Raw genomic sequence first — 56373 nt, forward strand, 5'->3', positions numbered from 1 at the left:
CGGGCAGCGCAGGCGGGCAGCGCGGACAGGCAGCGCGCGGACGGGCAGCGCGGACGGGCAGCGCAGGCGGGCAGCGCGGACAGGCAGCGCGCGGCGCGGGCGGCGCGGGCGGGCAGGCAGCGCGCGGACAGGCAGCGCGCGGCGCGGGCGGCGCAGGCGGCGGGCGGCGCAGGCGGCGGGGTCAGAGGCGGCGGTTGGCGAGGCTGGGGAGTTCGGCGCGGATCCTGTCGAGCCGGGGCATGTCGAGGTCGGCGGTGGCGATGGTGATGTCGTCGGGGGCCTGGGCCAGGACGGTGCCCCACGGGTCGATGACCATGCTGCGGCCGAAGCAGGTGCGGGAGGGCTCGTGGTCGCCGATCTGGCCGGCGGCAATGACGTAGCACTGGTTCTCGATCGCCCGGGCCCGGAGGAGGACCTCCCAGTGGTCGCGGCCCGTGTGCATCATGAACGCGGCCGGGACAACCAGGACCCGGGCGCCGGCGATCGCCAGGCGGCGATACAGCTCGGGGAAACGCAGGTCGTAGCAGATCGACAGGCCTACGGGGACGCCGGCGATCTCGGCCACCACGGTCTCGGCGCCGGGGGCGACCGAGCGCGACTCCTGATACGAGACGCGGCCGGCTATCTCCACGTCGTACAGGTGAATCTTGCGGTAGGTCGCGGTCAGCTCGCCCTGGGGCGAGAACACCAGCGAGGTGTTGTAGGTGTGCTCGTCGTCGGGGCCGCTCTCGTGGAACGAGCCGGCGTGCACCCAGATCCCGAGCTCGCGCGCGGCGCGGCCGAAGAACTGCGCGAACTCGCCATCCGCCGATTCCGGCTTCGGGGCCGTCTTGCCGGGTCCGAGATAGTCGACATACTCCGGGAGCACGGCCAACTCGGCACCGGCCCCCGCCGCCCGCTCGAGCAGGTCCCGCGCGACCCGCAGGTTCTGGTCGCGATCCTCACGTGAGTTCAGCTGACACACCGCAACGCGCATGCCTCGGAGCCTACGTTCGCTCCCGCACCAAGCGCACGCCATGAAGGCGACCCACCCATGCGCACATCGCGACCGCCCGGCCCCGGGCAGATACGCGGCCGTCGGCCACAAGCGCGCGGCTCCCGGTCGGCGGGCACACGCGGGAGGGCGGGCCGGCCAAGCGCACAAAAGAACCCCGCCCGGCGGCCGCAGCGGGAGGACGGGCCGGCCGAGCGCACAAAAGAACCTCGCCCGGCGGCCGCATGCGCCGCCTATCCGGCGAGCGTCAGTCGCGGAACTCGAGCCGACGAGCTCGGTACAGATAGCGCGAAGCGCCGCGCGGGTCTCAACCCGTGGCGGCGCCAAGAGGGATCGAGTACGGGAAACGCAACGCGCCGCGGCGGGAACTGACCCGGCGCGGCGCGGAAGCGGTGGAGATCAGGCGGACTTTTCCTCGCGGTCCGCGCGGCGGCGGCGGCCGACGAACTCGCGCGGGACGATCGTGGGGTTCACGTTTTCGAGGACTACCTCGCGGTTGATGACGACTCGCGCGGCGTCGGGGTTGCTGGGGACCTCGTACATCACGGAGAGCAGAACCTCTTCCATGATGGCGCGCAGGCCTCGGGCGCCCGTGCCGCGGAGCATGGCCTGGTCGGCGATGGCCTCCAGGGCGCCGTAGTCGAATTCCAGCTCGACGCCGTCCAGCTCGAACAGGCGCTGGTACTGCTTCACGTACGCGTTGCGCGGTTCGGTCAGGATCTTGATCAGGGCCTCGCGGTCGAGGTTTCGCACCGTGGTGATGACCGGGAGGCGGCCGATGAACTCGGGGATCAGGCCGAACTTCAGCATGTCTTCCGGCATGACCTTGCTGAAGATGTCGTCGGTGTTGCGTTCCGAGATCGAGCGGAGGTGCGCGCCGAAGCCGACGCCGCCGTGGCCGACGCGGGACTCGATGATGCGGTCGAGGCCGGCGAAGGCGCCGCCGACGATGAACAGCACGTTCGTCGTGTCGATCTGGATGAATTCCTGGTGGGGGTGCTTACGGCCGCCCTGGGGCGGAACGTTGGCGACCGTGCCCTCGAGGATCTTGAGCAGCGCCTGCTGGACACCCTCGCCCGAGACGTCGCGGGTGATCGACGGGTTTTCGCTCTTACGGGCGATCTTGTCGACCTCGTCGATGTAGATGATGCCCTGCTCGGCGCGCTTGACGTCGTAGTCGGCGGCCTGGATCAGCTTGAGCAGGATGTTTTCCACATCCTCGCCGACGTAGCCGGCCTCGGTGAGCGCGGTGGCGTCGGCGATCGCGAACGGCACGTTCAGCATGCGGGCCAGAGTCTGCGCCAGGTGAGTCTTACCGCAGCCGGTGGGGCCGATGAGCATGATGTTGGACTTGGCCACCTCGACGTCGCTACCGCCGCCGGGGGCACCGCTCGACTCGGCCTGGATGCGCTTGTAGTGGTTGTAGACGGCGACCGACAGGGCTTTCTTGGCCTGTTCCTGCCCGACCACGTAGTTGTCGAGGAAGGCGCAGATCTCCATCGGCTTGGGAAGCTCTTCCCACTTCACCTCGCCGGTCTCGGCCAGTTCCTCTTCGATGATCTCGTTGCACAGGTCGATGCACTCGTCGCAGATGTACACCCCGGGGCCCGCGATGAGCTTTTTGACCTGCTTCTGGGACTTCCCACAGAAGGAGCACTTCAGTAGGTCGCCGCCGTCGCCGATCCGTGCCACCTACGTTCTCCTTGAGCTCATCGGCCGACTCGCGCCGAAACCAGGTCGAGGGCGTAACGCCCCGTTGCCATCCCATCGTCTGCCGAACCGCGTAACTGAGGCTGCATGCTCGACGTTACCCGCAAAGGGGCGGTTCTCCGACCCCCCAAAACGGGCGTGTCAGGGGTCGGCCAGTCTAGCGTGCACCGGCCGGCCCCTGTCAGCTCAGTCCCACCGCCCCGCCGCCGCCCTTGAGCGGCCACGAGGCAGTCCATCCAACCACCTCGCCGCCGCATTTGAGCGGACCCGGGGCGATTTTTCGTCAGCTGCCGGCGCCGACAGACTGAAGGCTCTTCTTACGGGTGGCCAGGACGACGTCGACCAGGCCGTACTCCTTGGCCTCGTCAGCCGTCATGATCTTGTCACGGTCGATGTCCTTGCGGACCTTGTCGACCGGCTGACCGGAGTGGCGAGAGATCATCTCCTCGAGCTGGGTACGCATCCGGAGGATCTCGCGGGCCTGGATCTCGATGTCCGATCCCTGGCCGTAGCCGCCCTCGGTGGCCGGCTGGTGGATCAGCACCCGCGAGTGCGGCAGCGCCATGCGCTTGCCCGCGGTGCCACCGGCCAGCAGGACCGCGGCGGCCGAGGCGGCCTGGCCGAGGCAGACCGTGGAGATGTCCGGACGGACGTACTGCATGGTGTCGTAGATCGCCGTCATGGCGGTGAACGAGCCACCCGGGGAGTTGATGTACATCAGGATGTCGCGGTCGGGGTCGGAGCTCTCCAGCGTCAGCAGCTGGGCCATCACGTCGTTGGCCGACGCGTCGTCCACCTGGACGCCGAGGAAGATGATCCGGTCCTCGAACATCTTGTTGTACGGGTTTGTCTCCTTCATCATCCCGTTCGAGGAGCGCTCGACGAAGGACGGGAGAACGTAGCGGTTGTGCACCGGAGCGAACCCGGGAGGCATGGTCAGGTCGGTCATTGTTCTGCTCCTCAGTTCAGCGTTCCGGCGCCATCGGTGACCTCGGCGGCCCCGGTGATCACCTTGTCGATGAAGCCGTAGTCCTTGGCCTCCTGCGCCGTGAACCAGCGGTCACGGTCGAAGTCGGCAGCGATCTGCTCCTGGGACTGACCGGTGTGAAACGCGATCCGCTCCTGGAACATGCGCTTGGTGTAGAGCATCTGCTCGGCCTGGATGGCGATGTCGGCGGCCGTGCCGCCCATGCCGCCGGACGGCTGGTGCATCATGATCCGCGCGTGCGGCAGGGCGAAGCGCTTGCCGGCCGCGCCCGCGCAGAGCAGGAACTGCCCCATCGAGGCGGCCATGCCCATCGCGACGGTCTGCACGTCGTTGTCGATGAACTGCATGGTGTCGTAGATCGCCATGCCCGAGTAGACCGAGCCACCCGGGGAGTTGATCCAGAGGTGGATGTCGCGCTCGGGGTCCTCGGCGGAAAGCAGCAGCAGCTGCGCGCAGATGCGGTTGGCCACCGCGTCGGTCACCTCGCTGCCGAGGAAGATGATGCGCTCCCGCAGCAGACGGTTGAAGACCGAGTCGTCGAGGTTGCCACTGAGTGTGTCGCCGCCGCGCAGCAGGGGGCTGGCGGGGATGTGGAGATCGGTCATGGCAGCCCTTCACAGCTGACTGTGTCGGCCGACGTTCCGGCCGGCAGGTTGTCCGTCGTACGACCAACCTAACCGGTCGAATGAGCATCAGCTTCCCGCTCGGGCAGGTGTTCGCTGACAGCGCACGGGCCCGGCCGGACAGAGCCGGCCGGGCCCGTAAACCGATCAGCTCAGTGGTTGTGACCCTCGTGCTCGGCCTCGGACGCGGCGCGGAGGTCCTCGAGGGTGAGGACGTTGCCGTCCGAGTCCTTCATCTCGACCTGCTCCATCACCGAGGCGAGCGCCTTGCCCCGGCGGACGTCGCCGAAGACCGCGGCCGCCGCGCCCGACTGGACGAGCTGGTCGTAGTACTGCTGGGGCTGCATCTGGGCGCGCTGCGCCCGGTGCACGATCTCGTGGCCGAACTCGTCGTCGGAGACCTGGACGTCCTCGGCGTCGGCGATCGTGTCGAGCAACAGCTGGATCCGGACGCCCTCCTGGGCCGCCTCGGTCAGCTCCTCGTCGATCTGCTCCTCGGTCTTCTCCTCCGAGGTGAGGTAGTCCTGCAGGGTGGCGCCGATCCGCTCGAGCTGGTCGGTCATCGCCTGCTTGCGGCCCTCGACCTCGTCCTTGACGACGCCCTCGGGAGCCGGGATGTCGGCGGCCTCGACGAGCTGCTTGAGAGCCTCGTCGCGGGCCGCGTAGATCTGCTCGACCTTCTTCACCCGGGAGAGGCGCTCGCGCAGGTCGCCGCGCAGCTCCTCAAGGGTGTCGAACTCGCTGGCGAGCTGGGCGAACTCGTCGTCGATCTCGGGCAGCTGCTTGTCCTTGACGCTGCGGACGGTCACCTTGACCTCGGCGTCCCGGCCGGCGAAGTCGCCGCCGACGAGCTGGGTGGTGAAGGTCGCGTCGGAGCCGGCCACCAAGCCGACGAGCACCTCGTCGAGGCCGGGAAGCAACTGCTTGCTGCCGACCTCGTGGGAGATGTTCGTCGCCGAGCCGCCCGGCACCTCGACATCGTCGACGGTCGCGTTCAGGTCGAGCTGGACGTAGTCGCCCTCGGCGGCCGGCCGGTCGACGGTCTTCAGCGTGGCGAACCGCTCGCGCAGGCCGTTGATCTGCTCGTCGATCTCGTTGTCGCCGATCTCGACGGCCGGCACGGTCACCGAGATGGTGGCGAGGTCGGGCACCGTGATCTCGGGGCGCACGTCGACCTCGGCCGTGAATTTCAGCGGCGCGTTGTCGGCGAACTCGGTGATCTCGACCTCGGGGCGGCCGAGGGTCTTGACGTCATGCTCGCGGACCGCGGCGAGGATCTGCGCCGGAATGGCTTCCTGCACGGCCTCGTTGAGGACCGCGCCGCGGCCGACCCGCTGGTCGATCACGGCGGCGGGCACCTTGCCACGGCGGAAGCCCGGCACCTGCACCTGCGCGCCGATCTCCCGGTACGCCTTCTGCAGGCTCGGCTTGAGCTCGTCGAACGGCACCTCGATGGCGAGCTTCACCCTGGTCGGGCTCAGAGTCTCGACGGTGCTCTTCACAGGCGTACTCCTTGTTGCTGCGGATAGTTTGTCTCAGTCGGGGTGGCGGGATTTGAACCCACGGCCCCTCGCTCCCAAAGCGAGTGCGCTACCAAACTGCGCCACACCCCGTGGCGGTGGTCAGTGTATGCGGTCCGCTTTCATGCACGTGCGACGGAGTCACCTAGTGGGGACTCCGGTTCGCACAGGCGGGAGATGATTCAGTAAGCTGGCGGGCGTGCTCCCGGCTGGCCGGGCTCACGCGGGCGTAGCTCAATGGTAGAGCCTCAGTCTTCCAAACTGATTACGCGAGTTCGATTCTCGTCGCCCGCTCCATCTATATCCCCTGGTCAAGGTCTCTTCGCAGGGCCGCCGGGGTGCGGCCGGTCTCGGCGCGCACGGCCCGGGTCATGTGCGCCTGGTCGGCGAATCCCACCCGGACAGCCACGCCGGCCAGATCGGACGAGTGCGGCAGCTCGTCGAGCGCGGTCCGCACCCGCAGCCGCCGGCGGTAGGAGTTCAGCGTGCAGCCGGTCACGCGGTGGAACGTCCGCGACAGGTACCACGGCGACCAGCCGACCGCGGCCGCCAGGGCTCCAAGATCACGCGACGGGTCGAGGTGCAGCAGGGCACGCACGTCGTCGATCGCCGGATGCGCCGCGGCGGAGGAAGCCGGGAGCAGCGCCGCGATCAGGTCGGCGACCAGATCGGCCCGATCGGCGGGGGCGGCGGCGAGCAGCCGGCGATGGGCCAGGTCCGCGATCGGCGAGACCCGCACAAAAGGACCGAATCGATCGGCCAACTCGTCCGAGATGTGGATCGAGGTGCAGACGTCCCCACCGCCCGGGTGCGAGATCTGCTGCGCCTCGCCGCGCCGCTGCCGGTAACCGGTCGTCACGTCGGCCAGGGCCGCGCGTCCATCGGCCCGCCGCAGGAAGACGCCGCGCCGGATCAGCACGAGTGCGGCGCCGTCGACCTGCTCCTCCGGGCTCCACGCGTGCCCACCCGGGCAGCGCACCGCCGCCACCCGCGCGAGCGGCGACTCCAGCAGCACCCGGTGCTCCAGCACAAGGACCAACCTAACGACAAAACCCTTCAAGACGCCGTACGCGGTGAGCACCGACCCTGGCGACATGGGCATGACTGAGGAGCTCGCCGCGGCCGGGCCGTGGCCGGGGCACGAGCAGGAGATGGATCTCTACGGCCGACTCGTCGGCACCTGGGACGTCACGAACCGTTACTTCGTGGAAGAAAAAGATGAGTGGGTCCACGGCACCGTCGTGTGGACGTTCGGCTGGGCACTCGGCGGGCACACCGTGCAGGACGTCATGTGGTTCACCGGTCCGGGCGCGGACGGCTATCCGCGCCGGGACACCGGCAGCACGGTGCGGCACTACAACCCGGCCGGCAAGACCTGGGCGATCGTCTGGTTCTCCCCGCTGGGCCGGGTCACCAAGCTGACCGGACGCGCGGCCGACGACGGCGGCATCGTGCAGGAGGGCACGCAGACCGACGGCCGACCGATCCGGTGGCTGTTCACGGAGGTCACCGCGGAGAGTTTCCGCTGGCTGGGATACATCTCCGACGACGAGGGCGAGACCTGGCGGCTCGAGCAGGAGATGTTGGCGAAGCGCCGCTGACCGTTTATGGGGCACAGCGCCGGGCCGCCACCCGGCGCTGTGCCGTCTCAACTCCGACGGAGAGGAAGAACTCCGCCGCCAAAGCGAGGTCGAACACCCCGAGTGACGGGGTGTGCCGGCGGAACTGGGGAGCGCTTCCAGCTTGAAGGTTTCCAGTAATTCCGGCCGCCAACGTAACGCCCACCTTCGATGCGCGTCTATTAGGGGTTTCTTAAATCTGACCGGGGATCAGCGAGCGGTCACGGAGCGCTATGCGCCGCGGGCTTGACATGTGACCTTCTGGTCACATAACTTAGCGTCATGGATGACGACGACCGGGTGTTCAAGGCGCTGGCCGACCCGAGCCGTCGATTCCTGCTCGACCTGCTCTTCGAGCGCGACGGCCGCACCCTCGGCGATCTCGAGTCCGAGTTGGAGATGACGCGCTTCGGTGTCGCCAAGCACCTCAAGGTGCTCGAGGAGGCGGGTCTCGTCGTCACGCGCCGGTCCGGCCGGGAGAAGTTGCACTTTCTCAACCCCGTGCCGATCCGGCTGATCCACGACCGATGGATCGACAAGTACACGGAGCACCACGTCACGACCCTCGTCGATCTCAAGCACGCACTGGAGGAAGAGACATGACGGACACGGCCACCGCGCTGACCACCCAGGTCTACCGCGTCTGGATCAAGGCGACACCGGAGCGGATCTGGGCCGCGATCACCGACCCCGAGTGGAACTCGAGGTACGCATACCAGGCGCCCAGCTACTACGAGCTGCAGAAGGGCGGAGCGTTCCACGCGACCGCCACCAAGGACATGAAGGACTACGCCGCGTCACAGGGATTCGAGGTGCCCGACACGATCATCGACGGCGAGGTGCTCGAGTCCGAGCCGCCGCGGCGCCTGGTGCAGACCTGGCGGATGCTGATGGACCCGTCCACGGCGGGTGAGCCGTTCACCACGCTGACCTTCGAGATCGAGGACGCCAAGATGCAGGCCGGCGTCTGCAAGCTGACCATCACGCACGAGCTGACCGGGGCCCCCGCCACGGCCGCGATGGTGGCGGGCACCGACGACATGGGCGCGGGTGGCGGCTGGGCCTGGATTCTCAGCGACCTCAAGACGTTCCTCGAGACGGGCAAGAACTTCGCGGAATGAGCATCATCCGTTCCGGCCCTACGGCACGGAGGGCCGGAACGGTAGTGTCCGCCGGGTGACCTGGCTCTGGGCATCACTGATAGTGATCGGCATCGCCATGATCGCCGTGGCGGTGTGGCCGAGCATCCGCGGCGGGAAGAAGGAGACCCCCGGGGACACCGAGGCCGACTAGGGGCGGGCTGGCACACTTCCAGAGGTGAGCGACGAAGAGCTGGCGGCATACAGTCTCGTCGAGCTTGCCGTCGACCGGTTGCGGCGAGACATCCTGAGCGGACGGAACGACCCCGGCGAGCGACTCGTCGAGGAGCAACTGACCCGCCGCCTGGGCATCAGCCGGGCCCCGCTGCGCGAGGCCATGCGGTTGCTCGCCCAGCAGGGGCTGATCGAGCACATCCCCCGTCGCGGCGCGCGGGTGGCCACTCTCTCCGACGATGACGTACGCGAGCTGTACGAGGTGCGTGACGTCCTGGAGCGGCACGCCGTCGGCGGCATTCCGGCCGGGCCCGATCTGACCGGCCTGCGGGCCGCGCTCGACGTGATGCGCAAGGCGACCGAGGCCGGCGACCGCCCCGAGCTGGCGAACGCCCACCGCCGCTTCCACACCGAGGTCGTGCGGCTCTCGGGCAACCGGCAGCTCACCGACCTGTACGAGTCGGTCCTCGTCCGCATCCAGCTGTACATGGCGGTCAACATGCGCCGGGAGGCCGAGGTCGCCCGGGCCGAGGACGGCGTCCACCGGCACGAGCGCCTGTTCGCGGCGGTGGTGGCCGGCGATGTCCAGGGCATTCTGACGGCGCTGAGCGATCACGGCGCCCGCGCCTATCTGACGTAGCGAAACGGCGACGTTACAAACTGAAGCCAGTCCCGAAACAGGATTGTCGACAATCGACGATGTGGATGCACACGGGATCGTCGAGGAAGTCATCGCCGGGCTGGGCGGCGGCGAGGGTGTCTGGATCAGCACCTTCACGGCCGCCGAGCTGCACCGACGCGCGGACGAGATCGATCCGGCGCTTCCGCTGGCGGGCCTGCCGTTCGCGGTCAAGGACAACATCGACGTGGCCGGGCTGCCGACCACGGCCGCCTGCCCCGACTTCGCGTACCGCCCCGAGCGCCACGCCCCGGTCGTGCAACGGCTGGTCGACGCCGGCGCGATCGTGGTCGGCAAGACGAACCTCGACCAGTTCGCCACCGGGCTGACCGGCACCCGCTCGCCGTACGGGTCGCCGGAGAGCGTCTTCGGCGGGGGGCTCATCTCGGGCGGCTCCAGCTCCGGGTCGGCGGTGGCGGTGGCGAGCGGAGTCGTGCCGTTCGCGCTGGGCACCGACACCGCCGGCTCCGGCCGGGTGCCGGCGGCGCTCAACGGGATCGCCGGGGTCAAGCCGACCCGCGGGCTGCTCAGCACGCTCGGGGTGGTGCCGGCCTGCCGCTCGCTCGACTGTGTCTCGATCTTCGCGGGCGACGTGGCCACCGCCGAACGGGTCCTGCGCGTGGCGCGTGGATTCCACGCCGACGACCCCTGGTCGCGACGCGGGCACCGGCCATTGATCGCCGAGCCCCGCGTGGGCGTACCGGAAGAACTGGATTTTTTTGGGGACGCGGGGCAGGAGAAGGCGTTCGCGCGGTTCGCCGGCGATGCACGTGTCGACATCGGGCCGCTGCTGGAGGCCGGTGACCTGCTCTATCGCGGGCCGTGGGTGGCCGAGCGGCTCGCCGACCTCGGCGACTTCCTGGAGAAGAACCCCGAGTCGGTGCTGCCGGTGACCCGGCGTGTGCTCGAGACCGGGCACGGCTACAGCGCGGTCCAGACGTTCCGGGCGCAGCACCGCCTGCGGGAGCTCAAGGCCGCGGCCGACCGGATGTGGGAACGCGTCGACGTGCTGGCCCTGCCCACGATCGGCACCACGTTCACGCAGGCCGAGATCGCCGAGGACCCGATCGGGCACAACCTCACCCTCGGCCGGTACACGCAGTTCGCGAACCTGCTGGACATGGCCGCGGTGACGGTGCCGAACGGGTTCACCGAGGACGGCCGGCCCGCGTCGATCACGCTGTTCGGCCCGGCGTTCAGCGACGAGACGCTCCTGCTGCTGGCCCGCTCGCTGCCGGTCGACGATCGCATCACGATCGCCGTGGCCGGGCTGCACCTCTCCGGCGAGCCGCGCAACGGCGAGCTGATCGACCGCGGCGGCACGCTGCTCGGGCCCGCGCGAACCGCGCCCCGCTACCGCCTCTACCACCTGCCGTCCGGCGCGCCCGGACTGGTGCGGGTCGCCGACGGCGGCGCCTCCCTCGACGTCGAGCTGTGGCAGCTGCCGGCCGGCGAGGTGGGCGGCTTCCTGGCCGGCATCCGGGCGCCGCTCGGGCTGGGCCGGGTCGAGCTCGACGACGGCACCGAGGTCACCGGGTTCCTCTGCGAGGGATACGCGGCGGCCGGCGCCCCGGACATCACCGCCAGCGGCGGCTGGCGGAACTACCGGATGAGAGGAGCGAACTGATGACCGTAACGATCGGGCCGGTGCCGGCCGACCCGTACCCATGGCCGTACGACGGGTCGGTGCCCGTCACGAGGACGGCGCTGATCTGCATCGACTGGCAGACCGACTTCTGCGGCAAGGGCGGCTACGTCGACTCGATGGGCTACGACATCGAGCTGACCCGGGCCGGGCTGCCGGCCACCGCCCGGCTGCTGGCCCACGCCCGGGACATCGGGATGCTGGTCATCCACACCCGGGAGGGGCACGACCCGGACCTGTCCGACCTGCCGGCCAACAAGCGGTGGCGGTCGGCGCGGATCGGCGCGGAGATCGGCTCGGACGGGCCGCAGGGGCGGATCCTGGTGCGCGGCGAACCGGGCTGGGAGATCGTGCCCGAGGTCGAGCCGGTGGCCGGTGAAGTGGTGATCGACAAGCCGGGCAAGGGCGCCTTCTACGCCACGAATCTCGACCTGGTCCTGCGTACACACGGAATCTCGCATTTGATCTTGACGGGAATCACGACCGACGTCTGCGTCCACACGACGATGCGGGAGGCGAACGACCGCGGGTACGAGTGCCTGATCCTCAGCGACTGCACGGGAGCCACCGATCCGTCCAACCACACCGCCGCGCTGCACATGGTGACCATGCAGGGCGGGGTCTTCGGCTGCGTCTCCACCTCGGCGGACGTCATCAACGGGACGGAGTTCTGAGATGCCCATTGTCGACGCCCAGCCCGGGCCCTTCGCGTTCGATCCCGACTCCACCGCGCTGGTCGTCATCGACATGCAGCGCGACTTCCTGATGCCGGGCGGTTTCGGGGAGAGCCTCGGCAACGACGTGTCCCAACTGCGCCGGACGATCGAGCCGCTCGCGGCGCTGATGACGGCGTGGCGCGGCGCCGGGCTGCCGATCATCCACACCCGCGAGGGTCATCTGCCCGATCTGTCGGACTGCCCGCCGGCGAAGCTGAACCGCGGCGCGCCCAGCATGCGGATCGGCGACCCCGGCGCCTTCGGCCGGATCCTGATCCGCGGCGAGTACGGCCACGACATCGTCGACGAGCTCCAGCCGCTGCCCGGCGAGACGGTGGTCGACAAACCGGGCAAGGGAGCGTTCTATGCGACCGATCTGTCCGAAATATTGGACAAGCTGGGGACGAAAAGTCTGATCGTCACCGGCGTCACGACCGAGGTGTGCGTCCACACCACGGTCCGCGAGGCGAACGACCGCGGCTACGAGTGCCTCGTCCTGGCCGACTGCGTCGGCTCCTACTTCCCCGAGTTCCAGCACGTCGGCCTGAAGATGATCGCCGCACAGGGCGGCATCTTCGGCTGGGTCGCTTCATCCCCTTCAGTGATCGCTGCCATTCAGGAGTAGAGATGACCACTACCGCCGCCCCCGCGGCCAAACTGCCCTACTGGGTCCGCGGTGACACCAACGCCTTCTTCGGCTTCGGCGTCAACGTCCTGGTCAACGTCCTCACGCTCACCGGTCTCTGCATCGGCGTCATCAAGATGCCGGCTGGCGACGTCTTCGGCGTCATCCTGCCGGCGCTCGGCATCGCGCTGGTCGCCGGCAACATCTACTACACGTACCTGGCCCGGCGGCTCGCCGCGAAGGAGAACCGCACCGACGTCACCGCCATGCCGTACGGCCCGAGCGTCCCGCACATGTTCATCGTGATCTTCGTGATCATGCTGCCGATCTATCTGTCCACGAAGAACCCGGTGGCGGCGTGGACGGCCGGCATCGCGTGGGCGTTCATCATCGGCGTCATCGTGCTGATCGGGGCGTTCGTCGGGCCGTACATCCGGAAATATGCCCCGCGGGCGGCGCTGCTCGGCACCCTGGCCGGCATCTCGATCACCTTCATCTCGATGAACCCGGCCGGCAACATGTGGAAGGCCGCGTGGATCGCCCTGCCGGTCTTCGGCCTGCTCCTGATCGGCCTGCTCACCGACATGAAGCTGCCGTTCAACATCCCGATCGGGCTGGCCGCGCTGCTGGTCGGCACCGCGATCGGCTGGATCGGCGGGTACATGAGCGTGCCCGACGTGACCGCGGCGGCCAAGGACATCGCGTTCGCCTTCCCGCACGTGAAGATCAATCTGCTGATCGACGGCCTCAAGGACATGGCGCCGCTGCTGGCCACGGCCATCCCGCTCGGCGTCTACAACTTCACCGAGGCGATGACCAACGTGGAGAGCGCGGCGACGGCCGGCGACAAGTACAACCTGCGCAGCGTGCTGCTGGCCGACGGCGCCGGCGCGGTCATCGGCTCCTGCCTCGGCTCGCCGTTCCCGCCCGCCGTCTACGTCGGCCACCCCGGCTGGAAGGCGGCCGGCGGCCGGACCGGTTACTCGATGGCGACCGGCATCGTCATCGCGCTGCTCTGCTTCTTCGGCCTGTTCGGCCTGCTCGGCGCGATCTTCCCGACGCCGGCGATCGTGCCGATCCTGCTCTACATCGGCCTGCTGATCGGCGCGCAGGCGTTCCAGGCCTCGCCCCGGGCGCATGCCGCGGCCGTGGTCGCCGCGCTGATCCCGAACATCGCCCAGTGGGCCACCGGCCTGATCGACAACTCGCTGTCGGCGGCCGGCACCTCGGCCGCGCAGGTCGGCACCGACGCGCTGACCGGGGCCGGCGTCGTCTACGACGGTCTCAAGACGCTCGGCGAGGGGGCGATCCTGGCCGGCCTGGTGCTGGGCGCGATCGTCGCGTTCATCATCGACAAGCGGTTCTGGAACGCGGCGATCTTCGCGGGCGCCGGGGCCGTGCTGACCTTCGTGGGCCTCATCCACGCCGAGAAGGTGCAGTGGAACGCCGACGGCCAGGTCACGCTCGGCTATCTCTTCCTGGCCGCGGTCTGCGTGCTGTTCGCGCTGACCAGGCCGGCGCCGCGCACGCCCGACGAGGACGAGCTCAAGCTGCTGAGCGAGGAGGTCTCCGGCAACACGTTCACCGAGGCGCCCGCGGGTGGCGTGCCCGTTCCGGCCTCGTCCTGATGGTTCCGGTGGCCCGGCGATCCTTGGTCGCCGGGCCGCCCTTCTCGAGAGGAGCGAGCGTGGAGATCGACCGGCCCGATGTGATCGCCGAGGTCACGGCCGCCTTCGAGGCCTACGAGCGGGCCCTGGTGGCGAACGACGTCGAGGCGATCCTCGGTTTCTTCGCCGGGCGCGCGGTGCGCTTCGGCATCGCCGATCAGCAGGCCGGCCTCGAGGAGCAGGCCCGGTGGCGACGCGCGCAGGGCGGTCTGCCGCCGGGCCGTCGTCTCAAGGACACCACCATTCACGCGTACGGCGTCAGCACGGTCATCGTGACCACACTCTTCGGGTACCCGGGCAGCGACGTGCTCGGCCGCCAGTCGCAGACCTGGGTGCGCCTGCCCGAGGGCTGGCGAATCGTGCACGCCCACGTCTCCGAGCCGGCGGCATAGATCGCGTCTCGCGGGGCATCCGGTAGGCATGACCGATCCACGCGACAGGTACCCCGGGCCGGAACTCGACGGCGGCGACCAGCGGCCGCCCGGATCGACCCGGGCGATGCCCGACCGGCCCGACCACGGCGAGGAGAGCTACCGCGGCACCGGCCGGCTGACCGGGCGGAAGGCGATCATCACGGGCGGAGACTCCGGCATCGGGCGGGCGGTGGCCATCGCGTACGCGCGGGAGGGCGCCGACGTCCTCCTGTCGTACCTGCCGTCGGAGGAGACGGACGCGCGGGACACCGTCTCGTACGTCGAGAAGGCGGGCCGCCGGGCGGTGACCGTCCCGGGCGATGTCCGGGACGAGGCGCACTGCGAGGCGATCGTGGACCTGGCCGTGCGGGAGCTCGGCGGGGTCGACATCCTGGTGAACAACGCCGCCTACCAGATGATGGTGCCGGGCGGGATCACCGAGATCACCACCGAGCAGTTCGACCGGGTCATGAAGACCAACCTGTACGCGCTGTTCTGGCTCAGCCGGGCCGCGGTGCCGCACATGCGGCCCGGCTCGTCGATCATCAACACCGCGTCGATCCAGGCGTACCTGTCGTCGAGCGCCCTGCTCGATTACGCCACCACCAAGGGTGGCATCGTCGCGTTCACCAAGGCGCTCGCCGAGGACCTCGCCGACAAGGGCATCCGGGTCAACGCGGTCGCGCCCGGGCCGATCTGGACGCCGCTGATCCCGTCGACGATGACCGACGAGAAGGTCGCGTCGTTCGGCTCGGACACGCCGCTGGGGCGGGCCGGGCAGCCCGCCGAGGTGGCGCCGGCGTACGTCTACTTCGCGAGCGACGACGCCTCCTACACCACCGGCGAGGTGCTCGGGGTGACCGGCGGCAAGCCCGTCAGCTGATCTGGCCGCTCACCCAGTTCCAGGCGGTCATGACCCACTCGGTCTGTTGCAGGTCGGCGATGCCGACGCCGGCCAGGAACAGGGCGGTCATCAGGTGGGAACCGCGGGCCGTGCGGCGCACCCGGCCGAGGCCGCGCTCGAGCACCAGGTAGCCCACGACGCGGGCCAGGCAGAAGACGCCGACCGCGACGAGCAGGGTGACGATGAAGACGATCACCGAGGTGGCGAGCGAGCCGCCGCCGGAGAGCGCCCAGATGCCCCAGCAGACGAAGGCGAACAGCGCGGCCGCGGTCGTCCACTCGCTGCCGCGGCGCAGCTCGTTCCAGTTCCAGCTCATGCCGCGGGCCGGAGCCTGCGCGCCGGGCCAGCCCACGCCGGTGGGCTCGTGCTCGGCGAACTGGCGCTGGTGAGCCTGCGGGTTGACCCGCGCGCGGCCCTGCATGAACGGAGCCTGCGCCGGGTCGTCGCCGCTCGGGCCGGCCGCGGGGCTGCCGGGCTGCGTCTCCCAGCCCGATGGCGCCGCCGGGCCGGGCTGCGTGGCGAACCCCGGGCCCGGCGCGGTGGGCTGGTCGGCCCACGGGTCCTGCGGTGGCATGTCGAGCGTCCGCTCATACCGGTGCGGTTGCTCAGGCATCGTTCCCCCTCGGTTTTCGTCTTGCCGCCCCCACCACGACTGTAGCGAGCTGACAAATCGTTCGCTCTTACGCGACGAGTCCGTTACACAGAACGGCATGGACGAATCCGTGCGTCTACGCCAGGCCACCGCCGCGGACTTCGACGCGACCGTCGACCTGCTGGGCTATGTGTTCCACCACGACTACGACGACGAGGCCCGGACCCTCGAGCGGACGATCTGGGAACCGGAGCGCTCGATCGTCGCCGACGACGCGGGGGCGATCGTCGGTCATACCCTCGCGCTCACCCGTGATCTGACCGTTCCCGGCGCGGTCGTGCCGGCGGCGCACGTCACCGGCGTCGGCGTGGCGCCGTCGCACCGGCGGCGGGGGCTGCTGCGGGCCATGATGCACCGGCAGCTCACCGAGACGGCCGAGGCCGGCCGCGAGCCGATCGCGGTGCTCTGGGCCAGCGAGACCACGATCTACCCGCGCTTCGGCTACGGCCCCAGCGCCGGCTCGATGTCGCTCTCCGCGATGACCCGCGAGCTGCGCATCCGGCCCGACGCGCCGGGCGCCGACCTGCGGCTTCGCCTGGTCGACCCGAAAAAGGCGCAGGACGAGCTGGCCGCGATCTACGACACCGTGCGCGCCGGCCGGGTGGGCTGGTCGAGCCGTCCCCGCGGCTGGTGGGACTTCCTGCTCGCCGACCTGAAGGACAACCGTGGCGGCGCGACCATGCGGCACGGCGTGATCTGCGACGGCCCCGACGGCCGCCCCGCCGGGTACGCGACATGGCGGGTGAAGGGCAAATGGGACGAGTACGGCCCCGACGCCCAGGTTCGCGTCACCGAGGTCGCCGCCGACGACCCGGCGGTCTACGCGGCTCTCTGGCGCTTCCTGTTCGGCATCGACCTGGCCCGCAGCCTCGAGTACGACACGGCCGCCGTCGACGAGCCGCTCTACCTCCTGGTCGACGAGCCGCGGCGGCTGGGCCGCAAGTACGAGGAAGCCCTCTGGGTCCGCGTCCTCGACCTGCCGTCGGCGCTGGAGGCACGGCGCTACCTGACCCCGGTCGACGTGGTGCTCGAGGTGAGCGATCCGCTGCTCCCGGCCAACGAGGGCCGCTGGCGCCTCACCGGCGGCCGTGACAAGGCCGCCTGCGTCCGCACCGACGAGCCCGCCGACCTGGCCCTGAGCATCACCGACCTCGGCGCCCTCTACCTGGGCGGCACGTCCCTGGGCTCGCTGATCGCCGCGGGCCGCGTCAAGCCACTCACCGGCAACATTCCGGAGGCGGCCTTCGGCTGGCATCGCCTGCCGAATCCGATCGAGGTGTTCTGAGTGACCCGGGCGGCGGTACCGTCGGCGACATGGCCGAGCCCGAACGCCGACGCCGCCGCCTGCGTCCCTCTTCGTCGTCCACCCCGGCGGCCCCCGTGCCGCCCGCCGACGACGCGCCCCCCGTCCCGTCCCCGGGGCCGCACCTGACGGGCGATTCCGCGCGCGCGGCCTCGGCCTCCGCCGTCGCCACTACCGAGGGGACGGCACCTCCGCCCGGTGCTCCCACCGAGGCGATCGCCGACGAGACGCCGGCCGTGCCCGCCGAGCGCCCGCCGCGGGCCGTCCCGCCCCGGCGCAACGGCAATGGCGGCGGCAACGGATCGCCCACCGACGACCGGGAGGCCGAGCGAGGCCTGCGCGGCCTGGTCGGCTCCGGATCTTCCCAGGTCAGCGTGGGTGCGGCCCTGCGTGCCCGGGACGCGGCCCGGCCGACCGACAAGGATCTGGCCGACGCGGACCGCAATCTGACGATCGTCCGGCGCAACTGGGTGCCGCGTGAGGAACTGCCACGCAACCGCTGACGTGAGCCCGGTCAGGAAGCCGGCAATTCCGGCAGCTTGCGGTCGCTCTCGTACTCCGAGAGCTGGGCGATCCGGCGGGCGTGGCGCGGGTTTCCGGAGAACGGCGTGGCCAGGAAGGCGTCGACGAAGGACGTGGCCTCGTCGAGGGTGTGCTCGCGGGCCCCGATGCTGATGACGTTGGCATCGTTGTGCTGGCGGGCCAGCTGGGCGATCTCGACACGCCAGGCCAGGGCGGCGCGTACGCCGTCGATCTTGTTGGCGGCGATCTGCTCGCCGTTGCCCGAACCGCCGATGACGACGCCGAGCGAGCCCTCGTCGGCGACCACCTTGGCCCCGGTGTGCAGGCAGAAGGCCGGGTAGTCGTCCTCCGGGTCGTAGACGTGCGGTCCCACGTCCACGACGTCGTGGCCCTGCTTGGTCAGGTGGTTGACGAGGTGCATCTTCAGTTCGTAACCGGCGTGGTCCGAACCCAGGTAGACACGCATGGTCGCAGTCTCTCAGAAGGTCAGAGCCGCGCGCAGCGAGGACGCGACTTGGTCGGTCGCGGCGCGCGCGGCGTCGATCAGAGCCAGCTTGCGCGCGAAGCCGTGGTTGACGCCCATGTAGCGGGTGTGCACCACGGGAACGCCGGCCGCGAGCAGGGCGTCCGCGTAGTCGGCGCCCTCGTCGCGGAGCGCGTCGTACTCGGCCGTGATGATCAGCGTCGGCGGCATTCCGGACAGGTCGGGCGTCGCGAAGATGGCGGCGTCGGGACTCAGCCGCTGGAGCGGGTCGGGGATGAAGGTTTCCCAGGCCAGCTTCATCGCGGCCCGGTCCAGGCCGTATTCACCCACTTCGTCGTACGACGGCGAGGCGGTCATCGGATCCAGCGCCGGATAAATCAGGACTTGGTGGTCCAGCGGGGTGCCGGCGTCGCGCTGCCGCCTCGCGGCGATCGTGGCCAGCTGGGCGCCCGCGCTGTCGCCGCCGATGGCCAGGCGGGACACGTCCACACCGAGATCGGCCTTGCGGACGTACGACAGAACGGTCTCGGCGTCGTCCAGCGCGGCCGGGAAGACGTGCTCGGGCGCCAGCCGGTACCCGACCGACAGGACGGCGCAACCCGAGCGGTCGGCGATCCGGCGGCACGTCCGGTCGAAGGTCTCGATGCTGCCGTACGCCCAGCCGCCGCCGTGCAGGTAGACGAAGAGCGGGGCGTCGGGGCGGGTCGCGTAGAGCCGGCACGGCACGCCGTGCGCGTCGACGTCGACGACCACCGGCAGCGGGATGGCGGGGCCGCACTCGGCGTCGGTCGCGTCCTCCATCGCCTGACGAGCGAACTTCACCTGCTCGTACGGGTCGGCGGCGAGCACGTCGGCCGGAGGGCGGCGGCGGATCTTCGCCGCGGCCGTGACCTGGGGGTTCAGCATCAGTCGAGCTGCGAGAGGACGAGGCCGCCGCGGGCCTTGGGGGTGAACCAGGTGCTCTTGCGGGGCAGCTTCTGCCGTTCCAGGTTGACCTTGACGAAGTCGTCGACCGTGACCGGAGCGATCAGCACGGCCAGCTCGGCGTGGGCGGCGTCGACCTCGCCGCGCAGCCAGGCCGCGGGGTAATCGCCACCGATGTAGGCGATGCGCTTGTCGCCGGGGTCGAGACCCAGGACGTCACCGAGGAGTACCCGCTCCACCAGCGCGTGGTCGAGGTTCTCCACGGTCGGCAGGTTGGGGTCGGCGGGCAGGCCCACGGCGAACGTGCGGCCGGCCAGGTAGAGCTCGACCGTTCCCTTCGGCGGGATGCCGGCCGGGCGGGGCAGCTCGGTGACCGTGGCGCCGCGCTCGCGCAGCCGCCGCAGCAGCTCGTCGAGCGGCAGCGGCACCTCGCTGACCAGGCGGTTGTAGGGCTGGATGGCGACCGACCCGGGCGTGGTGACCACGGCGAGGAAGCGCGGGAGCCGGCCGGTCTGCGCGGCGAGGCTGCGGTGGTTGCCGTCGGCGACCACGAGCTCGCCGCCGCCGGCCAGCGCGGTCAGCTCGTCCTGCAGCGCGCCGGGGCCGACCGGCCAGATGGCGTGGGTGCGGCCGGACTGGTCGACGTCGGTGGCGGCGGGCTCGCCGGCCGCGTCGGTGGCGGCGGCCAGGGCCGCGTGCAGCTCGTCGCCCTTGGCGGTCTGCAGCAGGAGCACGGGAGAGAGCAGCGTCCCGAGGGCGCCGGCCAGGGCCACCCGCTCGCGCACCTTCTCGATGAAGACTTCCTCGTTGCGAATGACCAGGCCGGCCTCGTCGGCGCTCGCGGAGATCTGATCGGTGTCGATCATGCTCCACAGGCCGTACGCGGCGGGCTCGCCGGGCGCGGTGATCCGGTAGAGCACGACGACGTGCTCGGCCGGGACGTAGCTGCCCTCGGCGCGCTCCAGCGCGAGCCGGGCCACCGCGTCGGGGAGGGAGTCGGCGAAGGACTTGCCCACGGTCTCGGGCGCCAGGTGCGGCATCTCGACGGCGAGAGCGCTGTGCGAGTTGGCGGCGATGATGGCGGTGATTTCGGCGTCGTCGGCGAACTCGTCGTAGTTCTGCGCGCCGGTGGAGCCCTTGGTGAGCCAGGCCCGGCTGATCGGATGCACGACCGTCATGGGGCGCAACCTACCTGGTCGCCCGCTGGTGCCGGGTCACCGGCATGTTCCCGCGTGACCTGGCTAACTGTGCTTTTCGCCACGCCCCGAGCGGACGGCCGACCGGCGTCGCCGAGACGATCACGGGAGGTGCCACCATCGCGGCCATCTCGGGCGCGAGGCCCACCCAGTCGGCGCGCTGCACGGCGATCGTCGAGGACGCGATCGCCTCCGTATCGGCCATCTGTCCGTCTCCGCTCGTTCATGTCGGTCTCCGTTACCCCATCCAACGACCGGCACTCCCGGAGGGTGGTGCGATTCCGACTTTCTCGCCCTAATTTGGCCGCAGGTCCTCCGGGTGAGGTGCGCCACCCGGCCGCCGCTTAGGCTGGCAGGGAAAAGCTCGTGCGCTCTTAAGGAGAGTGGCTGTGGCCGGAGTTCGAAACTTGACCCAGGTGGAGGCCGCCGATCGCGCCCGCCTGCTCGAGGTGACCGGATACGACATCACGTTGGATCTGACCGACGGGCATGGCAATCCGGGCGACGGCACCTTCCGCTCCACCACGGTCGTCACCTTCCGCTGCGCCGAGCCCGGCGCCGAGACCTTCATCGAGACCGCGGCGGCCTCGGTGCGCTCGGCCACGCTGAACGGGTCTCCGCTCGATCTGGGCGGGTTCTCCGCCGAGAAGGGCCTCACGCTGACCGGCCTCGCCGCCGAGAACGAGCTGATCGTGGACGCCGACTTCGCGTACTCGGCGAGCGGCCAGGGCCTGCAGCGCAGCCTCGACCCGGTGGACAAGGAGATCTATCTCTACAGCCAGTTCGAGACGGCCGACGCGCAGCGGGTGTTCGCGTGCTTCGACCAGCCCGACCTCAAGAGCGTGTTCACCTGGCGGGCCACGGTGCCGAAACACTGGAAGGCCATCTCGAACATGCCGGTCGAGCGGGAGGAGCCGGCCGGCGTGGGCGCCAAGACCGTGCACTTCCAGACCTCGCCCAAGATGAGCACCTACATCGGCGCGATCTGCACGGGGCCGTACCACGAGGTGCGGTTCTCCCACGACGGCATCGACATGGGGTACTTCTGCCGCGCGTCCATGGCCTCGTACCTGGACGCGGACGATCTCCACCTGGTCACCACCCAGGGCTTCGACTTCTTCCACGAGCAGTTCGGCGTGCGGTACCCGCTGCCCAAGTACGACCAGCTGTGGGTGCCCGACTTCAACGCCGGCGCCATGGAGAACTTCGGCTGCGTGACCCACGCCGAGGCGCACTACATCTTCCGGTCGCAGGTCACCGACTTCGAGTACGAGCAGCGGGCGAACACGATCCTGCACGAGCTCGCGCACATGTGGTTCGGCGACCTGGTCACCATGCGCTGGTGGAACGACCTGTGGCTGAACGAGTCGTTCGCCGAGTGGGCGAGCCACTGGTGCAACTCGCAGGCCACCCGCTTCACCGACGCGTGGACGACCTTCCTGTCGGTCCGCAAGAGCTGGGGCTACCGCCAGGACCAGCTCTCCTCGACCCATCCGGTGTACACGGAGATGCCCGACCTCGAGGCGGTCGAGGTCAACTTCGACGGCATCACGTACGCCAAGGGCGCCGGCGTGATCAAGCAGCTCGTCGCGTACGTGGGGCTGGACTCCTTCCTCACCGGCCTGCGGTCGTACTTCGCGAAGCACGCCTGGGGCAACGCCACCTTCGACGACCTGCTCACCGAGCTCGAGGCGGCGTCCGGCCGCGAACTGCGCAAGTTCGCCGCCCAGTGGCTGGAGACCGCGCAGGTCAACACGCTGCGCCCGATCGTCGAGATCGGCGCCGACGGGACGTACTCGAGCGTCATCGTGAAGCAGGAGGCGCCGGCCGATTACCCGACGCTGCGCACGCACCGGATCGGGGTCGGCCTCTACGACCTGCAGGGCGACCGGCTCGTGCGCCGCGACCTGCTCGAGCTGGACGTGACCGGCGAGCGCACCGAGATCCCGGCGCTGACCGGGGTCCCCGCCGCGGACGTGCTGCTGCTCAACGACGACGACCTGTCGTACACCAAGCTGCGGCTCGACGAGCGGTCGATGGCCACCGTGGTCAACCACATCGCTGGGATCCAGTCGTCGCTGGCCCGCGCCCTGGTGTGGAACGCGGCGTGGGACATGCTGCGCGACGCCGAGCTCGCCGCCCGCGACTACGTGACACTGGTCTGCTCGGGCCTCCCCCGCGAGACCGACATCAACCTCACCACCTGGACGCTGCGGCAGGCCGCGAGCGCGGTCGCGCAGTACGCCGACCCGGCCTGGCAGGCGACCGGCTGGGCCAAGCTCGCCGAGCTGTCCCGCGGCGCGCTGGCGACCGCCGAGCCCGGCAGCGGCTGGCAGCTGAGCTGGGCGCGGTCGTTCGTCAGCGCGGCACGCACCCCCGACGAGCAAGCCGTGCTGCGCTCCTGGCTCTCCGGCGAGGACGTGCCCGAGGGCCTGGTCGTCGACACCGAGCTGCGCTGGGCGCTGCTGCAGTCGCTGGCCTCGCTCGGCGCCTCCTCGCTCGACGAGATCGAGGAGGAACTGGCCACCGACCGCACGGCCAGCGGCGAGCGGGAGGCGGCGGTGGCCCGGGCGCTCATCCCCACGGCGGAGAACAAGGCGACGGTCTGGGCCGAGCTGACCGGCGAGGCCGGGCTGCCGAACTGGCTCAACCGGTCGCTGCTGACCGGCTTCCAGAGCGTCAAGCAGGTGGCGCTCACCGCGCCGTACGCGGAGAAGTTCTTCGAGGTCGTCGGCGACGTGTGGGCGCGCTCGGACAGCGAGCCCGCGCAGGAGTTCGTGATGTACGGCTACCCCGTCTACCAGATCAGCGAGCAGACGATCGCGCTCACCGACGCGTGGCTGGCCCGCGACGGTCAGCCGGCGTCGCTGCGCCGCCTGGTCGCCGAGGGGCGCGACGGCGTGGTGCGGGCCCTGAAGGCCAGGGCCCGCGACCTCGCGGCCGCCGATTAGATCCAGGCCGCCGGGGCTATCCGGACCGGGTAGGGGGCGTCGAGCTTGACCGGCTCGGCGCCCTCGAGGCTGTGCTCGGAGCGATACCTTGAGCCGCTGAGGATGTACGTACGCAGCAGCGGGGTGGCGCGGCCCGGCTCGACCCGCCAGAACGCGTGGATGCCGGCCTCCGCGTACAGCGAGGGCTTGAGGATGCGGTCGTAGCGGCGGGTCGCCGGGGTCTCCACCTCGACGACGAGCGCCACGTCGGCCGGGTCGCTCCAGATCGCGCCGGACGAGCGCGGCCGCAGGACGGTGACGTCGGGCACCAGGTTGCTCTCGCCGCTGGTTCCGCCGTTTATGGCGATCCCCAGCCGGTCGCAGACCCACCAGCCGGGCGGCGCCGCTGAGCGCAGCGTGGTCACCACGGCACGCACCACGGCCTCGTGCGATTCCGGCGGCGGGGGCGCCGCGTGCAGACAGCCGTCGACGATCTCGTACCGATGGCCGTCGGGCGGGAAAAGGTGAAGATCGGGCTCGGTCCAGACGCCGTCCGGTGCGCTCCACCGGGGCGGCAGGCTCGCCACTTGACTCGTCATCACCAAGCGGACCACCTCCATCACTGGGGGTTGCCAGCCTACCTACACAGCGTTGTTACCGCCGCGTTTCCGGTGTTTTTCGCATATGACAAAAGGCTCTCACCCCCGACGGGTGAGAGCCTTTTGGGTGGTTTACGTCAGTGCCGACCGGCGTGCGAGGCCAGCTGGTCGATGCCGGAAAGGATGCCGCCGGCCAGGTCGCCGCCCGCGAACGCCGCGGCCATCGACAGGCCGGCCAGTTTCGCGTCCCGGTCGGAGATGCGCTTGCGCGCCTCGTTGCCGGTGACGATCTCCAGCTTGCGCTGGTTGGGCGAGACCGCGAGGAGGACGGCGTGGTCGGCGTCGTCGATCTCCTTGTGCAGCTTCTCCGCGTACTCGCGGCTCGGGGTCTCCAGCTCGCCGATGAAGACGCTGAACGTCAGGCCGGTCTGCTGGTCGGCCACCCGCAGTGCCTCGTCGAGGCGCAGCAGCTGGCGGGTCGTGAAGGGGCCGTCGGCGACCGGGTTGGGGTCCGCCGCGTGCTCGTGGGCCAGGGCAACCTCACCAGCTGTCACTTGCGCCTCCTACAGGGCCGGGGAGAACTCGGTGGCCGGTGCTGTCCTCGAGCACGGGGGCTTCGATCGCCCGGGCGTGGTGGTCGCCGGCGCCGACGGCCGTCCCGTGGACCTGTTCCGGCGAGGCCAGGAACCAGATCGGCTGGAAGTCGTACGGCCGGCCCGGGCGGTAGCGCTTGGTCCGCCGGGTGCGGTCGCTGCCCGCGAACACGAGCGACGCCACCACGAGGATGATGGCCGCCGGAATGACCAGGAAGACCAATACGGTGTTTGATATCGACAACCTCAACGCCCCCAGGCGCCAGCGTTCCATTTGATCCGAACAACAGTCACGGTAGCGGAGACCGGGACGCCCCGGACGGTCGGGTCGTGAACCCGGTTTCCAACACTGTCGGGATCTACGCTTCTCACGCCGTCGGGATCTACGCGGGAATGGCGTCGAGATGCGAAAATCACCCTCACGCGCCGTTCGTGCCCTCGTGCACGCGGACGGCAGGAGGGGGATCTCATGCGCCGGTCTGTCCCCGCCACCCTGGCGGCGCTGTTCGTGGGCCTGTTCGTCCTGTTCCTCGGCCCGTCGCCGGCACGCGCCGCGACCGTGTACATCGAGCTGAACCCGAGCACCGTCCCGGTCGGTGACGACGTCGGGCTGCGCGCCTCCTGTGACGACAACCTCAAGGCGGCGACCGCCACGTCGTCGATCTTCGGAACGGTCACCCTCAACCCGCAGTACGGCCTGCTCACCGCGACCGTGCGAGTGCCGGGCGGCGTGAAGCCCGACGACTACGAGGTCGACCTGCACTGCCCCGGCGACAAGAACGCCAGTTCGGCCACGGGCACCCTGCACGTGGTGGCCAAGGTGGAACCGGCGCAGGGTCCGGCCACCGGCGGGGGCGGCACCGCCCCCGAGCGGTACGCGCCGATGCTGATCGGCACCGGGCTCGCGATCATCGGCGCCGGTTTAGCCCTGGGCATCATGACCCTGCGACGCCGGCGTCTCGGCTGAGGCCCGTCGTGGCTCGCCGACCGACGCCGATGAGCGGCCCGCGCATGCCCGAGTCGGTGCTGCGCAAGCGGCCGGCCCAGATTGTCGCGCCGCCGCCGGGGACCATCACCGGCCCGCTGCCGCCCACGCCGGCCGCGCCGGGTCGCCACCCTTTTCGGGCGCCCCACCCCCGGCCGAAGCCCAAGGACCCGCCGCGCCCGACCCGGGGCAAGAAGCCGTACCCGATCGGGCTGATCGCGCTCGCCCTGCTCTTCCTCGGCCTGTTCGTGGTGGCCATGGGGATCGGGGCGGCGATCAACATCGACCTGCCCAACCTGTTCGACCGCAAAGCGGCCGACGAGCCGCCGCCGCGCTCGTTCCCGGTGCTCGACCCGAGCCGCCCGGAACGGCTGACCATCCCGTCGATCAAGGTGGAGGCACCGATCCTCGACGTGGGGCTGGCCACGGACGGCTCGGTCGGGGTTCCGCCGTTGCGCCGGCACGACGAGGCCGGCTGGTTCGACGGCGGTCCGACGCCCGGCCAGTTCGGCCCGGCGCTGATCGTGGGGCACGCCGACACGAGGACCGGGCCGTCGGTCTTCTACAACCTGGCCAAGCTGAAGCCGGGGCAGAAGGTCGAGGTGCTGCGGGCCGACCACTCGGTGGCGGTCTTCGAGGTCAACTCGGTCGAGCACTTCAACAAGGGCAAACTGCCGATCGCCCGGGTGTACGGCGACTACAGCCGCCCGTCACTGCGCCTGATGACCTGCGGCGGCGACTGGGTCGGCGGCAAAACCGGCTACTCCGACAACATCATCGTTTTCGCCTCGCTCGTCGACTCGCGCAAGGCGTAAGAAACATTTAGGCCGCCTCGGCAGATGCTGCCGGGGCGGCCGGGAGGTCGAGCCAGTCTGCCCAACGCGGGTCTGGCGTGCGGTGACCGAGCACGCGCCAGGCCACCCCGCGTGGCGCTTGCGGTATGGCATGCAGCCGCCACCCGAGCTCGGCCGGGGTCTTGTCGCCCTTGCTGTGGTTGCACTTGGCGCAGGCGGCCACGACGTTCTCCCAGGCGTGCAGGCCGCCGCGGCTGCGGGGGAACACGTGGTCGATCGTCTCGGCGGAGCCGCGGCAGTAGGCGCACCGGCCGCCGTCCCGGGCGAAGATCGCGCGGCGGGAGAGGCCGACATGGGTGCGGTACGGCACCTTCACGTACCGGGTGAGGCGCACCACCGACGGAACCGGGAGGTTCTGGTAGGCGCTGTGCAGGATGCCATCCCCGTCGGAGACGCACTCGGCCTTGGCGGTCAGCACGAGAATCGTCGCTCGACGCACTGATACGACGCACAGCGGCTCGTACGTGGCGTTCAGAACTAACGCGGATGAGCCCACTGTGGGTCGTATGTCAGGCATCGTGATCACCCTCCGGTAGGTGCTTGCAACCGCTCCCGGTTCGTCGGTGTCCGTGGTCCGTGCGCCAATAGTCCCTGATGGATGACCAAATTGCGAGCGCAATCCGTGGCGGGCCGGTAAACGTCTGAGGTCTGCCCGCTGTGTGACACCTGAAAGCCGCCCCAGGTTCGCCCGGTACGGTGGCTCCCCGTGCTACATCTCGCACCTGCTACTCCGTCACCGTCACCGTCGCCCGACGTGTACACCACGATCGACGTCACGAAGATCTGCAACACCGACGTGGTGTGCAGCCGGGTCTACGAGTGGACGGGCAACCAGTGGCTGGCCAACTCCAGCTACTGGATCATCACGAAGCCGCTGCGGATCATCGGGATCATCCTGGCCGCGATCGTGATCCGCTGGCTGCTGCACCGCTCGATCAAGCGACTGACCAACAGCACCACCCGGGCCTCGATGCCGGCGCTGCTCAAGCCGCTCAAGGAGCGGACCGCGCAGACCGCCGAGGAGGGGCAGTTCATCCCCGAGCGGCGGCGCCAGCGGGCCGAGGCGATCGGCTCGGTGCTGCGCAGCTTCGTGACGGCCGTGGTCTTCACGATGGCGTCGCTGCTGGTCTTCGGCGAGCTCGGCTTCAACCTCGGTCCCCTGCTGGCCAGCGCCGGCATCGTCGGCGTGGCCCTCGGCTTCGGCGCCCAGAGCCTGGTCAAGGACCTGATCGCCGGCCTGTTCATGCTGCTCGAGGACCAGTACGGCGTGGGCGACACCGTCGACCTCGGCGAGGCGGTCGGCGTCGTGGAGACGGTCGGCCTGCGCATCACCACGGTGCGTGACATGCGCGGCGTGCTCTGGTACATCCGCAACGGCGAAATCGTCCGGGTCGGCAACAAGAGCCAGGGCTGGGCGCTGGTCGTCATCGACATCCCGATCGGCTTCATCAACTCGGAGGAGGCGATCGGCGTGCTCAAGACCGCGGCCGAGACGGTCGCCGAGTCGCCCGAGCACCAGAACGAGTTCATCGAGCCGCCGGACGTGGTCGGCGTCGAGCAGCTGACCGTGGACGGCGCGGTGATCCGGACGATCGCCAAGACCACCGCGGAGGGACAGCCGATCCTCCAGCGCGAACTTCGCCGCGCGCTCACCGAGGCGCTGGAGCTGGCCGGACTCTCCGAACGCATCGCTGCTTCTCGATTGATGCCACGCTCCGCGGTGCCTCCGGCATTTATGCAACCTTCCGAACCGGATCAGCGGGAGGACGGCGCTGGTTGAGCTGGGATTAGTTCTTCCGGGGGATATCGGGCCTCCACCGTATGGCCGACAATTCGGTCGTACGCCCTAGCATCGACTCGGACGATCGGGCAGAATCCGCTAGAGCATCTGCACTTGCGGCATCACGTTCCCGCCGGGCTCACCCGCGGGCGTGCCCGGCCAATCGTCGTGACCCGGCGAGCGCCGAGATCGATGGAGGACTGGTGTCCGAGGAACCCGCCCGGACGGCGAACACGCCCGACGCGGTGACGGAGAGCGATCGTCCGGTCACATTCCGGGACGTTTTTGCCCTCCGCGAGTACCGCGCCATCTACTCGTCGCTGCTCGTCAACTGGGTCGGGGACTACCTCGCCAAGGCCGCGGTCACGCTCCTGGTCTATCAGCAGAGCGACTCGGTGCTGCTGTCCGCGGCCGCCTTCGGCGTCAGCTTTCTCCCCTGGATCATCGGCGGGACGCTGCTCTCCGCCCTCGCCGAGCGGTATCCGTACCGCCGCGTGCTCATTGCTTGTGATCTTCTCCGCACTGTCCCGATCCTGCTGCTGCTCGTGCCGCACCTGCCGATCGCCGCCATGGTGCTGCTGGTCTTCCTGAGCAGCCTCGGCGCCCCGCCCACCCAGTCGGCGCGCTCGGCCCTGCTGCCCCACCTGGTCGGCCGGGACAAGCTGCCGACCGCGATCGCGATCAACCAGACCACCACCCAGGCCGCCCAGGTCTTCGGCTACATGGCCGGCGCCACGATAGCGACGGCGATCAGCCCGCAGCTGGCGCTCGCCGTCGACGCGGTGACCTTCGTCCTCTCCGCTGCCTTCATCGCGGGCGGCGTCCGGCCCCGGCCGGCGGCACAGGCCCGGTCGCAGCGCACCGACCTGCTGCACGAGTCGGCCGAGGGTGTCCGGCTGGTCTTCGGCCGCCGGGTACTGCGCGCGATCGTCGTGCTGATCTGCCTCACCGGGATGATCATCATCGTGCCCGAGGGCCTGGCCGCGGCCTGGGCCGCCCTCGACAGCACCGACCCGGCCGCGCGCGGGCTCGACCAGGGCCTGATCATGGCGGCCTCGCCGATCGGCTTCGTCGTCGGCGGGCTGCTCACCACGCGGCTGGCCGGGCCGGCCCGGCGCAACCGGCTGATCCGCCCGTTCGCGGTGCTCGCCCCGCTCGTGCTGGTGCCGGCGATCCTCGACCCGCCGCCGTCCGTGGTGGCCCTGCTGGTGGCGCTCTCCGGCGCCGCCGTCGGCGGGCTGTCGCCGACGCTGAACGGCATGTTCGTGCTGATGATCCCGCACGGCTACCGCGCCCGGGCGTACGGCGTGGTGCAGACCGGCATGCAGCTGAGCCAGTTCGCCGGCGTGATCGCCGGCGGCCTGCTCGCCGACCGGTTCTGGCTGCCGCTGGTGGTCGGGGCGTGGAGCATCGGGGGCGTGGTGGTGATGCTGGCGCTCGTCGCCCGCTGGCCGAGCAGCCGGGAGTTCGAGGCGGCGATCGCCGAGGCGGCGGCCACGATCCCGCCGTCCGTGCCGGCGCCCGCGGTGCCGGTCGAGACCCACGTCTACCAGCCGCACCACGCGGCCACGACGCCCGGCGAGACCACCGCCGCCTCGAAGCCGTACAAGCCGCACCACGCGGCGACGACGAGCGTCACACCCGAGCGGCCCTGACCGCCACCGCCGGCCGCCGCGGCGGCTGGCAGGATGGAGTGGTGACGGACGAGCCCACCTTCTACGACGCGATCGGCGGCGAGCCCACTTTCCGCAAGCTCGTCAACCGGTTCTACGAGGGCGTCGCCGCCGACCCGCTGCTGCGGCCGATGTACCCCGAGGACGACCTCGCGCCGGCCGCCGACCGCCTGACCCTGTTCCTGATGCAGTACTGGGGCGGCCCGAACACCTACTCGGCGACCCGCGGCCACCCCCGCCTGCGGATGCGGCACGCGCCGTTCGTGGTCAACCCGGCCGCCCGCGACGCCTGGCTCAAGCACATGCGCGACGCGGTCGACTCGCTCGGACTGGACGAGCCGCACCAGACGGCGCTGTGGGACTACCTGGAGCGGGCCGCCTATTTCATGGTCAACAGCATGGAATAGACGTTTCCCACCCACCCGGTGGCTCGTTGGTGCGGATGACAACTCGTCGATCATCCGTCTGGGGAGACCGCATGCGCCGCCGCCTGCTCGCCGCCGCCGTACTCGTCGCAGCCGCAATCGCGTGCGCGCATCCGGCCCAGGCCGACCTGGCCCAGTCCACGATCGTCTCGGCCAACCCGGTCGACTGGACCCCGCACGTGCTGGACGGCACCGTCTGGACGATGACCGTGGTCGGCGACACCGTCGTGGTCGGCGGCGCCTTCACCAAGGTCGCCGACAGCAGCCGCCGGAACACGTACGCCCGGAAGAACATCTTCGCCTTCGACCTGAACGACGGGTCGATCCGCCCGTTCGCGCCCGACGTCGACGGCGCGGTCTACGCGCTCGCGGCCGGCGCCGGCGACACGGTCTACGCCGGCGGGGCGTTCAAGACGGTCGACGGCGGCTCGCAGCGCGGACTCACCCGGCTGTCCCTGACCGGCCAGCGGGTCTCGTCCTTCGGCGCGAAGATCAATTGGGGAGACGTCCGGGTGCTGGCGGCGCGCGGCAATTATCTGTACGCCGGCGGCACCTTCTCGGCGATCAACGGCGTGAACCGGGACGCGCTCGCCCGGATGAACGCGACGACCGGCGCGGTCGACACCGGCTTCGACGCCCGGCTGACCGCGCCCGGCCTGAGCCGCACCCGGGTCGAGCACTTCGACATCTCCCCCGACGGCCGCAAGCTGGTCGCGATCGGGGCGCTGCTCAAGTCCGGCGGCTACGACCGCACGCAGCTGGCCATGTTCGATATCTCCGGCCCGACCGCGGCGCTGACCAACTGGTACACCGACGCGTACAAGCCGCAGTGCATGAAGGGCTTCGACACCTACCTGCGGCAGGTCAAGTTCTCGCCGGACGGGTCGTACTTCGTGGTCGCCGCGACCGGCCGGGCGTCCGCTCCCGACCGGCTGTGCGACTCGGCCGCCCGCTTCGAGACCGCCGGTTCGGGCCGGCACAACCCGACCTGGGTGCAGCGCACCGGCGGGGATTCGCTGTACGCCGTTGCCGTCACCGGCACCGCCGTCTACCTGGGCGGGCACCAGCGCTACTTCGACAACCCGTACGGCACCGACGCGAAGGGTCCCGGCCCCGGCGCCGTCTCCCGCCCGGGCATCGGCGCGGTCAGCCCGACCACCGGGCGTGCGCTGTCCTGGAATCCGACCCGCTCCCGCGGCGTGGGCGTGCGCGTCTTCGTGGTGACGTCACGCGGCCTGTTCGTCGGCAGCGACACCGACCAGCTCGGCCACGAGTACCACGGCCGGGTCGGCATGTTCCCGCTGTAATCGCCCATATTTCTGCGAGCACGGTGTTCGGGGACTGTCCGCGATCGCCCCGCCGATGAGGAGCGATCGCCTGCGGAGCGAAGCGGAGCCAGAGTTACAGCAGGGCTCCCTCGTCGTGGAGCCAGTCGACGAAGGACGTGGCCACGGCGGCGCCGCAGTCGAGCATCTCGACCAGGAGGGCGTCGTGGGCGCCCGCGGCCAGGGGCACCTGCAGCTCGGCGTAGATCGGCAGCTGTCCCCGCTCGGTCGGGTCACCCACGTAGGCCTTGCAGAAGCGGCGGGTGTGGTTCCACTCGTTGACCACGCGGTAGGCCCGGTCGGCCCAGTCCGGCGGCACCGTCGAGTGCGGCCGGGCACGCATCACCAGGATCTCGTCGTCGGGTCCCTCGAGGGTGAACAGCACGGCGTGCCGCTCCCACATCGCGAGCAGGCTGCCGCCGCCGTCGGCCAGGAACCGGATGTCGAGGATGTCGAGCGCCTTGCCGATGCGCGCGAGCGTCACCTGCGAGATCTGCTCGGACTCGTCGGACTTGGTCGCGTCGGCCGGAACCACCACCCGGCTCGGCTCGCGCTGAGCCGGAACTCCGACCCGCACGGTGCTCCGCACCGCCGAATCGCCGTCGGCATCCGGCGGGTTGCCCGCAGCCGAACCCGGACGCCATGACCACCACGGCATCGTTGCGCACCTCACTCCCCAGCAGACCCACCGCCGGACGTAGCGAGTGGATCCGAGGGCCGACGGTACCCGTACAGGTCGCGGAGGTCATCCCCCCAACGGGAGGGCGCGACCAGACGTACGATGCGGCATCACCCTTTCGGGTGACCACCTATAGGGAAAACGGTCAAATTCCTGACAGTCTGTAGCCAGGCGACTCCATATGGTGCCGAAAGCGCCACCCAGCGACCGGCGACGCGTACTCGAGTATCCGGCACGTCCGCGCCCTCCGGACCGAGGAAACCCATTCGGGAGATCGCCTGAACGAGTCGCTGGGACACCTCGACGGGCTCCCCCTCGGGCGGCGTCACGACGAGCGCCACATGATCGAGCAAGGCATCGCGTACGGCCCGCTGGCCCACCGCGCGTCCGGAAAGGCCACCCGCCGACACCTCGCGCAGGGTGCCGGCCGCTGCGGCGGCCAGACGGGTCAGCTCGGTCGCCGAGACCGTCTCGACAGTCTCGCTCGCGGCCGGCGGCAACGGCCAGCGCCACTGGGCGTCCTTGCGGGACGGCAGCCGATCGCCGCCCTCGGCCAGCACGGCGAGCAGCTCGGCCGCCGAGACCGTGGCGTCGTCCGGCCCGCGACCGGCCACCTCGCGGGTGACCAGCACGTCCCACGGCAGCCGCGCCCACAACGCCGTACGGCCGGCGGCGCCGCGCAGCCGCACCGGCGCGCCCGGGTCGAGCCGGGTCAACCGGGCCAGAAAGGCCCCGGCGTCGGGAACGCCGGTCAGGCCGTGCGTGCTCATGCGGCCAGATAGGGCTGGAGGAACTCGCGCTCTTCCGGGGTGAGCCGGCGCGGATGCCCGTTGGCCAGGTTGTACGGCACGCATTTCGATTTGGCCCGGCTGGCGAGCGCCCCGTCGTCGAACAGCTCGTAGGCGACCGTGAACGACGCCGCCCGCAGCTCCGAGATCCACATTTCGATGCGTACGGCCTCGCCGTAGTCGACCGGGCGGAGGTAGTCGATCTCGTGCCGGGCGATGACGATGCCCTCCTCGAACGTGCCGAGGCCGTGCTCGCGCGCACCGACGAAGAACATGGCAACGCGCGCCTCCTCGTACAGCGTGAGGAAGCGCGCGTTGTTGACGTGCCCGTACGCGTCCATGTCGGACCAGCGCACGGACGCGTCGTAGACGAACTTGTCAGTCACGGGTGAGCTTGCGGTAGGTGACCCGGTGCGGGCGGGCCGCCTCCGCTCCGAGGCGGTCGATCTTGTTCTTCTCGTACGCCTCGTAGTTGCCCTCGAACCAGAACCATTTGTCGGGGTCCTCGTCCGTGCCCTCCCACGCGAGCATGTGGGTCGCGACCCGGTCGAGGAACATCCGGTCGTGGGAGATGACCACGGCGCAGCCCGGGAACTCGAGCAGCGCGTTCTCGAGGCTGGAAAGCGTCTCGACGTCGAGGTCGTTTGTCGGCTCGTCGAGCAGGATCACGTTGCCGCCGATCTTCAGCGTCAGCGCGAGGTTGAGCCGGTTGCGCTCGCCGCCGGAGAGGACCTTGACCGGTTTCTGCTGGTCGGGGCCCTTGAAGCCGAACGCCGCCACGTACGCCCGGGACGGCATCTCGACCTTGCCGACCATCAGGTGGTCGAGACCGTCGGAGACGACCTCCCACACCGTCTGGCTGCCCTGCAGTCCCTCACGGCTCTGGTCGACGTACGACAGCTGGACGGTCTCGCCGACGCGAACAATGCCCGAATCGGGCTGCTCGAGCCCGACGATGGTCTTGAACAGCGTGGTCTTTCCGACGCCGTTCGGGCCGATGATGCCGACGATGCCGTTGCGCGGGAGCGAGAACGACAGGTGGTCGATGAGCGTGCGCCCGTCGAAGCCCTTGGTCAGGTCCTTCGTCTCGATCACCGTGTTGCCCAGGCGCGGGCCCGGCGGGATCTGAATCTCCTCGAAGTCGAGCTTGCGAGTCTTCTCGGCCTCGGTCGCCATCTCCTCGTACCGGTCGAGGCGGGCCTTGCTCTTGGTCTGGCGAGCCTTGGCGTTGGACCGCACCCACTCGAGCTCCTCGGTGAGGCGCCGCTTGAGCTTGGCGTCCTTGCGGCCCTCGACCGCGAGGCGCTGCGCCTTCTTGTCGAGATAGGTCGAGTAGTTGCCCTCGTACGGGTACGTCCGGCCGCGGTCCAGCTCGAGGATCCAGTTGGCCACGTTGTCCAGGAAGTACCGGTCGTGCGTGATGGCGATGACGGTGCCGGCGTACTTGGCGAGGTGCTGCTCCAGCCACTGCACGCTCTCGGCGTCCAGGTGGTTGGTGGGCTCGTCGAGCAGCAGCAGGTCGGGCGCCTCGAGCAGCAGCTTGCACAGCGCGACCCGGCGGCGCTCACCACCGGAGAGCTGGGCGACGTCCGCGTCCGGCGGCGGGCAGCGCAGCGCGTCCATCGCCAGCTCGAGCTGCGAGTCGATGTCCCACGCGTCGGCGTGGTCGAGCTCCTCCTGGAGCTTGCCCATCTCCTCCATCAGCTCGTCGGAGTAGTCGGTCGCCATCTGCTCGGCGATCTTGTTGAACCGCTCGAGCTTCGACTTGGTCTCGGCGACCGCCTCCTCGATGTTGCCGAGGACGGTCTTGGCGTCGTTGAGCGGTGGCTCCTGAGCCAGCATGCCGACGGTGTACCCGGGCATGAGCCGGGCCTCGCCGTTGCTGACGTTGTCGATGCCGGCCATGATTCGGAGAAGGCTGGACTTACCGGCGCCGTTCGGGCCGACCACACCGATCTTGGCTCCCGGCAGGAAGTTCAGCGTCACATTGTCGAGCACGACCTTGTCGCCGTGCGCTTTGCGCGCCTTCTCCAGGACGTAGATGAACTGGGCCACGGTGTGCCCTACCTCCGCGATCGTGATTTTCGAGGCCGGATGAGTTTGCCGAATGCATCTTTCCAGGTCGGCTACCGGCCACCGAGCACAACCCCACCGGAAGCGTTCGGATTCCCTTACTCGGCCGTTTTGACCGAATACTCCTCGTCGCGGTCGGTGGTGGCGAAATGCACGAGGAGGTGGCTCCGGTTGACCTCGAAGGTGTTCCCGTTGGTCGCCGTGGCCCGGTACTCGTCCTCGCCCAGCCGCTCGACGTCGTCCAGGAACAGCCCGTTCCGGCCCTGAACCAGCTGCCCGTCCTCGCTACGGGTCTTCGCCTGGTAGTACAGCGAGCCCGCGCTGTCCTGGCAGATCCATACGGTCGTGCCGTTGGTTGTGATGATCTTGAAGACCTGACGCAGGTCGGTGGCCGCGAGCTTGATCGCCTCGGGCGGGCAGGACGACCCGGACGGCGACGTCGACGGCGGCTCCGCGGCCGTCTGCGTGGTGGTCGTCTCCTGCGGCCCCGCGCCACCGTCGTCGTTCCGTTGCCGCTCGCCGAGCATGAACCCCACAGTCCCGCCGATGATCGTGAGAAAGATCGTGGCGATGACCACAGGGAAGAAGATCGGACGCCGAGGCGGGGAAAGATCGTCGGACGGTGTCACGGGCCCAGGATGGCACCCGCCAGCCACCCCGGTCCATCGAGGCTGCGAGAGACTGGGCAAGCCGCGAGCAGCTACGCAAAGTAGGCTCGGGGTGGGAACAGAAACGACCCGGAGGTGCACTCAGCGTGGCCGAAAGAAGTTCCTTCGTCGTTGTCGCCAACCGTCTGCCCGTCGATGAGGTCACCACCCCGGACGGGGAGCGCCAGTGGCGCACGAGTCCCGGTGGCCTGGTCACCGCGCTGCATCCCGTGCTCACGCAGCACGGCGGCACCTGGATCGGCTGGGCCGGCGGCACCGGCGAGGCGCCCGAGCCGTTCGACCTCGAGGGCATCCACATCCACCCGGTGCCGCTGAGCGGCGAGGAACTGGAGCGCTACTACGAGGGCCAGTCCAACGCGACGATCTGGCCGCTCTACCACGACGCCGTCGAGACGCCGGTCTACAAGCGCCGCTGGCGCGAGGCGTACCGGGTGGTCAACCAGCGCTTCGCCCAGGCCGCCGCCGAGGTGGCCGAGCGGGGCGCGACCGTCTGGGTGCAGGACTACCAGCTCCAGCTCGTCCCGGCGATGCTGCGCGAGCTGCGCCCCGACCTGAAGATCGGGTTCTTCCTGCACATCCCGTTCCCGCCGATCGAGCTGTTCATGCAGATGCCGTTCCGGGCCGAGGTGCTGCGCGGACTGCTCGGCGCCGACCTGGTCGGCTTCCAGCAGCGGCTGGCAGCGCAGAACTTCGTACGGCTGGCTCGGCATTTGCTTGGTTTGCGGTACGAGGGCCAGTCGATCCAGGTGGACGGTCGCAAGGTCAAGGCGGGCGCGTTCCCGATCAGCATCGACACCCGCGAGATGGAGCGGATGGCCGCCGACCCGCAGGTGCAGGCCCGGGCCAAGCAGATCCGGGCCGAGCTGGGCGACCCCGAGACGGTGATCCTCGGCGTCGACCGGCTCGACTACACCAAGGGGATCGAGCTGCGGCTCAAGGCGTTCCGCGAGCTGCTCGCCGACGGCAAGCTCAAGGTCGGCGACGCGGTGATGGTGCAGGTGGCCACCCCGAGCCGCGAGCGCGTGGAGCACTACCAGGCACTACGGGTCAAGGTGGAGCGCGAGGTCGGCCGCATCAACGGCGAGTTCGGCCGGGTCGGCGTGCCGGCCGTGCACTACCTCCACCAGTCGTACAGCCGGCAGGAGCTCGCGGCGATGTACGTCGCGGCCGACGTGATGATGGTGACCCCGCTGCGCGACGGCATGAACCTCGTGGCCAAGGAGTACGTCGCCTGCCGGGCCGACACCGGCGGCGCGCTGGTGCTCAGCGAGTTCGCCGGCGCCGCCACCGAGCTGCGTCAGGCGTTCCTGTGCAACCCGCACGACCCGGATGGGGTGAAGGACTCGCTGCTGCGCGCCGTCGCGGCCGAGCCGAACGAGTTGCGCCGCCGCATGCGGGTCATGCAGCGGCACCTGCGCACGCACGACGTCGCCGAGTGGGCGCGCGCGTTCCTCGACGAGCTGGCGGCCGCATCGGGCGCCTCGACATCCAGTGCCTCCACATCCGGTGCCTCAAAGGACTCATAGGACCCCGACGACGTCTCCGATGACGACCGTGGCCGGTGGGCGGAGGCCGGCCGCGGCGACGTCCGCCGCCACCTCGGCCAGCGTGCTGCGCAGCGAGCGCTGGTGTGCGGTCGAGCCCTCCTGCACGACGGCGACCGGGGTGCCGGCCGGGCGGCCCTCGGCGATCAGCCGGGCCGCGATGGCCGGCAGGTTCTTGAGGCCCATCATCACCACGATCGTGCCGCGCAGGCGGCCCAGCGCCGGCCAGTCGACCAGCGACTGCTCGCTGTCGGGGGCGACGTGGCCGGAGACCACGGTGAACTCGTGGGCGACGCCGCGGTGGGTGACCGGGATGCCGGCCAGGGCCGGCGCCGCGATCGAGCTGGTCACGCCGGGAACGACCAGCACCGGGACGCCGGCCGCGGCGCAGGCCAGGGCCTCCTCGCCGCCGCGGCCGAAGACGTACGGGTCACCGCCCTTGAGCCTGACCACGAACTTCCCCTCGAGTGCCCGCTCGACCAGGATGCGGTTGATCTCCTCCTGCGCCTTGGACGGGCCGTAGGGGATCTTGGCGGCGTCCACGAACTCGACATCCGGGCGCAGGTCACCCAGGAGCAGGCCGGGTACCAGGCGGTCGGCCACCACCACGTCGGCCGCGGCGAGCAGGCGGCGGCCCTTCACCGTGATCAGCTCGGGGTCACCGGGCCCCGCGCCCACCAGGGCAACTCCCTTGTACTCGGGCGCGGCCGGTGGGTCAGATTCAAGAGCAGAAGCAACCAGATCGCGTACGGCCATGGCGCGCCGACGGTCACCCCCGTCGGTGACGGCCACCGTCACCTGGCCGTGCCGGGTGACGGCCGGGGTCCACGCGGTCGCCGCGTCGCGGTCGTCGGCGCGTACGCAAAAGATGTTTTTCTCCTCGGCGGCGGCGCTGACCTCGGCCGCCGCCTCCGGGTCGTCGATCGCGACCTGCACCAGCCAGGCGCCCTCGACGTCGGCCGGTTCGAACCGCCGGGCCTGCCAGGTCGCCCGCCCGGCGTCGACGTGCCCGCGCAGCGCCGGGGTGAGCTCGGGCGCCACGATCTCGATCCGCGCGCCGGCCGCGATCAGCGCCGGCACCCGCCGGGTCGCCACCGTGCCGCCGCCGACCACCAGCACGCGCCGGCCGGTCAGCCGGAGCGCCAGTGGATAGAGGCTCATTTCTCCGACACTCCCGCCGAGTCGAACGTGGCCACCTCGTGCAGCACCCGCACGGCCGCGGCGACGACCGGCAGCGCCAGCACCGCACCGCTGCCCTCGCCGAGCCGCATGCCGAGGTCGAGCAGCGGGCTGAGGCCCAGGTGGGCGAGCGCGACGCTCGCGCCGGGCTCGGCCGAGCGGTGCCCCGCGACCATGGCGGCGACCGCGTCCGGGGCGAAAGCGGCGGCGGCCAGCGCGGCCGACGCGGCGATCACCCCGTCGATGATCACCGGAACCCGCTGCGCGGCGGCGCCCAGGATGAAGCCGGCCAGCGCCGCGTGCTCGAGGCCGCCGACGGTGGCGAGCACGCCGAGCGGGTCGGCCGGGTCGGGCTCGTGCTTCTCCAGCACGGCCGCGACCACCTCGACCTTGTGGTCGTACATGGCGTTGTCGATGCCGGTGCCCCGGCCGGTGACCGCCTCCGGGGACGCCTCGGTGAAGGCCGCGATCAGCGTCGCGGCGGGGGTCGTGTTGGCGATCCCCATGTCGCCGGTGAGCAGGCATTTCGCGCCGTCGGCGACCAGCCGCTCGGCGACCCGGATGCCGGCCTCGACGGCGGCGCGGGCCTCGTCGCGGGTCAGGGCCGGCTCGACCGTCATGTCCCGGGTGCCGCGTCGCACGTTGGCGCTGATCAGGCCGGACCCGGCCGGGAGCGGGGTGGCCACGCCGACGTCCACCACGGTCACGGCGGCGCCGGACTGGCGGGCGAACGCGTTCACCACCGCTCCCCCGGCCAGGAAGTTCGCCACCATCTGGGCGGTGACCTCCTGCGGCCAGGGGCTGACGCGCTGGGCGTGCACGCCGTGGTCGCCCGCGAACACCGCGACCGCGGCCGGCTCGGGCAGCGGCGGCGGGCAGGCGCCGAACAGGCCGGCCAGGCGCACCGACAGCGGCTCGAGGTCGCCGAGCGAGCCGGCCGGCTTGGTCAGCCGGGCCTGCAGCTCGCGGGCGGCGGCCATGGCCGGCTCATCGGCGGGCCGGATGGCCGCCACTGTCGTCTCCAGGGTCACTGTCGCTCCTCGATCACGTCGGTCAGGGTCGCCACGAAGGCGTCGGTGATCGCAGTGTCGCGCACCGCGATCCGGAGCCAGTCGGGGCCCAGGCCGGGAAACGTGTCTCCGCGCCGCACGGCGTAGCCACGTTCCCGCAGTTCAAGCCTAATTTTGTCGGCGGATGGCAGGCGTACGGCGACAAAGGCACTTGCCGGTGTGCCGGCGAGCGTGAGGTTCGGCACGTGCGCGAGCCGGCGCAGCAGATGATCTCGCTCGGCCGCGACGCGCGCCGCCAGCTCGCGCTCGGCGGCGATCGCGGTGGGTGACGCACAGGCGATCGCGGCGGCCAGCGCGGGGGTGGAGACGGCCCACAACGGCTGCGCGGCGGAGAGGCGCTCGACGATGCCGGCGGGGGCCAGAAGGTAGCCGATGCGCAGGCCGGCCAGCCCCCAGGTCTTGGTGAGGCTGCGCAGCACGACCAGTCCCGGCAGATCGTCGCGCTCGGTCAGCGACTCGGGCTCGCCGTCGACTCCGTCACGGAACGTGGTGTCCGCGAACGCCTCGTCGACGACCAATACGCGCCCCGGGCGGGCCAGCTTCGCCATCTCCGCGGCCGGATGCAGCACCGAGGTCGGGTTGGTCGGGTTGCCGACGAAGACCAGATCGGCGTCGTCCGGCACCAGCCGCGCGTCGAGCCGGAAACCGTCCTCCTCGCGCAGCAGAACCCGGTCGACCTCGTGGCCGGCGTTGCGCAGCGCGGCCTCGGGCTCGGTGAACTGCGGATGCACCACAACCGCGTGCCGGCTTTCTCGCAAGGCCTGCGCGATCAGCACGAACCCCTGGGCGGCGCCGGCGGTCAGCAGAACCTCGTCGTGGCCGCGCCGGTGCCGCCGCGCCACCGCCGTCCGGGCCTCGGCATCGTTCGGGTACGCGCGGAGCTGGGTCAACGAGTCGCGGATGGGACCGGCCAGCCACTCGGGCATCGGCTCGTGCCGCACGTTGACCGCCAGGTCGACGAGACCGGCGCCGACCTCCGTGTCGCCGTGATGGCCCAGGTCGATCGTCATGCCACCAGCATGCCGGACGGTATTCCCCGTCTCACTTCGGCCGTTTCGTCAGGACATGAGCTGTTTTGCAATACCTTCAGAACGTGGCCGCCGGAAAGATCGCTCCCCTCGTCCGTGCCGGGCTGATCGCGGGCCTCGTGATCGCCGGCCTCGCCTACCCTCTCGCCGCCCTCGCCGGCATCGGCGTCAAGGCCGGCTCCGACGCGCTCGCCGGCATGCCGGACCGGCTCATCGAGGTGCCGTCGGCCCAGACCACGTCGGTGTACGCGAAGGACGGCAAGACGCTGCTCACGATGTTCTACGAGGAATACCGCAAGCCCGTGACGATCGCGGAGATGTCGCCGTACATCACCGAGGCGATCGTCGCGTCCGAGGACGCCCGCTTCTACGAGCACCACGGGGTGGACGCGAAGGGCGTGGCCCGGGCCTTCGTCGCCAACCGGCAGGCCGGCGGGGTCTCGCAGGGCGCGTCGACACTGACCATGCAGTACGTCCGGATGGCGCTGCGGGACAGCGCGAAGACGCCCAAGGAGGCGCTCGAGGCGACCGAGCAGACCACCCAGCGCAAGCTCCGCGAGATGCGCCTGGCGATCGAGCTCGAGAAGCGCCTCTCGAAGCAGGAGATCCTGGAGCGCTACCTGAACTCCGCCTATTTCGGGCATCGGGCGTACGGGATCTACGCGGCGTCCCAGGTGTTCTTCTCGAAGACGCCGCAGCTGCTCACCCTCAACGAGGCGGCGCTGCTGGCCGGGCTCGTGAAGGCGCCGTCCGCCTTCGACCCGGCGGCCGGCGACCAGACGGCGGCCACCCAGCGGCGCAACTACGTGATCGACCAGATGCTGAAGATGCGGACGATCAGCCCGGACCAGGCGGCCCAGGCGAAGCAGTCCAAGATCCAACTGCACCTGACCACGCCGCCCAACGACTGCATGTCGATTCCGGAGAAGCTCAACGACTGGGGCTTCTTCTGCGACTACCTGAAGGCGTGGTGGCGGGAGCAGCCCGCGTTCGGCGCCACCCCCGAGGAACGGGAGGAGAACCTGCGGCGCGGCGGCTACCGCATCGTCACCTCGATCGACCCGACCATCCAGGCGTCCGCCCTCAAGCACGTTCTCAATAAGGAGAAACGACGCAGCCGGTACGCGCACGGCGAGGTCGTCATCGAGCCGAACACCGGGCGCATCCTGGGGATGGCGGTCAACCGCACGTACTCGCTCGCGCCGAACAAGAAGGACCGCAACTACCCGAACACGGTGAACCCGCTGCTCGGCGGGGGCACCATGGCCGGCTACCAGGCGGGCTCCACCTTCAAGATCTTCACGATGCTGGCGGCCCTCGACGCGGGCATGCCGCTGGACACGCCGATCTACGCCCCCGAGCGGTACGTCTCGCAATACATCACCGCGCCGGGCCCGGCGACCTGCGGGCACCACTGGTGCCCGAAGAACTCCAGCAAATCGATGAGCGGTACGCAGACCATGTGGAGCGGGTTCGGCAAGTCGGTGAACACGTACTTCGTGCAGCTGGAGGAGAAGGTCGGCGCGGACAAGGCGGTCGCGATGGCCGAGCGGCTCGGCCTGACCTGGCGCACCGACGTCGACCGCACGCTGGCCACGCCGGAGCACGCCTCCGGGTGGGGCGCGTTCACGCTCGGCGTCAGCGACGTGACCCCGATCGAGATGGCGAACGTCTTCGCGACCCTGGCCGCCGAGGGCAACTACTGCGCGCCGCTGCCGGTGAGCCTGATCCAGAGCCGGGACGGCACGAACACCAAGTTTCACGGCAACCTGGTGGCGGCCCCGAACTGCCACCGCGTGGTCACCGCCGACGTCGCCCGGGCCGCGACGGACGCCGCCCGCTGCGTGACCGGGTACGGCTCGGCGAAGGGCAGCTGCGGCGGATGGTCGACCTCCCCCATGGTGTACGCCACGCTGCACCGGCCCGTAGCCGGCAAGAGCGGCACGACCGACAGCAACAAGACGGCGTGGTTCTGCGGTTTCACCCCCCAGCTGGCAGCGGCCGCCTTCGTCGCCGATCCGGACGACCCCAACGACTACGTCGGCTCGGGCCGCTCCACGATCTCGAAATACACCGTGGCGCAGACGCTGAAGGACGCGCTCAAGGGCCAGCCCAAGCTGAAGTTCACCCCGCCCTCCAAGAAGATCGCCTACTGATCCCGCTGCTCGCGCCGCTCCCTCGCTGAGGCGGCTGCCCCGCAGTGGGCGCGCCGCCCCGCAGTGGGCGCGCCGCCCCGCAGTGGGCGCGCCGCCTCAGTCAGGCCGCCGGGGCGGCGGGCTGGCGTCGGCGGCGGGGTGGGCGCCAGGCCGGGTCGCGGCCGGCCAGGGCGAGGGCCTGGTCGAGCAGGGTGGCCTCGTCGTCGGGCTCGACGCGCGGGCCGAACATGCCGGGCGTGCCCTCGGCCGGACCCTGGGCCAGGAACTCGATGAGGGCCTCGAGCGTGCGGGGATCGGCCGCATACTCCTGGCCGGTGGCGCTGGCGAGATCCCAACTGTGGACGATCAACTCGTTCATGGCGACGATGCCGGCGGTGGCGGCGGGCATGGTCAGCCCGCCGACGCGGGTCGTGCCCGTCCAGGCGGAGGGGTCTTTCCAGGCGGTGGCCAGTTCCTCGAGCAGGACGGGCAGGCGGCTACGCCAGTGGCGGGACAGGTGCAGCGCCGAGGGCGGGGGCGGCGACTCGGCGGTGCCGGGAGCGTCGGTGCGCTTGCGGGCGGCCTGGGCGAACGCCTGGGACAGAACCATGAGATGGTCGAGCAGGACGGCCACGGTCCAGTCGGGACAGGGAGTCGGATGGATCAGCTCGGTGGTGTCGACGCCCAGCAGCAGAGCTCGCAACTTATGAACCGGCGGGTCGAAGTCCAGCGGCACACGATCGGCCACGGTCGTCCTCCTTCGGGTCGTCGGTGTTAACCCCACGTTACGGGTGGGGTACGACACTTTCTCGTCCACGAGAGGGCGTTTTCGCGGCTGACCTGGTTTCCGCTTCAAGATCTTTCATTGATCGAGTCCCGCGTGCTTGATCGAGACGGATCGCTGGGCCAGCCGCTCAGGAGGCGGTGATGTCCGCCGTGTCGGACAGGTCGGGCACGCTGGCCACACCCGACGCCGGCATCGGGTTGGCGGCCGCCGCCGGACCGCCGAACGCCGGGCCCGACCCGGGTGCCGGCGGCCGCGGCCGGCCGTTCGGCACGCCCGACGGCTGGGCGTAGGGCCCGTGCGGCATCGCCGGTGAGGCCGGCTGCGCGAACGGTCCCCCTTGATCGTGCGTCTCCTCGTACGGCTGCTGGTCGTACGGCTGCTGATCATGCGGAGCCGGCGAGCCGTGCGCGGCCAGCGCGGCGGCCGGCATCGACACCGTCGGCGGCTCGTCGTGCACCAACGGGGTCAACGGCACCTGGATCGGCAGCGGCGGAAGCGGCTGGGGGTGCGCGGGACCCGCCACGCCGGCCGGCCCGGCGATCGCCGCGGCCACCACCCGCTTGGCGATCTCGGGCGCCGCCGCCCAGTGCAGCCCCAGCTGCGAGGCGTGCACCTGCCGCCAGACGAACCCCTCCGGGTTGCCGCCCGACCACGTCCAGGCCGGCACCGCTCCGGCGCGAGGCGTCATGATCGCCCGGTGCTGCTTGTACCCGGTGATCCGGGCCCCGCCGGGCGCGAGCAGCGACGTCGTCGGCGCGGTCGCCTCCCGGTAGCCGGCCACGGTCTGGTCGCCGGTCACCGCCGACGCGTCCAGCACCGCGCACATCGGCCGCCCGTCGAAGTCGCGCCCGAGCCACGGCAGGGCCACGCCCTCGGCCACGACCGGCCAGCCGTCGTGGGCGAATTTCGCGACCGCGTTGCACAGCCGCCGGTTCGCGGACAGTTCCTCGGCGTATCCCTCCGGCAGACCGGCGCCGACGACCAGCGCCCGCGTCCCCGTCGGCAGCGACTCGTCGCGCAGCGGGTCCACCACCGCGACCTCGGCGCCGGCCGCGGTGAGAAGCTCGGCCGTCTCGACGTACGTGTAGGGCGCGCCCGGCCCACCGGCCAGCGCGACGATCGGACGCTGGTCGAACACCTCGCCCACCGCGTCGCCCGGAGTCCAGATCGGGCCCGGCAGGGCCGGCGCGGAGCCGGCCAGCGCCATCAGGCGTTCCAGGTCGAGACCGTCCAGCACCGCCTCACCCAGCCGGCGAACGGCCCGGCTCGCCTCGACCGTGCGGTGCGCCACCGGCACCGGGCCGTGCGAGCGGGCCGGCAGCACGTTCGGCAGGTCGCCGCGGCGCAGCGCGCCCAGCACCGGCATGCCGATGTCGTCGAGCGCGGTGCGCAGCATCTGCTCGTGCCGGGGCGAGGCGACCCGGTTGAGCACGACGCCGCCCAGGTGGACCATCTCGTCGAACATCCGGAAGCCGTGCACCAGCGCGGCCAGCGAGTGACCCATCGCCGCCACGTCGACCACCAGCACGACCGGCGCACGCAGGGTGGCGGCGACCGCGGCCGTGCCGTCGATCTCGGGCTGGCCGGTCAGCGAGTCGAACAGGCCCATGGCGCCCTCGATCACCGAGAGCTGCGCGCCCGACGCGCCGTGCGCGAAGAGCGGGGCGATGCGCTGCGCGCCCACCAGCCGGGGGTCGAGGTTCCGGCCGGGGCGTCCCGCCGCGAGACCCAGGTACGCCGCGTCCGTGTGGTCGGGCCCGACCTTGAAACCCGCCGCCGGGATGCCGCGCGCCACGCAGGCGGCGAGCAGACCGACGGCGATGGCGGTCTTGCCGTGTCCCGACGAGGGCGCGCTCACGACCAGGCGAGGCTGCGCGCTCATCCGATGTTCCCCCCGAACATTTCAACCGTTCCCCCCGGCGGCCGTGCACGTGGACAGGTCCGCCGGTCAGGCACAGTACCCGGCATCCGCGGTCGCCGCCCGGCCGCCGGGTAGCCTCAGGGCGTGTACCGGTTCCTGCTGACGCCGCGCTGGCTGGGCGCCGCCGCGCTGGCCGTCGTCGCCGCCGTGATCATGGTCATGCTCGGCAACTGGCAGCTGCACCGGTACCAGGAGCGCAGCGCCATCAACCACCGCATCGACGCCGCTGATTCGGTGACGGCCGTCCCGCTGACCTCGGCGATGGCGGCCCCGACCGCCGCCGGAAAGGCCGGCGCCTCCCCCGGCAAGGCCCTGGCCTGGACAAAGGTCTCCACGAGCGGCCGGTACGACCCGACCCGGGAGATCCAGGCGCGCGGCCGCACGGTAAACGGGGACGTCGGTTACGAGATCATCACGCCGCTCGTGCTCGCGGACGGCACGGCGGTACTCGTCGACCGCGGCTGGGTGCCGATGCCGGCGGCCGGAGCGGCCGCGGCGCCGACCGTTCCCCCTGCTCCGGCGGGCGATGTCACCGTCGTGGGGCAGGTGCACCTGTCGGAAAGCCGACCGACGGCGATCGAGCATCGGGACGGCCGCCTGGACACCCGGCGGATCTCCGTGTCCCGCCTGGCGGCCGAAATGCCCTATCCCGTGTATGGCGCATATGTGCTGCTCACGTCCCAGACTCCGGCCAACGATCCGGCCTTCACCCGCATCCCGATCGACCACGAGGACTCGTGGCAGAACGGCGGATACGCCGTCCAATGGTGGCTGTTCGCGTGCATGGCGCTGTTCGCGTTCGTGTGGCAGGCCCGCAAGGAAGCCCAGGACAACGCGAAGCCCGCCACCGCGGGTGAGCCGGCGAAACCGCGGGTGAAGCTGAAGGACCGGGTGGCCGAGGCCGACCGCCGGCGCGAGGCGGCACGGATGGCCGCCATGAGCGATCCGATCGACCGGGTCGAGGAGGCGGACCGCAGGCGCGAGGCGACCGCCCGCCAGGCGGCCGGCGAGTGACGCCGGCCGACGGTCACGACTAGGGTCTCTCGTCATGACCTCCTCACCGAGCGACCCGTGGGGTGTCCCGCCGCCGGACGATCCACCGGCGACGGCTCCCCTGCCCGCGCTGGCGCCCGAGCCCGGCCCGGTGATCGTGCAGATCGCCGAGATCTCGGTCACCTCGACGACGGTCTACACCCCCACCGGCGATCTCCCGCTGGCCGGCTCGCATTGGCAGGTCCACGACTACTGGATGAGCCAGCAGCGCATACCGAGGTGGGCGATCATCGCGGCGATCGTCGGTTTCTGCGTGCTGACCATCTTCAGCCTGCTCTTCCTGCTGGTGAAGGAGACCGTGATGCAGGGCACGGTCCAGGTGACGGTGACCAGCGGCACCCGGCAGTACGTCGCCCGTATCCCGGTCACCGATCAGGCCGCGGTCACCGCGATCAACCAGCAGGTCAATTACGTACGCACCCTGGCCGCGCTCTAGCCGCTCGTCCCGCCGCCGATCTCGCGGACCATGTCGATCGTGTCGGCTTCCGACGCTCGCTTGTCGTCGCGGTAGCGCAGCACGCGGGCGAAGCGCAGCGCCACCCCGCCCGGATAGCGCGGTGACGTCTGCACCCCGTCGAAGGCGATCTCGACGACCTGCTCGGGACGCACCTGCACGACCCAGCCGTTGTCGCTGACGGCCAGTTCCTGGAAGCGGGCCGTCTGCCAGCGCAGCAGCTCGTCGGTCAGGCCCTTGAATGTCTTGCCGAGCATCACGAACCCGCCCGTCGACGGGTCGAGCGCGCCGAGATGCAGGTTTGACAACCAGCCCTTGCGGCGGCCGTGGCCCCACTCGACGGCCAGCACGACCAGGTCGAGCGTGTGCCGCGGTTTGACCTTGACCCAGGCCGAGCCGCGCCGGCCCACGTCGTACGGAGCGTCCATCGCCTTGACGACCACGCCCTCCTGCCCGGCGGCCAGGGAAGCGGCGAAAGCCGCCGCCGCCTCCTCTTCGGTGGTGGCGATGGAGCGCCCGACGATCAATTCCGTCGGAAGGGTGTCGGCGAGGGCGGACCAGCGCTCGCGGCCGGGCTCGTCGAGCAGGTTGGTGCCGTCGAGGTGAAGCAGGTCGAAGAAGTACGGAACAAGCGGCTGCGGCGCCGCCTTGCCCGCGCCCCGGGTCGCGGCGCGGCTCGATGTCTCCTGGAAGGGACGGGGGCGGCCGTCCGGCCCCAGCGTCATCGCCTCGCCATCGAGGATCGCCTCGCGCACCGGGAGCTTGCGCACGGCCTCGACCACCTCGGGCATCCGGGCGGTGATGTCGTCGAGGCTGCGGGTGAAGACGGCCACCTCGTCGCCGGCGCGGTGCACCTGAATGCGGATGCCGTCGAGTTTCACGTCGACCATCGCGGGCGCGCCCGTGGCGAGCAGCGCGGCGCCGACATCGGGCGCACTCTGGGCCAGCATCGGCGTCAGCGGTGTGCCGACGCGCAGGTGGATCTCGGCAAGCGCCGGCGCTCCCCCGGTCAGCGCGGCGACCGCCACCTGTTTGAGGTCGCCCGAGAGCAGCAGGGCCCGGCGCACCGCGGTGAGGGGCACCTCGGCCGCCCGGGCGATCGCGTCGGCGAGCAGGCCGGCCTGTGCCCCCTGGCGCAGCTCGCCGCCGAACAGCCCGACCAGCAGCCGCTGCTCCTCGGCGGTGGCCGCCCCGAACAGGGCCGCAACCAGGTCACGCCGCCGCGCCTGCGAGCCGGAGCCGGCGACCACGGAGATCTCGGCGATCGCCGCATCGACCGCGCCGACGGTGAGTGTGGCCTCGCCGGCGGGCGGCGGGCGGTCACGCAGGCTCGCATAGCCCACACCGGTCTGCCGCTGCCGAAGCTCACCGGCGAGAAACGCCGACCCGGCCGCGATCTCATCGGGATCGAGCCGGCGCAGGGCGTCGGCCAAGAGGTCGATCTTGGCGTTACGCCCCGAGGTGGCCGTCACGGCGGCCGAGGTGGCCGCCAGGTCTAGGAACCGCACGGCCCCATCCTGGCAGCCACCTCTGACAATTTTCGAGAGCTCGTGTGACCCGACCCCCGGGCCGATGAGCTGTGGGTGTTTCATCGCGCGCTCCCCCGTACGCAGCACGCGACCTCAGGCGGCGAGCGGCTCGGCTATCCGGAAGCCGCGCGCACGCACCGCGTCGGCCACGCGGGTGACCTGCGCATCGAGCGCGCAGAGTGAGGCCGAGATCTCCTCGAGGTGTTCGGTCAGGGCGGAGTCGTCCCACCCGGCGACATCGACATCGTCGAGCGCGCGCACCGCGGCACGCAGCCGGACGATGGACTCCAGCCGCTCGTGGGAACGAAGCCGATCGATGGCGTCACGCGGCCCATGGGACATCGGCCGCACCAACATGGTTACCGAAGCTGACACATCATTCGAACGCATGTTCGAATCCTACCCGGCCGGGCACCGCTCAGACCACAAAGGAACCCCCAAACCTTTCGATCTATCCGGTGATCAGCGGCGGGAACTGCTGAAGGGCCTCGGACGGGCCGGATTCCGCGGCCACGAAGCCATCCGGGCGGATCAGGTACAGGCGGCCGGGGCGGAGCGGACTGCCAGGGGCCTCCGGAAAGACGTGGACCGGAAGGCCCAGGTCGGGGATGTCGGTGGCCTGGATTCCGCCGTACGCGTGGATCTGCCACTGCAGGGAGCGAAGGGGTGCGAAGTTGTCCCCCGCCCAGGGCAGGCGACGGCCGACGACGGGGTCCCGGCGGCCGCCCGATGCCTGCTCGGCCCCGGGTGTCATCCAGTAATGAATGCGGATCTGGGAGACGTACTGGAAGAGGCGGGAGCCGCCGCGGGTGCCCGGGACGACCCGGATGCCGACCGGGGCGACGAGGGGGACGATCACCCGGCGCACCACGCGGGAGAGTCGGGTCTGCGAGGTCACGCCGGCGAAGATGCGGTCGGTGGTGGTGACCAGCCGTTTCGCGACCGGGCGGCGCTCGGCCTCGTAGCGGTCCAGCCAGGTGTCGCGGCGCCGGCGCTGGAGGACGTCGGCCAGCTTGAAGGCCAGGTTGTGTACGTCCTGCAGCCCGGTGTTCATGCCCTGCGCGCCGACCGGCGAGTGGACGTGCGCGGCGTCCCCGGCCAGGAAGAACGGTCCGTCGCGGAACGCCGCGGCGATGCGATGGTGCACGCGATAGGTGGCGAACCACCGGGACCGGTCGTAGGTGATGGCGAACTTGCGAAGCCGCGGCCGCACGTCGTCCTCCGCCAACTCCCCGTCGCCGTCCTCGTCCCGTACGAGTCCGATCAAACGCCATGACCCACGGCCCTTCATCGGAAAGGCAAGGACGAAGTCATCGCTGCCGGGCCGGACGTTGACGGCGCCCTCGACCAGGCCACCGGCCGCCAGCGCGTCGAGGACGTAGAAGCGGTGCGGGTTCGTCGTGCCCTCGAAGGCGATCCGCCGGTACTTCCGGATGGCCGAGTTCGCGCCGTCGCAGCCCACGCAGAACCGCGCCCGGACCGTGTCGTTGCCGACCTTCGCCTCGACGCCATCCTCGGTCTGCTTGACCGCGGTGACCGCCGTCTCCCAGCGCACGTCGAGGCCGAGCTTCTGCAGGTTCTCGTACAGGATCTCCTCGTTCCGGCTCTGCTCGAGAACCTGGAGGTACGGGTACGGCGTCACGCCCTGGCCGAGCGGACCCAGCGGGATCCGGCCGAAGGCGCGGTCGAGGTAACCGGGCGCGAGCGCGTCGGCCCGCTGCGCCGCGGCCAGGACGAGGTCGCCGAGGCCGAGCTGGTCGTAGATCTCGAGGCTGCGGGCCTGGACGACGAGCGCCCGCGACTCGCGGGTGGGTCCGTCCTTACCGTCCACCACGATCACGTCGACCCCGAGCTTGAGCAGCCAGTTGGCGAGCATCAACCCGGTCGGTCCGGCGCCCACCACCAGCACGTCGCACGTCAGATCGGCCATCGGCGTCTCGCCTCCTAAGTCGTCAACGCCTCCGCCACGTTCTTGAGCAGCAGCGCCTCGGCCAGGCAGGCCCGCTCGAACTCGCCCAGGTGCAGGCTTTCGTCGGGGCCGTGCGCTCCGGAGTAAGGGTCCTCGACGCCGGTGACGAGAATCGATGCCCGCGGGAACAGTTCCTGGAACGTCGCGATGAACGGGATCGAGCCGCCCACGCCCATGTCGACCGGCGTGGCGCCGTCCCAGGCGGCGGTGAACGCGGCACGGGCGGCGTCGTAGGCCGGGCCGGTCGCGTCGATCACGCACGGCGAGCCGTCGCTCTCCAACGTGACCTCGACCGAGGCGCCCCACGGGACGTACTTCTCCAGGTGGGCGCGGACCGCCGCGTACGCCGACTTGGGATCGTCCCCCGGCGCCAGCCGTACGCTGATCTTGGCCTTGGCGGTGGGCTGAAGCGCGTTCGCCGCCTCGAGCGTGCGCGGCGCGTCGATGCCGAGCACCGAGATCGCCGGCTTCGTCCAGATGCGGTCGGTGATCGTGCCGTGGCCGATCAGCTTGACGCCGTCGAGGATGCCGCCCTCGTGGCGGTACCTGTCCTCGGGGTAGTCGACGCTGGCGCCCTCGCGCCCGACCAGGCCGTCGACCGCGACCTCGCCGTCGTCGTCGTGCAGCGTGGTGAGCAGGCGGGCGAGGACCATCAGGGCGTCCGGGATCGGGCCGCCGAACATGCCGCTGTGCACGGCGTTCTTGAGGACCTTGACCTCGGCGAACAGGTTGACCAGTCCGCGCAGCGAGGTGGTCAGCGCGGGCCGGCCGATGTCCCAGTTGCCCGAGTCGGCGATGACGATCACGTCGGAGCGCAGCTCGTCGGTGTGCGCGGCGATGATCTCGTTGAGCGAGTCGGAGCCGTACTCCTCCTCGCCCTCGACGAAGACGACCACGCCGACCGGCAGGGCGTCGCCGAAGGCGCGCAGCGCGGCGACATGCGCCATCACGCCCGCCTTGTCGTCGGCGGCGCCGCGGCCGTAGAGGCGGCCGTCGCGCTCGACCGGCTCGAACGGATCGCTGGTCCAGAGCGCGGGGTCGCCGACCGGCTGCACGTCGTGGTGCGCGTAGAGCAGCACGGTCGGGGCGCCGGGCGGTGCCGCCTTACGACCGATCACGGCGGGCTGGCCGCCGTGCCGCACGATTTCCACCTCGAGCCCGCAGCCGCGCAGCAGCTCGGCGACAGCCTCCGCGGACCGCTCGACCTGGGTGTGGTCGAAGCCCTCGAAGGCGATGCCCGGGATCCTGACCAGCCGTTCCAGGTCGGCGCGGACTCCGGGCATCTCCCGCGCGATCGCGGCGCGCAGATCGGTTTCGTTCAAGCTCATGAACCGATCCTAGGGGCTTCAGCTGTCGGTTTCGCCGTCGGTGCGGTCGCGGCTGGAGCCCCAGGACCGGGCGCCGCGGGCCGCGGACCCCGCCAGGTCTGCCGCGCCGCCACCGAACTTGCGCAGCAGGTTGACCAGCGGGTCCTGGGAGGAGGTGAAGCTGTCCCGGTACGACGAGGCGGCGGCCTTCACCTCGTCGGTGACCGAGGCGTCGCCGTCCGAGTCGCGGCGCGGGTAGTCGCCGCCGAGGATCCGCGCGTAGTCCCCCGAGTCGATCCATTTGCGCAGGTCGGCGGCGCGCGCCACGGGCACCGGATGGGTGCTCCACACGGTCAGGCCGATCTTGTGGATGCTGTCCCGCAGGTCGCCGCCGCCCTCGTACTCGGCGGCCTGCTCGAGGAACGCGGCCGTGTCGATCTGCGACAGATCGCCGCCGCCGGCCAGTTTCATCAGCAGCCGCGTCGACGCGGCGGGGTCCTGCCCGGCGAGCAGGCCCGCCCGGTCGGCGGAGAGCTCGGCCTTGCGCCACCACTCGAACATCGCCGCGATGATGGCCCGCAGCGCGATCGCGCCGATCGGCAGCCAGGCCAGCGAGACCGTCCACCGGGTGAGGATCATCATGATCGTGCGGTAGACCGCGTGGCCGCTGAGCACGTGGCCCAGTTCGTGCCCGAGCACGGCCCGCAGCTCGTCGTCGTCGAGCCGCTCGACGGCGCCGGTGGTGATCACGATGAACGGTTTCTGGAGACCGATCGCCGAGCCGTTGATCACCGGGTCCTGGCTCACGTACAGCTCGGGCAGCTCGGCCACGTCGAGGGTGGCGGCGGCCTCGGTGAAGCGCTGGTAGACACGGGGGTACTGCCGGTGGTCGACCCGGACGGCGCTGGCCAGGAACGCCAGGCGGAAGCCGCGCTCGTTCCACATGCCGAAGAACGCCTTGATCATGTCGTCGAAGCCGCGCAGCTCGCGCAGGGCGGTCAGGGCGCCGCGATCGGCCGGGTGTTCCCAGGCCCGGGAGCTGATCCCGGTCAGCGTGACCCGGCGGCGTACCGGGCGGTTTTCCTCGTCGGTCATGGTTCCACCCCGTCCCGCCCGCGCAGCAGCGCGAAGCGTTCGTCGCCGTTCGTCGCGGCGCCGTCGACGATCAGGTCGGCAGCGGCGGCGGTCTTGTCCTCGGCGAAGTGCCGGTCCTCGGCAGCACGCCACCGCCCAAGGTACGCCCGGAAAGCAACGCTGTCGTCGCCGTCGCGGGCCAGCGCCCTCTTCCACCGCAGGTCAGGTGGGGCGACAACGAAAACCGCAAGGCTCAGCTCGACGCGGATCTCACGCCGGGCGGTGCTCACTCCCTCCAGGAGTACGACGGGAGCCGGGTCGATGCTGACCGTCGGCCCGGCAAACTTCCCGAGGTGCCACTGGTACCGCTGGTAGGTGGCGGTCTCGCCGCGCCGGAGCGGGCCGAGCACCCGGCGTTCGAGCCGGCGCCAGAAGGTGAACTGGTCGTCCCAGCCGTCGAGCAGGTCGTCGGTGTGCACCACGGGTGCGTTCAGCTGCTTGGCCAGCCGCAGCGCGAAGGTGGTCTTGCCGGCGCCGCTCGGACCGTCGACCGCGACGAGCCTGGTGCCGCCGAGCTTGGGGGGCGTCCGCCGGATCTCCTCCGCCAGATCGGCGTATCTCACCGCGGCGCTCCGGGCGGGACGAAGGGCAGGCCCGCCGGCGGACCGTCGAAGATCAGACGCCACAGCGCGGCCGTGTCGAGGTGCTCCTCGACCAGGTCACCGAGCACATCAAGGGCTTTCTCCCGTACGGCGGAAAACCGGGTGTCGGGCGCGACGATGAACCCGTGCCGGCCCGCCAGCCGTGCCGCCTCGGTGAGAAAGCGCCGGCGGAACTCGTCGTTCTCGAACGCGCCGTGCCAATGGGTGCCGTAAATGTTCCCCCGGACGGCGCCCTCGGGCCGTCCGTCGGCGTACCGCAGCAACGGCCATGGGGAGCCGCGGGTGACGACGCCGTGGTGGATCTCGTAGCCCCGCACGGGCGCGCCGAGCCCCTCCCCCACGGGACGGGCGAGTGTCTTCCGTGCGGCGAAGGTGATGCCGATCGGCAGCAGGCCGAGGCCCTCGACCTCGCCGCGCCCGCTCTCCACCTCGTCGTCGATGGTCTCGGCCAGCATCTGGAAGCCGCCGCAGATGCCCAGCAGCGGCTTGCCGGCCGCGGCGTGCCGCAGGACCGCGTCGGCCAGGCCGGTCTCGCGCAGCCAGGCGAGGTCGCCGACCGTGGACTTCGAGCCGGGCAGCACGACCAGGTCGGCGTCGGCGATGTCGCCCGGCTCGACGGTCAGCTGCACCCGGACGCCGGGCTCGGCCGCGAGGGCCTCCGCGTCGGTGGCGTTCGAGATGCGCGGCAGGCGCACCACGGCGACCCGCAGCCACTGGCCGCCGCGCGGCGGACCGGGCCGGCCGAGGGTGCGGCCGTACGCGAGCGAGTCCTCGGCGTCGAGCCAGACGTCGAGGTCGAACGGGAGCACCCCGTGCACCGGGCGCCCGGTCACCTCGGTGATCATGTCGAGGCCGGGGCGGAGCAGGGCGGGGTCGCCGCGGAACTTGTTGATCACGAAGCCGCTGACCAGCGCCTGGTCCTCGGGGCTCAGCAGCGCGAGTGTGCCGTGGAACGCGGCGAAGACCCCGCCGCGGTCGATGTCGCCGACCACGATCGCGGGCAGGCCGGCGTGCCGGGCCAGGCCCATGTTCACGAAGTCGCCGTCCCGCAGGTTGATCTCGGTGGGGCTGCCGGCGCCCTCGCAGATCACCGCGTCGTATTCGGCGCGCAGCTCGTCGAGGGCCTGCCACGCGGTCTCCGCCAGCCGCTCGCGCATCGAGCGGTAGCTGCCGCCGGTGACCGTCCCGACCGCCTCGCCGAGCAGCACGACCTGGCTCGACCGGTCACTGCCCGGCTTGAGCAGAACCGGGTTGAACCGGAGGTCAGGCGCGACTCCGCAGGCCGCGGCCTGCATCGCCTGGGCCCGCCCGAGCTCGCCGCCGCGGCCGTCGGGGCCGACCACGACCGCGGAGTTGTTCGACATGTTCTGCGCCTTGAACGGCGCGACCTTGACCCCGCGGCGGTGCAGCCAGCGGCAGATGCCGGCGGTGACGACACTCTTGCCGGCATCGGACGTGGTGCCGGCGACGAGCAGGCCCCCGCTCACGGCCGGGTCCGGCGGGTCAGTGCCAGGGCAGCGGCGATCGCCGTCGCGGCCAGGCCGACGGCGCCGGAGACCCGAGCCGCCCGGCGCAGGTGCACCCCCGACGGGTGCGGGCCGTCGCCGAGGAACGGCCGCACCTCGCTGCGTCCGAAGTAGACGTTGCGGCCGCCGAGCCGCACGCCGAGCGCGCCGGCCATGGCCGACTCGCACTGCCCGGCGTTGGGCGACGGGTGGTCGTTGCGGTCACGACGCCACACCCGCAGCGTCTCGCGCGGTGAGCCGCCGACCACCGGCGAAACCGCGATCGTGAGCAACCCCGTCAGGCGGGATGGCACCAGGTTGAGCGCGTCGTCGAGACGGGCCGCGGCGGTGCCGAACCGCGCGTAGCGGGACGACCGGTGACCGACCATCGCGTCCAGCGTGTTGGCCGCGCGGTACGCCAGCAGGCCGGGCAGTCCGAACACGCCGCCCCAGATCAGCGGGGCGACGACCGCGTCGGACGTGTTCTCCGCGACGGACTCGACCGTGGCGCGGGCCAGCTCGGGAGCGTCCAACGTGGACGGATCGCGCCCGCACAGGTGGCTGAGCCGCTCGCGGGCCGCCGGAAGATCGCCGTGGTCGAGGTGGCCCGCCATGATCCGGGACTCGCGGCGCAGCGTACGGCCGCCGAGCACGGTCCAGGTGGCGGCGGCGACGAGGGTCGCCCGTGCGATCTTGTGCCGCCGGGTGGCCCGGGCGGCGGCCAGCCCCAGCAGGGCGGGCCCGCCCACCGCGAGGGCGGCGAACGCCGCGCCCGACCGGCGATCGGGCCGGTAGACGCGGCGTTCGAGTGCGCCGGCGGCCGAGCCGAAGCCGGCCACCGGGTGGAACCGTCGTGGATCGCCGAGCACGGCGTCGAGCAGATAACCGGCCACCAGGCCGGCGGCGTCCGCACCCGCCATGCCTTTCACCCCCGTTTTAACTGATTCTTCCGCTATGGGCAGAGACTGCACACCCAGACCGGCCGCTCCGGGCCCGCCGACCGGAACGCGACCGGTTCCGGCTCACCCCAGACGAGCACGCCGGGAGCGCGGTCCGCCAGGAACTCGGTGACGATGGCGTGCAGGTCGCTCGTCGCGCGGTAGGGCGCTTCGAACGGCAGGGCGTCGTGCCCGCAGGACCCGGTCGAGCAGCGGAGCTGCCCGGCCGCACCGTCGTGCCAGACGTAGAACGTGGCCGGACCGTGGTACGGCATCGTGGCCACCTGGTCGCGCAGGAGCTCAGCCGTCTCCTCGAAGGCGGTGACCACCTCGTCGGCCGACATGCCCA

Annotated in this window: 57 protein-coding genes and 2 tRNA genes (1 of these 59 only partly in view); 24 read left to right on the forward strand and 35 right to left on the reverse strand. The window is 70.8% G+C overall.

Annotated elements, in window-relative coordinates; translation table 11 throughout:
* Positions 1–181: 181 nt before the first annotated feature.
* The 6 genes from A3CQ_RS0129290 to A3CQ_RS0129315 all read right to left on the reverse strand — a co-directional run bounded on the left by A3CQ_RS0129290 (position 182) and on the right by A3CQ_RS0129315 (position 5928).
* Entirely contained in the window at positions 182–976 is a 795-nt protein-coding gene (locus A3CQ_RS0129290; RefSeq protein ID WP_026206322.1) for a carbon-nitrogen hydrolase family protein, read from the reverse strand.
* Between the two features lie 417 nt (positions 977–1393).
* Positions 1394–2686 carry an ATP-dependent Clp protease ATP-binding subunit ClpX gene (clpX, locus tag A3CQ_RS0129295; protein WP_020514517.1) on the reverse strand — a complete coding sequence of 431 codons (1293 nt, stop codon included), beginning with the start codon at positions 2684–2686 and terminating at the stop codon, positions 1394–1396.
* Positions 2687–2987: 301 nt separating this feature from the next.
* Positions 2988–3653: an ATP-dependent Clp protease proteolytic subunit gene (locus A3CQ_RS0129300; protein WP_020514518.1), complete on the reverse strand. Its 666-nt coding sequence runs from the start codon at positions 3651–3653 to the stop codon at positions 2988–2990.
* A gap of 11 nt (positions 3654–3664) precedes the next feature.
* Complete coding sequence (locus A3CQ_RS0129305) at positions 3665–4297, reverse strand: ATP-dependent Clp protease proteolytic subunit (RefSeq protein ID WP_020514519.1); 633 nt, start codon at positions 4295–4297, stop codon at positions 3665–3667.
* A 170-nt stretch (positions 4298–4467) separates the two neighbouring features.
* Positions 4468–5817, reverse strand: coding sequence for a trigger factor (gene tig / locus A3CQ_RS0129310; RefSeq protein WP_020514520.1), 1350 nt, complete (start codon positions 5815–5817; stop codon positions 4468–4470).
* Between the two features lie 37 nt (positions 5818–5854).
* Positions 5855–5928 (reverse strand) — tRNA-Pro (locus A3CQ_RS0129315).
* 130 nt (positions 5929–6058) lie between these two features.
* On the opposite strand from A3CQ_RS0129315, the gene A3CQ_RS0129320 reads away from it, so the two are divergent.
* Positions 6059–6132: transfer RNA gene (locus A3CQ_RS0129320), tRNA-Gly, on the forward strand.
* Between the two features lies 1 nt (position 6133).
* Here A3CQ_RS0129320 and A3CQ_RS0129325 read toward each other — a convergent pair.
* Positions 6134–6865 (reverse strand): helix-turn-helix domain-containing protein, encoded by a 732-nt coding sequence (locus A3CQ_RS0129325; protein ID WP_020514521.1) that lies wholly within the window; start codon positions 6863–6865, stop codon positions 6134–6136.
* A 64-nt stretch (positions 6866–6929) separates the two neighbouring features.
* Between A3CQ_RS0129325 and A3CQ_RS0129330 the strand changes: the two genes are divergently transcribed.
* The 10 genes from A3CQ_RS0129330 (at position 6930) to A3CQ_RS0129380 (ending at position 15395) form a co-directional block, all read left to right on the forward strand.
* Complete coding sequence (locus A3CQ_RS0129330) at positions 6930–7436, forward strand: hypothetical protein (protein WP_020514522.1); 507 nt, start codon at positions 6930–6932, stop codon at positions 7434–7436.
* Positions 7437–7736: 300 nt separating this feature from the next.
* Positions 7737–8057: an ArsR/SmtB family transcription factor gene (locus A3CQ_RS0129335; protein WP_020514523.1), complete on the forward strand. Its 321-nt coding sequence runs from the start codon at positions 7737–7739 to the stop codon at positions 8055–8057.
* Entirely contained in the window at positions 8054–8575 is a 522-nt protein-coding gene (locus tag A3CQ_RS0129340; protein ID WP_020514524.1) for an SRPBCC domain-containing protein, read from the forward strand. The genes A3CQ_RS0129335 and A3CQ_RS0129340 overlap by 4 nt, the downstream gene beginning before the upstream one ends.
* 196 nt (positions 8576–8771) lie before the next feature.
* Positions 8772–9407 (forward strand): GntR family transcriptional regulator, encoded by a 636-nt coding sequence (locus tag A3CQ_RS0129350; protein ID WP_020514526.1) that lies wholly within the window; start codon positions 8772–8774, stop codon positions 9405–9407.
* Positions 9408–9468: 61 nt separating this feature from the next.
* Positions 9469–11073: an allophanate hydrolase gene (gene atzF, locus A3CQ_RS0129355; RefSeq protein WP_020514527.1), complete on the forward strand. Its 1605-nt coding sequence runs from the start codon at positions 9469–9471 to the stop codon at positions 11071–11073.
* Entirely contained in the window at positions 11073–11765 is a 693-nt protein-coding gene (gene biuH / locus A3CQ_RS0129360; protein WP_020514528.1) for a biuret amidohydrolase, read from the forward strand. The genes atzF and biuH overlap by 1 nt, the downstream gene beginning before the upstream one ends.
* Before the next feature lies 1 nt (position 11766).
* Complete coding sequence (locus A3CQ_RS0129365; protein ID WP_020514529.1) at positions 11767–12432, forward strand: cysteine hydrolase family protein; 666 nt, start codon at positions 11767–11769, stop codon at positions 12430–12432.
* Positions 12433–12434: 2 nt separating this feature from the next.
* A complete protein-coding gene (locus A3CQ_RS54465; protein WP_020514530.1) occupies positions 12435–14060 on the forward strand; it encodes a SulP family inorganic anion transporter in 1626 nt (541 codons plus the stop codon).
* 59 nt (positions 14061–14119) lie between these two features.
* On the forward strand, positions 14120–14491 hold the full coding sequence (locus A3CQ_RS0129375) for an AtzH-like domain-containing protein (protein ID WP_020514531.1): 372 nt from the start codon (positions 14120–14122) through the stop codon (positions 14489–14491).
* A gap of 28 nt (positions 14492–14519) precedes the next feature.
* Positions 14520–15395 (forward strand): SDR family oxidoreductase, encoded by an 876-nt coding sequence (locus A3CQ_RS0129380; protein ID WP_020514532.1) that lies wholly within the window; start codon positions 14520–14522, stop codon positions 15393–15395.
* On the opposite strand, the gene A3CQ_RS0129385 is transcribed toward A3CQ_RS0129380, so the two are convergent.
* Positions 15388–16029 carry a hypothetical protein gene (locus A3CQ_RS0129385; protein ID WP_020514533.1) on the reverse strand — a complete coding sequence of 214 codons (642 nt, stop codon included), beginning with the start codon at positions 16027–16029 and terminating at the stop codon, positions 15388–15390. The genes A3CQ_RS0129380 and A3CQ_RS0129385 overlap by 8 nt on opposite strands.
* Positions 16030–16126: 97 nt before the next feature.
* Here A3CQ_RS0129385 and A3CQ_RS0129390 point away from each other — a divergent pair, with 97 nt between their 5' ends.
* Both A3CQ_RS0129390 and A3CQ_RS63080 read left to right on the forward strand, forming a co-directional pair.
* The gene (locus A3CQ_RS0129390; RefSeq protein ID WP_020514534.1) at positions 16127–17353 is read left to right on the forward strand and encodes a GNAT family N-acetyltransferase; all 1227 of its coding nucleotides are present in this window, start codon (positions 16127–16129) and stop codon (positions 17351–17353) included.
* 233 nt (positions 17354–17586) lie between these two features.
* Positions 17587–17874: a hypothetical protein gene (locus A3CQ_RS63080; protein WP_245577372.1), complete on the forward strand. Its 288-nt coding sequence runs from the start codon at positions 17587–17589 to the stop codon at positions 17872–17874.
* An 11-nt stretch (positions 17875–17885) separates the two neighbouring features.
* Here the strand turns inward: A3CQ_RS63080 and A3CQ_RS0129400 are convergent, their stop codons facing one another.
* The 4 genes from A3CQ_RS0129400 to A3CQ_RS0129415 are packed head-to-tail and all read right to left on the reverse strand — an operon-like array spanning position 17886 to position 20702.
* A complete protein-coding gene (locus tag A3CQ_RS0129400) occupies positions 17886–18359 on the reverse strand; it encodes a ribose-5-phosphate isomerase (RefSeq protein WP_020514536.1) in 474 nt (157 codons plus the stop codon).
* 12 nt (positions 18360–18371) lie between these two features.
* Positions 18372–19283 carry an alpha/beta hydrolase gene (locus A3CQ_RS0129405; protein WP_020514537.1) on the reverse strand — a complete coding sequence of 304 codons (912 nt, stop codon included), beginning with the start codon at positions 19281–19283 and terminating at the stop codon, positions 18372–18374.
* On the reverse strand, positions 19283–20479 hold the full coding sequence (locus A3CQ_RS0129410; protein ID WP_020514538.1) for a DUF1015 family protein: 1197 nt from the start codon (positions 20477–20479) through the stop codon (positions 19283–19285). Before A3CQ_RS0129410 ends, A3CQ_RS0129405 begins: the two co-directional genes overlap by 1 nt.
* 10 nt (positions 20480–20489) lie before the next feature.
* Entirely contained in the window at positions 20490–20702 is a 213-nt protein-coding gene (locus A3CQ_RS0129415; RefSeq protein WP_020514539.1) for a hypothetical protein, read from the reverse strand.
* A gap of 184 nt (positions 20703–20886) precedes the next feature.
* Between A3CQ_RS0129415 and pepN the strand changes: the two genes are divergently transcribed.
* Entirely contained in the window at positions 20887–23448 is a 2562-nt protein-coding gene (gene pepN, locus A3CQ_RS0129420; protein ID WP_026206325.1) for an aminopeptidase N, read from the forward strand.
* Here the strand turns inward: pepN and A3CQ_RS0129425 are convergent.
* The 3 genes from A3CQ_RS0129425 to ctaJ form a co-directional block, all read right to left on the reverse strand.
* Positions 23445–24026 carry a Uma2 family endonuclease gene (locus A3CQ_RS0129425; protein ID WP_063713622.1) on the reverse strand — a complete coding sequence of 194 codons (582 nt, stop codon included), beginning with the start codon at positions 24024–24026 and terminating at the stop codon, positions 23445–23447. The genes pepN and A3CQ_RS0129425 overlap by 4 nt on opposite strands.
* A 137-nt stretch (positions 24027–24163) precedes the next feature.
* Positions 24164–24580, reverse strand: a complete 417-nt coding sequence (locus tag A3CQ_RS0129430; protein ID WP_020514542.1) for a DUF5130 family protein — start codon at positions 24578–24580, stop codon at positions 24164–24166.
* Complete coding sequence (gene ctaJ / locus A3CQ_RS0129435) at positions 24567–24842, reverse strand: aa3-type cytochrome oxidase subunit CtaJ (RefSeq protein ID WP_020514543.1); 276 nt, start codon at positions 24840–24842, stop codon at positions 24567–24569. Before ctaJ ends, A3CQ_RS0129430 begins: the two co-directional genes overlap by 14 nt.
* A gap of 246 nt (positions 24843–25088) precedes the next feature.
* Between ctaJ and A3CQ_RS0129440 the strand changes: the two genes are divergently transcribed.
* On the forward strand, positions 25089–25586 hold the full coding sequence (locus tag A3CQ_RS0129440) for a hypothetical protein (RefSeq protein WP_020514544.1): 498 nt from the start codon (positions 25089–25091) through the stop codon (positions 25584–25586).
* Positions 25587–25594: 8 nt separating this feature from the next.
* The gene (locus A3CQ_RS0129445; RefSeq protein WP_026206328.1) at positions 25595–26419 is read left to right on the forward strand and encodes a class F sortase; all 825 of its coding nucleotides are present in this window, start codon (positions 25595–25597) and stop codon (positions 26417–26419) included.
* A gap of 7 nt (positions 26420–26426) precedes the next feature.
* Here the strand turns inward: A3CQ_RS0129445 and A3CQ_RS0129450 are convergent, their stop codons facing one another.
* Positions 26427–26975 carry an HNH endonuclease gene (locus tag A3CQ_RS0129450; protein ID WP_026206329.1) on the reverse strand — a complete coding sequence of 183 codons (549 nt, stop codon included), beginning with the start codon at positions 26973–26975 and terminating at the stop codon, positions 26427–26429.
* A 237-nt stretch (positions 26976–27212) separates the two neighbouring features.
* Between A3CQ_RS0129450 and A3CQ_RS54470 the strand changes: the two genes are divergently transcribed.
* The 4 genes from A3CQ_RS54470 to A3CQ_RS0129470 all read left to right on the forward strand — a co-directional run bounded on the left by A3CQ_RS54470 (position 27213) and on the right by A3CQ_RS0129470 (position 31643).
* Positions 27213–28238, forward strand: a complete 1026-nt coding sequence (locus tag A3CQ_RS54470) for a mechanosensitive ion channel family protein (RefSeq protein WP_020514546.1) — start codon at positions 27213–27215, stop codon at positions 28236–28238.
* A 203-nt stretch (positions 28239–28441) separates the two neighbouring features.
* Positions 28442–29893 carry an MFS transporter gene (locus A3CQ_RS0129460; RefSeq protein ID WP_020514547.1) on the forward strand — a complete coding sequence of 484 codons (1452 nt, stop codon included), beginning with the start codon at positions 28442–28444 and terminating at the stop codon, positions 29891–29893.
* Positions 29894–29931: 38 nt separating this feature from the next.
* Positions 29932–30318 carry a globin gene (locus tag A3CQ_RS0129465; protein ID WP_020514548.1) on the forward strand — a complete coding sequence of 129 codons (387 nt, stop codon included), beginning with the start codon at positions 29932–29934 and terminating at the stop codon, positions 30316–30318.
* A 71-nt stretch (positions 30319–30389) separates the two neighbouring features.
* Positions 30390–31643 carry a delta-60 repeat domain-containing protein gene (locus A3CQ_RS0129470; RefSeq protein ID WP_020514549.1) on the forward strand — a complete coding sequence of 418 codons (1254 nt, stop codon included), beginning with the start codon at positions 30390–30392 and terminating at the stop codon, positions 31641–31643.
* 94 nt (positions 31644–31737) lie between these two features.
* Here A3CQ_RS0129470 and A3CQ_RS0129475 read toward each other — a convergent pair whose 3' ends face one another.
* The 5 genes from A3CQ_RS0129475 to A3CQ_RS60235 form a co-directional block, all read right to left on the reverse strand.
* Positions 31738–32319: a YbjN domain-containing protein gene (locus tag A3CQ_RS0129475; RefSeq protein ID WP_026206330.1), complete on the reverse strand. Its 582-nt coding sequence runs from the start codon at positions 32317–32319 to the stop codon at positions 31738–31740.
* Between the two features lie 131 nt (positions 32320–32450).
* On the reverse strand, positions 32451–33110 hold the full coding sequence (locus A3CQ_RS0129480) for a DUF8185 domain-containing protein (protein ID WP_020514551.1): 660 nt from the start codon (positions 33108–33110) through the stop codon (positions 32451–32453).
* Positions 33107–33514, reverse strand: coding sequence for an acyl-CoA thioesterase (locus tag A3CQ_RS0129485; RefSeq protein ID WP_020514552.1), 408 nt, complete (start codon positions 33512–33514; stop codon positions 33107–33109). The genes A3CQ_RS0129480 and A3CQ_RS0129485 overlap by 4 nt, the downstream gene beginning before the upstream one ends.
* Positions 33507–35183, reverse strand: a complete 1677-nt coding sequence (gene ettA, locus A3CQ_RS0129490; protein WP_020514553.1) for an energy-dependent translational throttle protein EttA — start codon at positions 35181–35183, stop codon at positions 33507–33509. The genes A3CQ_RS0129485 and ettA overlap by 8 nt, the downstream gene beginning before the upstream one ends.
* A 116-nt stretch (positions 35184–35299) precedes the next feature.
* Positions 35300–35830 carry a hypothetical protein gene (locus A3CQ_RS60235; RefSeq protein WP_157296494.1) on the reverse strand — a complete coding sequence of 177 codons (531 nt, stop codon included), beginning with the start codon at positions 35828–35830 and terminating at the stop codon, positions 35300–35302.
* 125 nt (positions 35831–35955) lie between these two features.
* Between A3CQ_RS60235 and A3CQ_RS0129500 the strand changes: the two genes are divergently transcribed.
* On the forward strand, positions 35956–37395 hold the full coding sequence (locus A3CQ_RS0129500) for an alpha,alpha-trehalose-phosphate synthase (UDP-forming) (RefSeq protein ID WP_020514555.1): 1440 nt from the start codon (positions 35956–35958) through the stop codon (positions 37393–37395).
* Here the strand turns inward: A3CQ_RS0129500 and cobA are convergent.
* The 3 genes from cobA to cobC are packed head-to-tail and all read right to left on the reverse strand — an operon-like array spanning position 37390 to position 40672.
* Entirely contained in the window at positions 37390–38574 is a 1185-nt protein-coding gene (cobA, locus tag A3CQ_RS0129505; RefSeq protein WP_020514556.1) for a uroporphyrinogen-III C-methyltransferase, read from the reverse strand. The genes A3CQ_RS0129500 and cobA overlap by 6 nt on opposite strands.
* Positions 38571–39623, reverse strand: coding sequence for a nicotinate-nucleotide--dimethylbenzimidazole phosphoribosyltransferase (gene cobT, locus A3CQ_RS0129510; RefSeq protein ID WP_020514557.1), 1053 nt, complete (start codon positions 39621–39623; stop codon positions 38571–38573). Before cobT ends, cobA begins: the two co-directional genes overlap by 4 nt.
* A complete protein-coding gene (gene cobC, locus A3CQ_RS0129515) occupies positions 39620–40672 on the reverse strand; it encodes an Rv2231c family histidinol phosphate aminotransferase CobC (RefSeq protein ID WP_020514558.1) in 1053 nt (350 codons plus the stop codon). The genes cobT and cobC overlap by 4 nt, the downstream gene beginning before the upstream one ends.
* A gap of 65 nt (positions 40673–40737) precedes the next feature.
* Between cobC and A3CQ_RS0129520 the strand changes: the two genes are divergently transcribed.
* A complete protein-coding gene (locus tag A3CQ_RS0129520) occupies positions 40738–42846 on the forward strand; it encodes a transglycosylase domain-containing protein (RefSeq protein ID WP_020514559.1) in 2109 nt (702 codons plus the stop codon).
* A 100-nt stretch (positions 42847–42946) separates the two neighbouring features.
* Here the strand turns inward: A3CQ_RS0129520 and A3CQ_RS0129525 are convergent, their stop codons facing one another.
* Together A3CQ_RS0129525 and A3CQ_RS54475 are read right to left on the reverse strand one after the other, a co-directional pair.
* Positions 42947–43573: a TIGR03086 family metal-binding protein gene (locus A3CQ_RS0129525; protein ID WP_020514560.1), complete on the reverse strand. Its 627-nt coding sequence runs from the start codon at positions 43571–43573 to the stop codon at positions 42947–42949.
* Positions 43574–43739: 166 nt separating this feature from the next.
* Positions 43740–45494: a cobyrinic acid a,c-diamide synthase CobB gene (locus A3CQ_RS54475; RefSeq protein WP_020514561.1), complete on the reverse strand. Its 1755-nt coding sequence runs from the start codon at positions 45492–45494 to the stop codon at positions 43740–43742.
* 123 nt (positions 45495–45617) lie between these two features.
* Here A3CQ_RS54475 and A3CQ_RS0129535 point away from each other — a divergent pair, with 123 nt between their 5' ends.
* Both A3CQ_RS0129535 and A3CQ_RS0129540 read left to right on the forward strand, forming a co-directional pair.
* Positions 45618–46547, forward strand: coding sequence for an SURF1 family cytochrome oxidase biogenesis protein (locus A3CQ_RS0129535; RefSeq protein WP_020514562.1), 930 nt, complete (start codon positions 45618–45620; stop codon positions 46545–46547).
* A gap of 34 nt (positions 46548–46581) precedes the next feature.
* Positions 46582–47022, forward strand: a complete 441-nt coding sequence (locus tag A3CQ_RS0129540; RefSeq protein WP_020514563.1) for a hypothetical protein — start codon at positions 46582–46584, stop codon at positions 47020–47022.
* Here A3CQ_RS0129540 and A3CQ_RS0129545 read toward each other — a convergent pair.
* The 9 genes from A3CQ_RS0129545 to A3CQ_RS0129585 all read right to left on the reverse strand — a co-directional run.
* On the reverse strand, positions 47019–48548 hold the full coding sequence (locus tag A3CQ_RS0129545) for an ATP-dependent DNA ligase (RefSeq protein ID WP_020514564.1): 1530 nt from the start codon (positions 48546–48548) through the stop codon (positions 47019–47021). The genes A3CQ_RS0129540 and A3CQ_RS0129545 overlap by 4 nt on opposite strands.
* A 114-nt stretch (positions 48549–48662) precedes the next feature.
* Complete coding sequence (locus A3CQ_RS0129550; protein WP_051115391.1) at positions 48663–48911, reverse strand: hypothetical protein; 249 nt, start codon at positions 48909–48911, stop codon at positions 48663–48665.
* 109 nt (positions 48912–49020) lie between these two features.
* Positions 49021–50499 carry an FAD-dependent monooxygenase gene (locus tag A3CQ_RS0129555; RefSeq protein ID WP_020514566.1) on the reverse strand — a complete coding sequence of 493 codons (1479 nt, stop codon included), beginning with the start codon at positions 50497–50499 and terminating at the stop codon, positions 49021–49023.
* Positions 50500–50513: 14 nt separating this feature from the next.
* Entirely contained in the window at positions 50514–51866 is a 1353-nt protein-coding gene (locus tag A3CQ_RS0129560) for a dipeptidase (protein ID WP_020514567.1), read from the reverse strand.
* A gap of 18 nt (positions 51867–51884) precedes the next feature.
* Positions 51885–52940: a M48 family metallopeptidase gene (locus A3CQ_RS0129565; protein ID WP_020514568.1), complete on the reverse strand. Its 1056-nt coding sequence runs from the start codon at positions 52938–52940 to the stop codon at positions 51885–51887.
* Positions 52937–53542, reverse strand: coding sequence for a uridine kinase family protein (locus A3CQ_RS0129570; RefSeq protein WP_020514569.1), 606 nt, complete (start codon positions 53540–53542; stop codon positions 52937–52939). Before A3CQ_RS0129570 ends, A3CQ_RS0129565 begins: the two co-directional genes overlap by 4 nt.
* The gene (locus A3CQ_RS0129575; protein WP_020514570.1) at positions 53539–55068 is read right to left on the reverse strand and encodes a cobyric acid synthase; all 1530 of its coding nucleotides are present in this window, start codon (positions 55066–55068) and stop codon (positions 53539–53541) included. The genes A3CQ_RS0129570 and A3CQ_RS0129575 overlap by 4 nt, the downstream gene beginning before the upstream one ends.
* Positions 55065–56006, reverse strand: a complete 942-nt coding sequence (locus tag A3CQ_RS0129580) for a cobalamin biosynthesis protein (RefSeq protein WP_020514571.1) — start codon at positions 56004–56006, stop codon at positions 55065–55067. The genes A3CQ_RS0129575 and A3CQ_RS0129580 overlap by 4 nt, the downstream gene beginning before the upstream one ends.
* Before the next feature lie 32 nt (positions 56007–56038).
* Positions 56039–56373, reverse strand: partial view of a hypothetical protein gene (locus tag A3CQ_RS0129585; RefSeq protein ID WP_020514572.1) — the 3' portion only. The gene runs 115 nt beyond the window's last position; 335 of the gene's 450 nt are visible here — the last part of the coding sequence; its start codon lies off the right edge, out of view — the gene reads right to left on this strand; it ends in the stop codon at positions 56039–56041.

This window comes from Paractinoplanes globisporus DSM 43857, from assembly GCF_000379645.1.
Lineage (GTDB): Bacteria > Actinomycetota > Actinomycetes > Mycobacteriales > Micromonosporaceae > Actinoplanes > Actinoplanes globisporus.

Excerpts from the sequence above, each read along its gene's own strand:
- A3CQ_RS0129290 (WP_026206322.1), bottom strand. The coding sequence starts at position 976 with ATGCGCGTTGCGGTGTGTCAGCTGAACTCACGTGAGGATCGCGACCAG.
- A3CQ_RS0129300 (WP_020514518.1), bottom strand. The coding sequence starts at position 3,653 with ATGACCGACCTGACCATGCCTCCCGGGTTCGCTCCGGTGCACAACCGC.
- A3CQ_RS0129305 (WP_020514519.1), bottom strand. The coding sequence starts at position 4,297 with ATGACCGATCTCCACATCCCCGCCAGCCCCCTGCTGCGCGGCGGCGAC.
- A3CQ_RS0129330 (WP_020514522.1), top strand. The coding sequence starts at position 6,930 with ATGGGCATGACTGAGGAGCTCGCCGCGGCCGGGCCGTGGCCGGGGCAC.
- A3CQ_RS0129335 (WP_020514523.1), top strand. The coding sequence starts at position 7,737 with ATGGATGACGACGACCGGGTGTTCAAGGCGCTGGCCGACCCGAGCCGT.
- A3CQ_RS0129340 (WP_020514524.1), top strand. The coding sequence starts at position 8,054 with ATGACGGACACGGCCACCGCGCTGACCACCCAGGTCTACCGCGTCTGG.
- biuH (WP_020514528.1), top strand. The coding sequence starts at position 11,073 with ATGACCGTAACGATCGGGCCGGTGCCGGCCGACCCGTACCCATGGCCG.
- A3CQ_RS0129365 (WP_020514529.1), top strand. The coding sequence starts at position 11,767 with ATGCCCATTGTCGACGCCCAGCCCGGGCCCTTCGCGTTCGATCCCGAC.
- A3CQ_RS54465 (WP_020514530.1), top strand. The coding sequence starts at position 12,435 with ATGACCACTACCGCCGCCCCCGCGGCCAAACTGCCCTACTGGGTCCGC.
- A3CQ_RS0129380 (WP_020514532.1), top strand. The coding sequence starts at position 14,520 with ATGACCGATCCACGCGACAGGTACCCCGGGCCGGAACTCGACGGCGGC.
- A3CQ_RS0129385 (WP_020514533.1), bottom strand. The coding sequence starts at position 16,029 with ATGCCTGAGCAACCGCACCGGTATGAGCGGACGCTCGACATGCCACCG.
- A3CQ_RS0129390 (WP_020514534.1), top strand. The coding sequence starts at position 16,127 with ATGGACGAATCCGTGCGTCTACGCCAGGCCACCGCCGCGGACTTCGAC.
- A3CQ_RS0129400 (WP_020514536.1), bottom strand. The coding sequence starts at position 18,359 with ATGCGTGTCTACCTGGGTTCGGACCACGCCGGTTACGAACTGAAGATG.
- A3CQ_RS0129405 (WP_020514537.1), bottom strand. The coding sequence starts at position 19,283 with ATGCTGAACCCCCAGGTCACGGCCGCGGCGAAGATCCGCCGCCGCCCT.
- A3CQ_RS0129410 (WP_020514538.1), bottom strand. The coding sequence starts at position 20,479 with ATGACGGTCGTGCATCCGATCAGCCGGGCCTGGCTCACCAAGGGCTCC.
- A3CQ_RS0129415 (WP_020514539.1), bottom strand. The coding sequence starts at position 20,702 with ATGGCCGATACGGAGGCGATCGCGTCCTCGACGATCGCCGTGCAGCGC.
- A3CQ_RS0129425 (WP_063713622.1), bottom strand. The coding sequence starts at position 24,026 with ATGACGAGTCAAGTGGCGAGCCTGCCGCCCCGGTGGAGCGCACCGGAC.
- A3CQ_RS0129440 (WP_020514544.1), top strand. The coding sequence starts at position 25,089 with ATGCGCCGGTCTGTCCCCGCCACCCTGGCGGCGCTGTTCGTGGGCCTG.
- A3CQ_RS0129450 (WP_026206329.1), bottom strand. The coding sequence starts at position 26,975 with ATGCCTGACATACGACCCACAGTGGGCTCATCCGCGTTAGTTCTGAAC.
- A3CQ_RS0129470 (WP_020514549.1), top strand. The coding sequence starts at position 30,390 with ATGCGCCGCCGCCTGCTCGCCGCCGCCGTACTCGTCGCAGCCGCAATC.
- A3CQ_RS0129475 (WP_026206330.1), bottom strand. The coding sequence starts at position 32,319 with ATGCCGTGGTGGTCATGGCGTCCGGGTTCGGCTGCGGGCAACCCGCCG.
- A3CQ_RS0129480 (WP_020514551.1), bottom strand. The coding sequence starts at position 33,110 with ATGAGCACGCACGGCCTGACCGGCGTTCCCGACGCCGGGGCCTTTCTG.
- cobA (WP_020514556.1), bottom strand. The coding sequence starts at position 38,574 with ATGAGCCTCTATCCACTGGCGCTCCGGCTGACCGGCCGGCGCGTGCTG.
- cobC (WP_020514558.1), bottom strand. The coding sequence starts at position 40,672 with ATGACGATCGACCTGGGCCATCACGGCGACACGGAGGTCGGCGCCGGT.
- A3CQ_RS54475 (WP_020514561.1), bottom strand. The coding sequence starts at position 45,494 with ATGAGCGCGCAGCCTCGCCTGGTCGTGAGCGCGCCCTCGTCGGGACAC.
- A3CQ_RS0129540 (WP_020514563.1), top strand. The coding sequence starts at position 46,582 with ATGACCTCCTCACCGAGCGACCCGTGGGGTGTCCCGCCGCCGGACGAT.
- A3CQ_RS0129550 (WP_051115391.1), bottom strand. The coding sequence starts at position 48,911 with ATGTCCCATGGGCCGCGTGACGCCATCGATCGGCTTCGTTCCCACGAG.
- A3CQ_RS0129555 (WP_020514566.1), bottom strand. The coding sequence starts at position 50,499 with ATGGCCGATCTGACGTGCGACGTGCTGGTGGTGGGCGCCGGACCGACC.
- A3CQ_RS0129560 (WP_020514567.1), bottom strand. The coding sequence starts at position 51,866 with ATGAGCTTGAACGAAACCGATCTGCGCGCCGCGATCGCGCGGGAGATG.
- A3CQ_RS0129565 (WP_020514568.1), bottom strand. The coding sequence starts at position 52,940 with ATGACCGACGAGGAAAACCGCCCGGTACGCCGCCGGGTCACGCTGACC.
- A3CQ_RS0129580 (WP_020514571.1), bottom strand. The coding sequence starts at position 56,006 with ATGGCGGGTGCGGACGCCGCCGGCCTGGTGGCCGGTTATCTGCTCGAC.